52 protein-coding genes and 2 tRNA genes are annotated in these 55453 nt (G+C 62.7%); 19 read left to right on the top strand and 35 right to left on the bottom strand.

Annotated features, from left to right (window positions below; translation table 11 throughout):
* Window positions 1–900 precede the first annotated feature (900 nt).
* Complete coding sequence (locus tag AC6I6U_RS30635) at window positions 901–1527, top strand: response regulator transcription factor (RefSeq protein ID WP_010445030.1); 627 nt, start codon at window positions 901–903, stop codon at window positions 1525–1527.
* Window positions 1528–1653: 126 nt separating this feature from the next.
* On the opposite strand, the gene AC6I6U_RS30630 is transcribed toward AC6I6U_RS30635, so the two are convergent.
* From AC6I6U_RS30630 to metG, 8 genes are all read right to left on the bottom strand, one after another.
* Window positions 1654–1833, bottom strand: a complete 180-nt coding sequence (locus AC6I6U_RS30630; RefSeq protein ID WP_497879670.1) for a PA3496 family putative envelope integrity protein — start codon at window positions 1831–1833, stop codon at window positions 1654–1656.
* A 107-nt stretch (window positions 1834–1940) separates the two neighbouring features.
* Complete coding sequence (nth, locus tag AC6I6U_RS30625) at window positions 1941–2579, bottom strand: endonuclease III (protein WP_497879669.1); 639 nt, start codon at window positions 2577–2579, stop codon at window positions 1941–1943.
* Window positions 2580–2586: 7 nt separating this feature from the next.
* A complete protein-coding gene (locus AC6I6U_RS30620) occupies window positions 2587–3192 on the bottom strand; it encodes an Rnf-Nqr domain containing protein (RefSeq protein ID WP_497879668.1) in 606 nt (201 codons plus the stop codon).
* Entirely contained in the window at window positions 3185–3784 is a 600-nt protein-coding gene (locus tag AC6I6U_RS30615) for an RnfABCDGE type electron transport complex subunit G (RefSeq protein ID WP_497879667.1), read from the bottom strand. Before AC6I6U_RS30615 ends, AC6I6U_RS30620 begins: the two co-directional genes overlap by 8 nt.
* A complete protein-coding gene (locus AC6I6U_RS30610) occupies window positions 3781–4773 on the bottom strand; it encodes an RnfABCDGE type electron transport complex subunit D (RefSeq protein ID WP_497879666.1) in 993 nt (330 codons plus the stop codon). Before AC6I6U_RS30610 ends, AC6I6U_RS30615 begins: the two co-directional genes overlap by 4 nt.
* Window positions 4760–5965 carry an electron transport complex subunit RsxB gene (rsxB, locus tag AC6I6U_RS30605; protein WP_497879665.1) on the bottom strand — a complete coding sequence of 402 codons (1206 nt, stop codon included), beginning with the start codon at window positions 5963–5965 and terminating at the stop codon, window positions 4760–4762. Before rsxB ends, AC6I6U_RS30610 begins: the two co-directional genes overlap by 14 nt.
* On the bottom strand, window positions 5962–6537 hold the full coding sequence (locus tag AC6I6U_RS30600; RefSeq protein ID WP_497879664.1) for an Rnf-Nqr domain containing protein: 576 nt from the start codon (window positions 6535–6537) through the stop codon (window positions 5962–5964). The genes rsxB and AC6I6U_RS30600 overlap by 4 nt, the downstream gene beginning before the upstream one ends.
* 114 nt (window positions 6538–6651) lie before the next feature.
* A complete protein-coding gene (gene metG, locus AC6I6U_RS30595) occupies window positions 6652–8703 on the bottom strand; it encodes a methionine--tRNA ligase (RefSeq protein WP_497879663.1) in 2052 nt (683 codons plus the stop codon).
* 322 nt (window positions 8704–9025) lie between these two features.
* On the opposite strand from metG, the gene apbC reads away from it, so the two are divergent.
* Window positions 9026–10120, top strand: coding sequence for an iron-sulfur cluster carrier protein ApbC (apbC, locus tag AC6I6U_RS30590; RefSeq protein ID WP_497879662.1), 1095 nt, complete (start codon window positions 9026–9028; stop codon window positions 10118–10120).
* A 295-nt stretch (window positions 10121–10415) separates the two neighbouring features.
* Here apbC and AC6I6U_RS30585 read toward each other — a convergent pair whose 3' ends face one another.
* Window positions 10416–10625, bottom strand: a complete 210-nt coding sequence (locus AC6I6U_RS30585) for a cold-shock protein (RefSeq protein WP_010445013.1) — start codon at window positions 10623–10625, stop codon at window positions 10416–10418.
* Between the two features lie 386 nt (window positions 10626–11011).
* Between AC6I6U_RS30585 and dcd the strand changes: the two genes are divergently transcribed.
* The 3 genes from dcd to AC6I6U_RS30570 all read left to right on the top strand — a co-directional run bounded on the left by dcd (window position 11012) and on the right by AC6I6U_RS30570 (window position 12851).
* Entirely contained in the window at window positions 11012–11578 is a 567-nt protein-coding gene (gene dcd / locus AC6I6U_RS30580) for a dCTP deaminase (RefSeq protein WP_427558209.1), read from the top strand.
* Between the two features lie 107 nt (window positions 11579–11685).
* Window positions 11686–11892, top strand: a complete 207-nt coding sequence (locus tag AC6I6U_RS30575; protein WP_497879661.1) for a hypothetical protein — start codon at window positions 11686–11688, stop codon at window positions 11890–11892.
* Window positions 11893–12014: 122 nt separating this feature from the next.
* Complete coding sequence (locus AC6I6U_RS30570) at window positions 12015–12851, top strand: transporter substrate-binding domain-containing protein (RefSeq protein ID WP_497879660.1); 837 nt, start codon at window positions 12015–12017, stop codon at window positions 12849–12851.
* Window positions 12852–12969: 118 nt separating this feature from the next.
* Here the strand turns inward: AC6I6U_RS30570 and AC6I6U_RS30565 are convergent, their stop codons facing one another.
* The 6 genes from AC6I6U_RS30565 to AC6I6U_RS30540 form a co-directional block, all read right to left on the bottom strand.
* Window positions 12970–13734, bottom strand: coding sequence for an ABC transporter ATP-binding protein (locus AC6I6U_RS30565; protein WP_497879659.1), 765 nt, complete (start codon window positions 13732–13734; stop codon window positions 12970–12972).
* A 7-nt stretch (window positions 13735–13741) separates the two neighbouring features.
* Window positions 13742–14860, bottom strand: a complete 1119-nt coding sequence (locus tag AC6I6U_RS30560; RefSeq protein WP_497879658.1) for a succinylglutamate desuccinylase — start codon at window positions 14858–14860, stop codon at window positions 13742–13744.
* 9 nt (window positions 14861–14869) lie between these two features.
* A complete protein-coding gene (locus tag AC6I6U_RS30555) occupies window positions 14870–15580 on the bottom strand; it encodes an ABC transporter permease (RefSeq protein WP_497879657.1) in 711 nt (236 codons plus the stop codon).
* Entirely contained in the window at window positions 15577–16305 is a 729-nt protein-coding gene (locus tag AC6I6U_RS30550) for an ABC transporter permease (protein ID WP_497879656.1), read from the bottom strand. Before AC6I6U_RS30550 ends, AC6I6U_RS30555 begins: the two co-directional genes overlap by 4 nt.
* 58 nt (window positions 16306–16363) lie before the next feature.
* A complete protein-coding gene (locus AC6I6U_RS30545) occupies window positions 16364–17143 on the bottom strand; it encodes a transporter substrate-binding domain-containing protein (RefSeq protein WP_497879655.1) in 780 nt (259 codons plus the stop codon).
* Window positions 17144–17811: 668 nt separating this feature from the next.
* The gene (locus tag AC6I6U_RS30540; RefSeq protein WP_497879654.1) at window positions 17812–20265 is read right to left on the bottom strand and encodes a penicillin acylase family protein; all 2454 of its coding nucleotides are present in this window, start codon (window positions 20263–20265) and stop codon (window positions 17812–17814) included.
* Between the two features lie 140 nt (window positions 20266–20405).
* On the opposite strand from AC6I6U_RS30540, the gene AC6I6U_RS30535 reads away from it, so the two are divergent.
* Entirely contained in the window at window positions 20406–20960 is a 555-nt protein-coding gene (locus AC6I6U_RS30535) for a cysteine hydrolase family protein (protein ID WP_497879653.1), read from the top strand.
* A 24-nt stretch (window positions 20961–20984) separates the two neighbouring features.
* On the opposite strand, the gene AC6I6U_RS30530 is transcribed toward AC6I6U_RS30535, so the two are convergent.
* From AC6I6U_RS30530 to AC6I6U_RS30510, 5 genes are all read right to left on the bottom strand, one after another.
* On the bottom strand, window positions 20985–21767 hold the full coding sequence (locus tag AC6I6U_RS30530; protein WP_497879652.1) for an ABC transporter ATP-binding protein: 783 nt from the start codon (window positions 21765–21767) through the stop codon (window positions 20985–20987).
* Complete coding sequence (locus tag AC6I6U_RS30525; RefSeq protein ID WP_497879651.1) at window positions 21764–22834, bottom strand: FecCD family ABC transporter permease; 1071 nt, start codon at window positions 22832–22834, stop codon at window positions 21764–21766. The genes AC6I6U_RS30530 and AC6I6U_RS30525 overlap by 4 nt, the downstream gene beginning before the upstream one ends.
* A 245-nt stretch (window positions 22835–23079) precedes the next feature.
* Window positions 23080–24195 (bottom strand): ABC transporter substrate-binding protein, encoded by a 1116-nt coding sequence (locus AC6I6U_RS30520; RefSeq protein ID WP_497879650.1) that lies wholly within the window; start codon window positions 24193–24195, stop codon window positions 23080–23082.
* 28 nt (window positions 24196–24223) lie between these two features.
* Window positions 24224–24904 (bottom strand): Fe2+-dependent dioxygenase, encoded by a 681-nt coding sequence (locus tag AC6I6U_RS30515; RefSeq protein WP_497879649.1) that lies wholly within the window; start codon window positions 24902–24904, stop codon window positions 24224–24226.
* A gap of 3 nt (window positions 24905–24907) precedes the next feature.
* Entirely contained in the window at window positions 24908–27292 is a 2385-nt protein-coding gene (locus tag AC6I6U_RS30510) for a TonB-dependent receptor (RefSeq protein WP_497879648.1), read from the bottom strand.
* Window positions 27293–27486: 194 nt separating this feature from the next.
* On the opposite strand from AC6I6U_RS30510, the gene AC6I6U_RS30505 reads away from it, so the two are divergent.
* Both AC6I6U_RS30505 and AC6I6U_RS30500 read left to right on the top strand, forming a co-directional pair.
* Window positions 27487–28197, top strand: coding sequence for a response regulator (locus AC6I6U_RS30505; RefSeq protein ID WP_497879647.1), 711 nt, complete (start codon window positions 27487–27489; stop codon window positions 28195–28197).
* Window positions 28194–29582, top strand: coding sequence for an ATP-binding protein (locus AC6I6U_RS30500; RefSeq protein ID WP_497879646.1), 1389 nt, complete (start codon window positions 28194–28196; stop codon window positions 29580–29582). The genes AC6I6U_RS30505 and AC6I6U_RS30500 overlap by 4 nt, the downstream gene beginning before the upstream one ends.
* Before the next feature lie 149 nt (window positions 29583–29731).
* On the opposite strand, the gene AC6I6U_RS30495 is transcribed toward AC6I6U_RS30500, so the two are convergent.
* Both AC6I6U_RS30495 and AC6I6U_RS30490 read right to left on the bottom strand, forming a co-directional pair.
* Window positions 29732–29932, bottom strand: coding sequence for an SEC-C metal-binding domain-containing protein (locus AC6I6U_RS30495; RefSeq protein ID WP_010450536.1), 201 nt, complete (start codon window positions 29930–29932; stop codon window positions 29732–29734).
* A 7-nt stretch (window positions 29933–29939) separates the two neighbouring features.
* Window positions 29940–30419: an LEA/WHy family protein gene (locus AC6I6U_RS30490; protein WP_497879645.1), complete on the bottom strand. Its 480-nt coding sequence runs from the start codon at window positions 30417–30419 to the stop codon at window positions 29940–29942.
* A 115-nt stretch (window positions 30420–30534) separates the two neighbouring features.
* On the opposite strand from AC6I6U_RS30490, the gene AC6I6U_RS30485 reads away from it, so the two are divergent.
* Complete coding sequence (locus AC6I6U_RS30485; RefSeq protein ID WP_497879644.1) at window positions 30535–31038, top strand: hypothetical protein; 504 nt, start codon at window positions 30535–30537, stop codon at window positions 31036–31038.
* Window positions 31039–31044: 6 nt separating this feature from the next.
* Here the strand turns inward: AC6I6U_RS30485 and AC6I6U_RS30480 are convergent, their stop codons facing one another.
* On the bottom strand, window positions 31045–31521 hold the full coding sequence (locus tag AC6I6U_RS30480; RefSeq protein ID WP_497879643.1) for a YchJ family protein: 477 nt from the start codon (window positions 31519–31521) through the stop codon (window positions 31045–31047).
* 5 nt (window positions 31522–31526) lie between these two features.
* Entirely contained in the window at window positions 31527–32024 is a 498-nt protein-coding gene (locus tag AC6I6U_RS30475; RefSeq protein ID WP_497879642.1) for a DUF6231 family protein, read from the bottom strand.
* A 233-nt stretch (window positions 32025–32257) separates the two neighbouring features.
* Here AC6I6U_RS30475 and AC6I6U_RS30470 point away from each other — a divergent pair, with 233 nt between their 5' ends.
* Both AC6I6U_RS30470 and AC6I6U_RS30465 read left to right on the top strand, forming a co-directional pair.
* A complete protein-coding gene (locus AC6I6U_RS30470) occupies window positions 32258–32536 on the top strand; it encodes a DUF1145 domain-containing protein (RefSeq protein ID WP_497879641.1) in 279 nt (92 codons plus the stop codon).
* Complete coding sequence (locus tag AC6I6U_RS30465) at window positions 32529–33287, top strand: collagen-like protein (protein ID WP_497879640.1); 759 nt, start codon at window positions 32529–32531, stop codon at window positions 33285–33287. The genes AC6I6U_RS30470 and AC6I6U_RS30465 overlap by 8 nt, the downstream gene beginning before the upstream one ends.
* Window positions 33288–33346: 59 nt before the next feature.
* On the opposite strand, the gene AC6I6U_RS30460 is transcribed toward AC6I6U_RS30465, so the two are convergent.
* The gene (locus AC6I6U_RS30460; RefSeq protein ID WP_497879639.1) at window positions 33347–33811 is read right to left on the bottom strand and encodes a CopD family protein; all 465 of its coding nucleotides are present in this window, start codon (window positions 33809–33811) and stop codon (window positions 33347–33349) included.
* A gap of 98 nt (window positions 33812–33909) precedes the next feature.
* On the opposite strand from AC6I6U_RS30460, the gene dinG reads away from it, so the two are divergent.
* The 5 genes from dinG to pdxH all read left to right on the top strand — a co-directional run bounded on the left by dinG (window position 33910) and on the right by pdxH (window position 41701).
* Window positions 33910–36054 (top strand): ATP-dependent DNA helicase DinG, encoded by a 2145-nt coding sequence (gene dinG, locus AC6I6U_RS30455; protein ID WP_497879638.1) that lies wholly within the window; start codon window positions 33910–33912, stop codon window positions 36052–36054.
* Between the two features lie 138 nt (window positions 36055–36192).
* Window positions 36193–38556, top strand: a complete 2364-nt coding sequence (locus AC6I6U_RS30450) for a beta-agarase (RefSeq protein WP_497879637.1) — start codon at window positions 36193–36195, stop codon at window positions 38554–38556.
* A gap of 147 nt (window positions 38557–38703) precedes the next feature.
* Entirely contained in the window at window positions 38704–39849 is a 1146-nt protein-coding gene (locus AC6I6U_RS30445) for a serine hydrolase domain-containing protein (protein WP_497879636.1), read from the top strand.
* Window positions 39850–39959: 110 nt separating this feature from the next.
* On the top strand, window positions 39960–41018 hold the full coding sequence (locus AC6I6U_RS30440; RefSeq protein ID WP_497879635.1) for an OmpA family protein: 1059 nt from the start codon (window positions 39960–39962) through the stop codon (window positions 41016–41018).
* 35 nt (window positions 41019–41053) lie between these two features.
* Window positions 41054–41701: a pyridoxamine 5'-phosphate oxidase gene (pdxH, locus tag AC6I6U_RS30435; RefSeq protein WP_497879634.1), complete on the top strand. Its 648-nt coding sequence runs from the start codon at window positions 41054–41056 to the stop codon at window positions 41699–41701.
* On the opposite strand, the gene AC6I6U_RS30430 is transcribed toward pdxH, so the two are convergent.
* Window positions 41698–41931, bottom strand: a complete 234-nt coding sequence (locus AC6I6U_RS30430; protein WP_497879633.1) for a hypothetical protein — start codon at window positions 41929–41931, stop codon at window positions 41698–41700. The two genes, pdxH and AC6I6U_RS30430, sit on opposite strands and share 4 nt — an antisense overlap.
* 175 nt (window positions 41932–42106) lie before the next feature.
* Between AC6I6U_RS30430 and AC6I6U_RS30425 the strand changes: the two genes are divergently transcribed.
* Window positions 42107–42571: an outer membrane lipoprotein gene (locus tag AC6I6U_RS30425; protein WP_497879632.1), complete on the top strand. Its 465-nt coding sequence runs from the start codon at window positions 42107–42109 to the stop codon at window positions 42569–42571.
* A gap of 71 nt (window positions 42572–42642) precedes the next feature.
* Here the strand turns inward: AC6I6U_RS30425 and nhaA are convergent, their stop codons facing one another.
* Window positions 42643–43824, bottom strand: a complete 1182-nt coding sequence (nhaA, locus tag AC6I6U_RS30420) for a Na+/H+ antiporter NhaA (RefSeq protein WP_497879631.1) — start codon at window positions 43822–43824, stop codon at window positions 42643–42645.
* A 294-nt stretch (window positions 43825–44118) separates the two neighbouring features.
* Here nhaA and AC6I6U_RS30415 point away from each other — a divergent pair, with 294 nt between their 5' ends.
* Complete coding sequence (locus tag AC6I6U_RS30415) at window positions 44119–45216, top strand: PLP-dependent cysteine synthase family protein (RefSeq protein WP_497883139.1); 1098 nt, start codon at window positions 44119–44121, stop codon at window positions 45214–45216.
* A 76-nt stretch (window positions 45217–45292) separates the two neighbouring features.
* Here AC6I6U_RS30415 and AC6I6U_RS30410 read toward each other — a convergent pair whose 3' ends face one another.
* The 4 genes from AC6I6U_RS30410 to rimO all read right to left on the bottom strand — a co-directional run bounded on the left by AC6I6U_RS30410 (window position 45293) and on the right by rimO (window position 48588).
* A complete protein-coding gene (locus tag AC6I6U_RS30410; RefSeq protein ID WP_497879630.1) occupies window positions 45293–45754 on the bottom strand; it encodes a YehS family protein in 462 nt (153 codons plus the stop codon).
* A gap of 49 nt (window positions 45755–45803) precedes the next feature.
* Complete coding sequence (locus AC6I6U_RS30405; protein WP_497879629.1) at window positions 45804–46514, bottom strand: rRNA pseudouridine synthase; 711 nt, start codon at window positions 46512–46514, stop codon at window positions 45804–45806.
* A 180-nt stretch (window positions 46515–46694) separates the two neighbouring features.
* Complete coding sequence (locus AC6I6U_RS30400) at window positions 46695–47144, bottom strand: GNAT family N-acetyltransferase (RefSeq protein WP_497879628.1); 450 nt, start codon at window positions 47142–47144, stop codon at window positions 46695–46697.
* A gap of 106 nt (window positions 47145–47250) precedes the next feature.
* Complete coding sequence (gene rimO / locus AC6I6U_RS30395; RefSeq protein WP_497879627.1) at window positions 47251–48588, bottom strand: 30S ribosomal protein S12 methylthiotransferase RimO; 1338 nt, start codon at window positions 48586–48588, stop codon at window positions 47251–47253.
* 324 nt (window positions 48589–48912) lie between these two features.
* Between rimO and AC6I6U_RS30390 the strand changes: the two genes are divergently transcribed.
* Entirely contained in the window at window positions 48913–50811 is a 1899-nt protein-coding gene (locus tag AC6I6U_RS30390; RefSeq protein ID WP_497879626.1) for a potassium transporter Kup, read from the top strand.
* A gap of 67 nt (window positions 50812–50878) precedes the next feature.
* Here AC6I6U_RS30390 and AC6I6U_RS30385 read toward each other — a convergent pair whose 3' ends face one another.
* The 4 genes from AC6I6U_RS30385 to AC6I6U_RS30370 all read right to left on the bottom strand — a co-directional run bounded on the left by AC6I6U_RS30385 (window position 50879) and on the right by AC6I6U_RS30370 (window position 55445).
* Window positions 50879–52165, bottom strand: coding sequence for a virulence factor family protein (locus tag AC6I6U_RS30385; RefSeq protein ID WP_497879625.1), 1287 nt, complete (start codon window positions 52163–52165; stop codon window positions 50879–50881).
* The gene (gene mprF / locus AC6I6U_RS30380; RefSeq protein WP_497879624.1) at window positions 52165–54807 is read right to left on the bottom strand and encodes a bifunctional lysylphosphatidylglycerol flippase/synthetase MprF; all 2643 of its coding nucleotides are present in this window, start codon (window positions 54805–54807) and stop codon (window positions 52165–52167) included. Before mprF ends, AC6I6U_RS30385 begins: the two co-directional genes overlap by 1 nt.
* Before the next feature lie 270 nt (window positions 54808–55077).
* Window positions 55078–55154: transfer RNA gene (locus AC6I6U_RS30375), tRNA-Met, on the bottom strand.
* A 214-nt stretch (window positions 55155–55368) separates the two neighbouring features.
* A tRNA-Met gene (locus AC6I6U_RS30370) sits at window positions 55369–55445 on the bottom strand.
* Window positions 55446–55453: the final 8 nt, after the last annotated feature.

The raw sequence follows: 55453 nt of genomic DNA, 5'->3' as shown, positions 1-55453 counted from the left end.
GGATAGGCTGTAATGGATGTTTTGCGTAGTGAGAGCCAATTTCGCTGCTCTACGATGCCAAAAAACTAGCGGGAGAAGTTTTGCTTTGCAAGAGAAAAGCCTGTTGTTCAGCTTTCTGGTTTTTATCTGAGTTGGAAAATTACAGTAATCGGGTAAGTATTCTTTGTAGTTTGTAGTCTGTTTCCTGAAGTTTCTGGTTGTGGTTTGGTTTCTCTGTGTTTTTTTGCTTTTTAATATTGTTGAAGTGCTTGGTGTTAATTAATTCAGGCCTCTAGTGGTTGTGATCATGAACGAATCTCTCCAGGTGTTTTTCCTTGATGGGCTATTGGCTAGGTAAACTGTTTCTGTCGGAGGCGTGTAATGAAATGATAAATATGCTTTCCTTGTCGTCGCTGTCTCGAAGCGAGTGTGCATGTTCTTGCGTTTCGTCGCTGTGACGGCGGGTTGGTGTGAGTTCCTGGTGCTGCCCTGCCTGTGACGTGTCGTTCGAGTGGGTGGGCGGGTAGAGGGCATCGGCTGATTGGGGTTATTTCTTGTTGCAGAAAACTATTAGACAGCCAGTGTCCCGCCTCTCTAAGGTTGGTGTGTAATGAACGAGATATATTGAGTTTAATTCTTGTTTATTTTCTTCTTCATGCCTTCTCCTGCTCCATGAGGTGATATTCATCTGACAATCCGATGTTTCAGCCACCCAAGCTCTCGGTGGTGATTCGAATTTGTCATCATCCCGTTCCTGAAACGGTGATTTTCTTGTGGTGCTTTTTTTGTAGGGTAATTCCTTGTTGTCTGTAGGGAAGGTCTTTGGCTGGTGATGCCTGGGGTGGCTGCTATGCCCATGCGGTTGTGACTAGGCTATTGTGCTGATTCTGAAAATTCGAACAGCGAAAATTGGACTTGCCCATGAATAAAGTGCTGATCGTGGATGATCATCCCGTCATTCGTCTTGCCGTACGTATGCTGATGGAACGGCATGGCTACGAGGTCATCGCGGAGACGGATAACGGCGTGGACGCGCTGCAACTGGCGCGAGAGCATACGCCAGACATTGTTATACTCGATATAGGAATTCCCAAGTTGGACGGGCTTGAAGTGATTGCCCGTCTAACTTCAATGGGACTTTCCTTCAAGGTGTTGGTACTCACTTCGCAGGCTCCCGGTCATTTCTCCATGCGTTGCATGCAAGCCGGTGCCGCCGGTTATGTGTGCAAGCAGCAGGATCTGACCGAGATGCTCAGTGCCATAAAGGCAGTTCTTTCCGGCTACAGTTACTTTCCCAACCAGGCACTGCATACCGTGCGTTCCAGCATGGGCAATGCCAGTGAAGCCGATATGGTCAACCGGCTTTCAGGCCGCGAAATGATGGTGCTTCAGCAATTGGCCAGGGGCAAAAGCAACAAGGAAATTGCTGATGGCATGTTCCTCAGCAACAAGACCGTCAGTACCTACAAGACTCGCCTGCTGTTGAAGCTGAATGCCCGTTCTCTGGTTGATCTGATTGAACTCGCCCAGCGTAATGGCCTGGTTTGAGCGTCGTTCTGGCGGTGTGCGGGGGGGATTGGCAAGACCAGGATGATGAAGGCAGGACGACAGGCTTGTCGTCATAGCCAAAAAGCCTCCGAGCAGGAGGCTTTTGAGGGAGGGAGCCCAGACTGTCTACAGGTCGAAATCGTAATCAGCCAACTGCTTTTGCAAGCGGCGTTCCTCCAGCAGGTTGTCGATAGTACGACGCTTGCTCAGATTGGTCTTCGCCACCTCTACCTGAGGTTCCGCTTCGTCCGAATCGACCTGGATCAGGTCGTCTTCCATATCCAGCGCTTCTTTATCGGTACTCATAAAGTTGACTCCGGGCTAAGACTGCCGTTGGCGCTCCTTATATCGATAATTAACGGTTGGGTAAAAAAGATTTTTTCAATCGACTCATCAATAATAGTAATGGTGGCTCAATCGTCGGACGTCTTGTGCTTGTATTCGCACAGATCTTCGATCCGGCAACTGCCGCAGCGCGGCTTGCGGGCCTGGCAGACGTAGCGGCCGAGCAGGATCAGCCAATGATGAGAGTCGAGCAGGTATTGTTTTGGCACGAATTTCATCAGTTGCTTTTCCACTTCCACCACATTCTTTCCGGGTGCCAGGCCCGTCCGGTTACTGACCCGGAAGATATGCGTGTCGACGGCCATGGTCAGTTGCCGAAAGGCGGTATTGAGCACCACGTTGGCGGTCTTGCGCCCAACCCCAGGCAGTGCTTCCAATGCTTCACGGGTTTGCGGTACCTCGCTGCCATGCAGCTCGATCAGCAGGCGGCAGGTTTCGATGACGTTTTTTGCCTTGCTGTTATAGAGGCCTATGGTCTTGATGTATTCCGATAGCCCTTCGACGCCCAGCGCGTAGATCGCCTCGGGGGTGTTGGCAATCGGGTACAGCCGGGCCGTGGCCTTGTTCACGCCGACGTCTGTGGCCTGGGCTGAAAGAATCACGGCAATCAGCAACTCGAACGGTGACGAGTACGCCAGTTCGGTCTTGGGTTCAGGATTGTCTTCGTGGAGCCGACGAAAAATTTCCAGGCGTTTGGCGGCATTCATGGGACAGTCATTTCCTTCGAGGCACTCGGTGTGAAGTTGAACGCAGGGTCCAGGCTTTTTTTCCGGCCAGCAACAGGCCGAGCAGGATAAACGCTCCCGGAATCAGGCTGGCCAGGCGCAACCCGCCTTCTACGGCGAATATCCTGACGGGATCGGGAGCGGTGGGGCCTCTCCACCATTGCAGGTGGTCGAGCAGCGTACCGTTCGCCAACAGCTCGCGCAGCAGGCCAAGGCTGGCCAGCAGCGCGCCGAAGCTTGCGAGCAGGCGGATATTCTCTCTCAGCCTACCCCTGCTGAAAAAGCCCAGATGCTCAAGCGCCAGGCATTGCACGCCGAGCAGGGCCAGGTAGATGCCCAGGGCCTGTTGCAGTTCCCAGGACCAGGCCTGCAACCCCAGGGAGACCAGGCTGGCGCTGCCTGCCGCGAGGATGATCTGGGCGGGCCAGGCCAGCCCGGGGCTGAGCCAAGGCATCAGGGCGCGAGCCGATCCGCCGTAGAGCCCGGTGACGAGCAGGCTGGCCAGCCATAGGGAGACGGCCTTGACCAGGGAGTCACTGGCACCCAGCAACGGCGTGAGCATCAGGGAGCCCTGCAACATAGTGTGTTTATTCATGGGCAGACTCTCCCAGCAGTTGCCCGCGGTGTTCATCGAAGTAGCGCAGTGCGTCATGGATCGCGTCGACCGCCGCCCGCGAGGTAATGGTCGCCCCGGCTATCTGGTCGAATTGGCCGCCGTCCTTTTTCAGCTTCCACGCGGTATCGGTTGTGTCCGCGCGCGATTTGCCGAGAAAGGCGCTCAGCCAGGCACCGCCACCCTCAACGATTCGGGCTCCCAGGCCGGGCGTTTCCTGATGGGACAGGGTTTTCACCCCCAGCAGCCTGCCGTTCGAGCCGATACCGATCAGCAGTTCGAGTGGGCCGCCGTAACCCTGGCTCCGGCTTTGGAGGATCACCGCCGCCGGCTGCCCCTGGCGGAGCATTCGATAGCCTCGGGTCAGGCTGCTATGGGGCAGTTCGCCGGCCTCCAATGCAAGCAACTCGAGAGTGTATTCAGCAGGTGGCAGCACCTGGGCCAGCATTCGTGTCTGGATGGCCAGTTGTTGTGCCTCGATGCGCGGTGTTGCCTGCCTTTGCGCTTCCCAGGTCAGGCCGGCAACCAGCGCTGCCAGGCCCATCAGAATCACCAGCGAGCCGACTCTGTTCATGGTGCAATGCGCTCGGTGCGAGATTGCGACCAGCGCTCCAGGGCGGGCACTGCCAGATTCATCAGCAGCACCGCAAAGGCCACGCCATCGGGGTAGCCGCCCCAGGTGCGGATGAAGTAGGTGAGCAGTCCGACGCCGGCGCCGAACAGCAGCCGCGCCCTGGCAGCCGAAGGGCCGGACACCGGTTCGGTAACGATAAAGAACGCCCCGAGCATGGTCGCGCCACTCAGCAGGTGAAACAGTGGGGAGCCGTGGGAGTCCGAGCCGCTGCCGTTCCAGCAGACCAGGCTGGCCAGAAACAGGCCGACCAGCATTCCGAGTGGGGCATGCCAACTGAAGATTTTCTGTTTCAACAGAAACAGGCCGCCAGCGAGAAAGGCCAGGTTGACCCACTCGGCGCCCTGGCCGCCCCAGTGTCCGAACGCACCGTTGCTGGTGAACAGTTCGTCCATGGTCAGGCTTTTGTTGATCCGCAGGCTGTCCAGGGCCGTTGCCTGGGACCAGGCGTCTGGCTGTCCTGGCAGACGCCAGCCGAATACCTGTTGCAGGCCGCCGAGCAGGTCCAGGCCATGGGATGCCGGCCAGTGGGTCATCGGCTGCGGGAAACTCACCAGCGCCAGCGCATAACCCAGCATCGCCGGGTTGAAAGGGTTCCGGCCGACACCGCCATACAGATGCTTGCCCGCCAGCAGGGCGCCGGCGCTGGCGAACACCGCCAGCCACCAAGGCGCATAGGGCGGAAGCGCCAGGCCCAGCAGGCTGGCGCTGACCAGCGCGCTGTAGTCCAGCAGTGCAGGCCGCACCGGGCGCGCGCGCAGCCGCAGGACACTGGCTTCGGTCAGCAGCGCGGTGCTTGCGCACAGCAGCAGGTTGATCAGGACTCCCCAGCCATATAGCCCGAACAGCACCAGGGCGCCAGGCAGCATGGCCAGCAGCACTCGTTGCGTGGTCTGCTGGAGGCGTCTGTCCGGCTGTTCAGGGGGCGACATGAGTGTCGACCTGGCGTTGGGCCTCCAAGAGCCTGCGCTGGGCATTGTCCAGTTCTTGCGCCGGGGTTTCGGGGTGGCGTTGCAGTTTGCCCAGTTCGGCACGGGCGTAGGCCAGTTCGGTCTTCAGGGTCCGGAGTCGCTGGTCGATCGGTCTCTTTTCGGTACGGACCAGTTCGGGGGCGGGTTTCCCGGAGGCGTCTTCGGCTGCGTGCAGATTTTGCTCGGCCTGCTTGAGCGCGGCGCCCAGCAGGGCAATCTGTTCGGCTGGAGCGGCGTTCGCCTCGGCCTTTTTCAGTTCGGCACGACGCATGGCCAGCTGGATCTTGGCGCGCTTGAGTTCGCTATCCCCAGGCGTGGCGGGTGCCGGGCTGCTGGTGGCAGCGCTTTCCAGGCGGGCGAGCGCCTGCTCCGCGGCTTCGAATTGTTGCTGGAGCACTACCAGTTGCGCGGCCTTCTCGGCGGTAGGTGGATGGCCGAAGGCTTTCAGGGATTTGTTCAACTGCGCGCGGCTCATGGCCACGTCGATCTTGGCCTTTTTCAGCACCGCATCGGAGTCGAGCGCCTTCTGTGCCTTGACCCGTTCCAGGGCGGCCTTGACCGGGTCGTTCGTCGTAGCGTCGGTTGGCGTCGCTCGCGCGGCCCTGGCTTGGCGCTCGGTTTGCCGACGTTGTTCTTCGGCCTGCTGCCGGGCGTTATGCCGGTCGAAACGGCGGCGTGCCCGTGCGCGTTTTTCGCTACGGGCCTGCTGTTGACCCGCGTTGTGGGCGAGCCCGCTGACAATCGGCACGACCTCCGCCGGCAATGGGCGCATCTCGATGCAATCCACTGGGCAGGGGGCCACACACAGGTCACAACCGGTGCATTCGTCGAGGATGACCGTGTGCATCAGCTTGGCGGCACCGACAATGGCATCCACCGGGCAGGCCTGGATGCACTTGGTGCAGCCGATGCACTCGGCCTCGCGAATGAAGGCCACCTGAGCGGGCGCCGTGCCGCGTTCCGGGTCCAGCTCCAGCACCGGCACCCGCAACAGGTCGGCGAGTGCGGCAATGGTTTCCGTGCCACCCGGCGGACACTTGTTGATGGCTTCGCCGCTGGCGATACCTTCTGCGTAGGGCTTGCAGCCCTGGTGACCGCACTTGCCGCATTGGGTCTGCGGCAACAGGGCGTCGATACGTTGAATCAGACTCATGGCTTGAGCAGTCCGTTGAAACCGAGAAAGGCCAGGGCCAGCAGGCCGGCGCTGATCAGCTCGATTGGCAGCCCGCGAAACGGCAGGGGCACTTCTTCATGATAGGTACGCTGGCGCAGGTCGTTGAACAGCACCAGGACCAGCCAGAAACCCAGTCCGCCACCCAGGCTCGACAGGGCCGCGTGTGTCGGGCCCCGGTCGTCCTGGATGGCAATCAGGGCCAGGCCGAGAATGCCGGCGTTGGTCAGCAACAGCGGCCAGAGCCGGTCGAACGGCAGGCCGGGTAGCCAACGGGCCAGCAGCTTCAGGCTCGGGCCGATCAATGCGACGCTGACGGGCAGGAACAGCAGCAGTTGCAGCGCGCCCAACTGCAGAGGCAGCAGCAGATGATAGAGGCTGTAGTTCAGCAGGGTGGCGACCAGCATCACCCATGTGGTGGCTATGCCCAGTGCATGCAACCGACGCCGTTCGAACTGGCTACCTTGCAGCAACGGATCGACGCCCAGCGGCCAGTGCAACACGACGTTGTTAAGCAGGGCGGCGCTGACGAGGGCAAGGAGGAGGTCGGTCATGAGGGGGCCGGGTAAACGTGTAGGCTGAATTATCCGGCAAGCGAACGAGCTGTACTAGTTATGAAATGTCGCGGGCCACGAAGGTCGTGGCCCGCGAGACAGGGCGGGATGCTGCTACTTGATCCGCTGGCCTGGCTTGGCGCCGCTGTCCGGGCTCAGCAGGTAGATTTCTTCTCCGCCGGGGCCTGCGGCCATGACCATGCCCTCGGAGATGCCGAAGCGCATTTTGCGCGGCTTGAGGTTGGCGATCATCATGGTCAGGCGACCTTCCAGCTCGGCCGGGTTCGGGTAGGCGCTCTTGATCCCGGAGAATACGTTGCGTTGCTCGTCACCGATGTCCAGGGTCAGGCGCAGCAGCTTGTCTGCCCCCTCGACGGCCTCGGCCTTGACGATCAGCGCGACACGCAGGTCAACCGCAGCGAAGGCGTCGAATTCGATCTCAGGCGACAGCGGGTCCTTGACCAGTTCACCGTTGCCTTTTGGCGCGGTGCTGCCAGTGTCGGTCTGGCTGGCGGCGAGGTCTTCCTTCGAGGCATCGGTCATGGCCTGTACTTTCACCGGGTCGATACGGGTCATCAGCGGCTTGAACGCGTTCAACTGATGGTTGCTCAGCAGGCTGGCGTGGTCGTTCCAGGTCAGCGGCGCGACGTTGAGAAATGCCTCGGCATCGGCGGCCAGCAGCGGCAGCACCGGCTTGAGGAAGATGATCAGCTGGCGGAACAGATTGATGCCCGCGGCGCAGACGGCCTGGACTTCATCCTGCTTGCCTTCCTGCTTGGCCAGGGACCATGGCGCCTTGTCGGCGATCCAGGCGTTGGCGCGGTCGGCCAGGGCCATGATTTCACGCATGGCACGGGCAAAGTCGCGGCCTTCGTAGGCTTCGGCAATGCTGGGGGCGGCAGCGCGGAATGCTTCGGTCAGTTCGGGGGCGGCATCGCCCGCGACCAGCACACCGGCGTTGCCCTTGTGAATGAAGCCGGCGCAACGGCTGGCGATGTTCACTACCTTGCCAACCAGGTCCGAGTTGACCTTCTGCACGAAGTCGTCGAGGTTCAGGTCGAGGTCATCGACACCCTTGCCCAGCTTGGACGCGTAGTAGTAGCGCAGGTACTCGGGCGACAGGTGGTCGAGGTAGGTGCGAGCCTTGATGAAGGTGCCGCGAGACTTGGACATCTTCTGGCCATTGACGGTCAGGTAGCCGTGCACGTTGATCGCGGTCGGCTTGCGGTAGCCCGCGCCTTCGAGCATCGCCGGCCAGAACAGGGCGTGGAAGTTGACGATGTCCTTGCCGATGAAGTGATACAGCTCGGCGCTGGAGTCCTTGTTCCAGAACGCATCGAAGTCCAGCTCCGGACGACGGGCGCAGAGGTTCTTGAAGCTGGCCATGTAGCCGATTGGCGCGTCCAGCCACACGTAGAAGTATTTGCCTGGTTCATCCGGGATTTCGAAGCCGAAGTAGGGCGCGTCGCGGGAGATGTCCCACTCCTGCAGGCCACTGTCGAGCCATTCGGCGATCTTGTTCGCCACGGCGTCCTGCAGCGTGCCGCTGCGGGTCCAGCCTTGCAGCATGGCCTGGAAGTCCGGCAGCTTGAAGAAGAAGTGCTGGGATTCCTTGAGTACTGGCGTGGCCCCGGAAATTGCCGACTTCGGGTCCTTCAGATCGGTCGGCGCGTAGGTGGCGCCGCATTTTTCGCAGTTGTCGCCGTACTGGTCCTCGGTGCCACACTTCGGGCAGGTGCCCTTGATGAAGCGGTCGGCCAGGAACATCTGCTTTTCCGGATCGAAATACTGGGTGATCGCCCGGTTGGCGATATGCCCGGCATCACGCAGGCGCAGATAGATCTGCGTCGACAGCTCGCGGTTTTCCTCGGCGTGGGTCGAGTGGAAATTGTCGAAGTCGACCAGGAAGTCGGCGAAATCGCTGCTGTGTTCGAGCTGGACGTTGGCGATCAGCTGTTCCGGGGTGATGCCTTCCTTCTCTGCGCGCAGCATGATGGCCGAGCCATGGGCGTCGTCAGCGCAGACATAGATGCATTGGTTGCCGCGATGCTTCTGGAAACGCACCCACATGTCGGTCTGGACATACTCGACCATGTGGCCGAGGTGGATGGAACCATTGGCATAGGGCAGGGCGCTGGTGACGAGAATCTGGCGTGGCTCGGACATGGGGCTCGGCTACTTGAAGTGAAACGGAGACCGGACACTATAAAGCCCCCGCGTACATAATTCACCCCTTAGTGGCAGGCACGCCGTGGCGAGCGGGCTTGTGGGTCGCCGCACCGCCGCGCTCGACAGCGCAGCCGTCGCAAAACCTGTGAATTGGCTCCAACGGGTACGCCGCGCATGCAGCTTTCAGGGTCGCTTCGCGCCCCATCGCGGGCGAGCCCGCTCGCCACAAGTGATTCTCCTGGGCTGTCCTGCATGCCTGCGTGCGTCAGAACGGTTACGATAGCCGCCTGTTTCACTCAGTCTTTTTCGGGAGTTGCCCATGAGCGCAGTCAATCGCGCAGCGGTGGAGGCCGTCCTTCGCCAGTACACCGATCCTTATCTGAACAAGGACCCGCTCAGCGCCGGATGCGTGAAAGCCATCGATATCCAGGCCGACCGGGTCAGTGTCCACCTCGAATTGGGCTATGCCGCCGGTCTGTTCAAGAACGGCTGGGCGCAGATGCTGCAACTGGCCATCGAAGGCCTGGACGGCGTGGCCTCGGCCAAGGTCGACATCGACTGCGTGATCGCTCCGCACAAGGCCCAGGCGCAGATCCCGGGCCTGGCCAACGTGAAGAACGTAGTGGCGGTGGCTTCCGGCAAGGGTGGGGTGGGCAAGTCGACCACGGCGGCCAACCTGGCGCTGGCATTGGCTCGCGAAGGGGCGAAGGTAGGGATTCTCGACGCGGACATCTACGGTCCTAGCCAGGGCGTGATGTTCGGCATCGCCGAGGGCACCCGGCCGAAGATCAAGGACCAGAAGTGGTTCGTGCCGATCGAGTCCCTGGGCGTGGAGGTCATGTCCATGGCGTTCCTGACCGACGACAACACGCCGATGGTCTGGCGCGGTCCGATGGTCTCCGGCGCGTTGCTGCAACTGGTGACCCAGACCGACTGGGGCAACCTCGACTACCTGGTGATCGACATGCCGCCGGGCACCGGCGATATCCAGCTGACCCTGGCGCAGAAGATCCCGGTGGCGGGCTCGGTGATCGTCACCACCCCGCAGGACCTGGCCCTGCTCGATGCGAAGAAGGGCGTGGAGATGTTCCGCAAGGTGAACATTCCGGTGCTGGGCGTGGTGGAAAACATGGCGGTGCATATCTGCTCGAACTGCGGCCATGCCGAACACCTGTTCGGCGAGGGCGGTGGCGAGAAGCTGGCTTCGCAGTACGGCGTCGAACTGCTGGCCTCGTTGCCGCTGTCGCTGGTGATCCGCGAGCAGGCCGACGGTGGCAAGCCGACCGTGGCCGCCGATCCTGATGGCCAGATCGCCATGGTCTACCAGGAACTGGCCCGCCATGTGGGTGCGCGGATCGTGCTGCAGGAAGCCGCGAGCCAGGCCATGCCGAACATTACCATCAGCGACGACTGATCGGCCGGGCTTTCTCCGCCCGCTGGTGAACGGGCTTGCGTGGCGAGCGGGCTTGCCCGCGCTCGACTGCAAGGCAGTCGCAGAACCAGGCGTAAGGCATGATACATGCGGGATGCAGGTTTCAGGGCCGCCCTGCGGCCCAGCGCGGGCAAGCCCGCTCGCCACAAAAGCCTGTTGATCATGGAGGCTTGTGTGCCACGAAAATGTTTCATCGCCTTGGAATGGGAAAACACCCGGACACAAAAAAGCCCCGCATCTCGTGAGAGAGCGGGGCTTTTTACTGGATCAGTGCAAGTTAGATAACTTGAACTTCTTCAGCTTGCATGCCTTTCTGGCCGCGGGTAGCAACGAAAGAGACCTGCTGGCCTTCTTTCAGAGTTTTGAAACCGTCAGCCTGGATGGCTTTGAAGTGTACGAACAGGTCGTCACCGGATTGTGGAGTGATGAAGCCGAAGCCTTTTTCATCGTTGAACCACTTGACGGTACCGGTTTGGCGGTTAGACATTTGATGTCTCCTTGGACAAAGTTAACTGCGGCTCAGGAAAAGCCCTGGCCGAGACTGAGTGCAAAGAGCAGGAAAAATTCTTGGAGATGGTTGGATCGAAATTCAACATCGTGTAGAGATTCTCAGTGACACAAGCAACACAGTGCCGCCACCTTAACCCTTTTTCCAGAACGTGCCAATGGTCTTTGCCAAGGTTTCGCCTATTTCGTGACTGACGGCCATCCATCTAGCCTGCAGACGCCCGCCACAAAGGCTTTCGCCGGATTTGGCGGGGGGATCCGGGGCAGCTATTTTGAGGCAAATCGACCCTCGGACTTTGAACCCTGCGATGGGCCCCGGTAAGATGCCGGGCAGAATTCTCCACCTCGCTATTCAGGACACCCGCCATGAGCATCAAATCGGACAAGTGGATTCGCCGCATGGCGCAAGAACACGGCATGATCGAACCCTTCGTCGAGCGCCAGATGCGTGGCGAAGGCGCCGACCGGCTGATTTCCTTCGGGGTGTCGAGCTATGGCTACGACGTGCGTTGCGCCGACGAGTTCAAGGTGTTCACCAACATCAACTCGGCGACCGTCGATCCGAAAAACTTCGATGCCGGCAGCTTCGTCGACGTCAAAAGCGATGTCTGCATCATTCCGCCGAACTCCTTCGCCCTGGCCCGCACCGTCGAGTATTTCCGCATTCCGCGCAATGTACTGACCATCTGCCTGGGCAAGAGCACCTATGCGCGCTGCGGCATCATCGTCAACGTGACCCCGCTGGAACCGGAGTGGGAAGGTCACGTGACCCTCGAATTCTCCAACACCACCACCCTGCCGGCGAAAATCTACGCCAACGAAGGCGTGGCGCAGATGCTGTTCCTGGAGTCCGACGAAGAATGCGAAGTCTCCTATAAGGATCGTGGCGGCAAGTACCAGGGCCAGCGTGGCGTGACCCTGCCGCGCACCTGACGAAGGGCGACTGATCCGAGGGAATTCCTGGGCACAAGGGCACTCTATTGGGGTGTACCGTTCCGGTTGGCGCAATGCGACCGGGCCACAATGCTCAGGAGTCACCCATGAAGATCGATCCAAGTATCAGCGCCCAACTGGCGAAACTGGAACCCAATCAAGTGGGCTTGCTGGCCTGGTCGTTGCTCGCCCAGCCGCAGAGCCTGGCAGGCGGCATTCCTGGCCAGCCCGATCCCGATACTCCCGGCCAGCAACCTACCGAGCCCGGTGAACCGGTGCTGCCCGACGAGCCGCCTCCGGCTCCGGTTGCCTGACCCACCTTCCGTCTGGACGGCGTCCGGCCGTCCGGGGGTCGCTTGTCCTGCTCCTTGTAGGTAGTCTGCCGGAGTGCCATCCATGCGCACTCACGGATATCAGAGAATAAAAAGGGCTGCCTATGACGTTTTCCATTCCCATGGGGTTCCCCCGTATCCTGCTTTCGGCGGTATTGCTCGCCACGACCGCGGCCCAGGCTGCCGAACCGGTAAGCAACGTTGCGCAGGTGCAAACGGTCAGCCGTCTCGACCGGATCATCCAGCAGGGGGTGTTGCGGGTCGGCACCACCGGAGACTACAAGCCATTCAGTTACAAGACTGGTGGGCACTTCATCGGCCTGGATATCGAACTGGCCCAGGGCCTGGCGCAGTCGATGGGGGTGAAGCTGGAGTTGGTCCCGACCAGCTGGCCGACGTTGATGGGCGATTTGCAGGCGGATCGCTTCGATCTTGGCATCAGCGGTATCTCGGTGAACATGGAGCGCCAGAAACAGGCGTTCTTCTCGCAGCCCTACCAGCGTGACGGCAAGACCCCGATCACCCTGTGTTCCCGGCAGCAGGCCTTCCAGACCCTGGAGCAGATCGACCAGCCCAAGGTGACAGCCATCGTCAACCCTGGTGGTACCAACGAGAAATTCGCCCGGGCCAACCTGAAGCAGGCGCGGATCATCGTTCACGAGGACAACGTCACCATCTTCCAGCAGATCGTCGACGGCAAGGCCGACCTGATGATGACCGACGCCGTCGAGACGCGCCTGCAGGAGAAGTTGCATCCGCAGCTGTGTGCGGTGCATCCGGACCAGCCGTTCGATTTTTCCGAGAAGGCGGTGCTGCTGCCGCGGGACATCGTGCTCAAACAGTACGTTGACCAGTGGCTGCACCAGGACATGGAAAGCGGACGGTTTGCCAAGCGCATGCAGCAGTGGCTGGCCTATCCGTGGCAGGCTGCCCACAATTGATGCAAGGTTGAGGGCCGCTTTGCGGGCAAGTCCTGTTCCTGCAAGGACAAGAGCCATGGCCGACTCAAAACTGTAGGAGCAGGGCTTGCCCGCGAAGCGGCCCGCAAGCCCTGCCCAATTACTTGAGGTTACCGCTGAGGAACTGTCGCAGCCGCTCGCTCTGGGGATTGCCCAGTACGTCCTCTGGTGCGCCCTGTTCTTCCACCAGTCCCTGGTGCAGGAACAGCACCTGGTTCGAGACCTTGCGGGCAAAGCTCATTTCATGGGTCACCATGATCATCGTCCGGCCTTCCTCGGCCAGGCCCTGGATGACCTTGAGCACCTCACCCACCAGTTCCGGGTCGAGCGCCGAGGTCGGTTCGTCGAACAGCATCACTTCCGGCTCCATCGCCAGCGCTCGGGCGATCGCCACCCGCTGCTGCTGGCCACCGGAGAGGAACGCGGGGTACTGTTCGGCGACCCGCGCCGGCAGGCCGACCTTGTCCAGGTAGCGGCGCGCACGGTCCTCGGCTTCCTTGCGATCGACCCCCAGCACCCGGCGCGGGGCCATGGTGATGTTTTCCAGCACGCTCATGTGGCTCCACAGGTTGAAGTGCTGGAACACCATGGCCAGGCGGGTGCGAATGCGCTGCAGCTCGGTTTCGTCGGCCACGCGCATGCCATTCTTGTCGCTTATCATGCGGATCGCCTGGCCATCGAGGCTCATGGCGCCGTCATTGGGCGTTTCCAGGAAGTTGATGCAGCGCAGGAAGGTGCTCTTGCCCGAACCGCTGGCGCCGATCAGGCTGATCACATCGCCGGTCTTGGCCTTGAGCGAGACGCCCTTGAGGACCTCGTGGTCGCCATAGCTCTTGTGCAGGCCTTCAATGGTCAGTTTGTACATGGGTACCTCAAGGAGAAAGTAGATAGCCGCTGCGATAGGCTTCGCGGCCGGCAACATGGGCGATGACCATGCCGGCGGTCGCCATGCGGCGCAGCGAACGGGCGTAGAGCAGGCCCGCAGTGCTGCTGTGGACAGGGGTGACCCGGTCGCTGATCGGGTCGATCACTTCAGCGATCAGTTGTCCGGCCTCCAGGTATTCGCCTGGCAGGACGTGGAACACCAGCAGGCCGCCCAATGGCGTGGCGACCGGCTCGACGCCGGCCAGCGGTGTCGCCGGATAGCGCAGTGCCGGTGGCAGGGATATCTCGCCATCGATGACCCCGAACTGGGTCAGGTAGTCGAGAATCGCCTGGCAATCCTGGCTCGCCAGCGGGTGCGTGACATCGCCCTGGCCTCGCAGCTCGACGGTCACCGAGAAACTGCCCATGGGCATCGCGAAGCGCTCGCCGAAGCGTTGTTTCAGGTCCCACCAGAGCAGGGTGAAGCATTCGTCGAACGACTGGCCACCGGAATCGGTCGCCAGCAGGCTGGCCTCGGAGCCGATGTAGCGGGCCAGCGGCTCCACCTGCGGCCAGGCCTCGGGCGTGGTGTAGAGGTGGGTGACGGCTTCGAAGTCGCAATGCAGGTCGAGCACCATGTCGGCGTCGCAGGCGATCCGTTGCAGCGCCAGGCGCTGGGATTGCAACTGCGTCGCCGGGACTTCCGCCGCCAGCGCCGCCTTCAGCTCGCGACGGACCAGCAGCAGGTTGTGCCGCGAATCATCGCTGAGCTGGTGTTCGATACGGTTGCCGATTTCCTCGCTGAGGTCGACGAACCAGCGATTGAAGTTCTGCCCGCTTTCCAGCTCGTAGCGGCCCAGGGGCACGTCCATCAGCACCTGTTCCAGCCCGACCGGGTTGGCCACCGGCACCAGTACGACCTCGCCGCGCAGGCGGCCCGCCTGTTCCAGTTCGGCCAGGCGCTGCTTGAGGTGCCAGGCGACCAGCATGCCGGGCAGTTCGTCGGCATGCAGCGACGACTGGATATAGACCTTGCGTTCGGCCTGTTCCGGGCCGAAGTGGAAGCTGTGGATCTGACGCGTGGTGCCCGGTACGGGCGCCAGCAGGTCGTGAGTGACATGACGCATGGAAAAGTCCTAGTGAGTCGGGCCGAGGAAGGCCAGCCAGCGGCGCTCGGCCAGTCGGAACAGACCGACCAGGGTGAAGGTGATCGCCAGGTAGATCAGCGCCGCGATGCCGAACGACTGGAAGGTCATGTAGGTCGCCGAGTTGGCGTCCCGGGCGATCTTCAGGATATCCGGAATGGTTGCGGTGAAGGCCACGGTGGTGGAGTGCAGCATCAGAATCACTTCGTTGCTGTAGTACGGCAGCGAGCGGCGCAGGGCAGACGGCATGATCACGTAGGCGTAGAGCTTCCAGCCAGTCAGGCCATAGGCCTTGGCCGCCTCGACCTCGCCGTGGTTCATGCTGCGGATCGCCCCGGCGAAGATCTCCGTGGTGTAGGCGCAGGTGTTCAAGGCGAAGGCGAGGATGGTGCAGTTCATCGCATCGCGGAAGAACGAGTTGAGCAACGGTTGGCCGCGCACGGCCTCCAGACTGTAGATCCCGGTGTAGCAGATCAGCAACTGGATGTACAACGGCGTGCCGCGGAACAGGTAGGTGTAGAACTCCACCGGCCAGCGAATGCGACGCTTGGGCGAGACACGGGCGATCGACAGCGGCACCGAGACCAGGAAACCGATGAAGATCGAGGCGCTGAGCAGCCACAGGGTCATGGCCAGGCCGGTGATGTGCTGGCCGTCGCTGTAGAGGAACGGACGCCAGTATTGTTCGAGCAGTTCGATCATCGCACGGCCTCCCGGCTACCGGCTGCGTAACGCCGTTCCAGCCAGCGCAGGACGTAGTTCGAGGCACTGGTGATAAGCAGGTAGATCAAGGCGGCGAGTACCAGGAAGTAGAACAGTTGATAGGTGCTCTTGCCCGCATCCTGGGCAGCCTTGACCAGGTCGGCCAGACCGATGATGGAGACCAGAGCGGTGGCCTTGAGGATCACCATCCAGTTGTTGCCGATCCCCGGCAGGGCGAAGCGCATCATCTGCGGGAAGGTCACGAAGCGGAAGCGCTGGGCCCGGGTCAGCCCATAGGCGGTGGCGGCTTCGAGTTGCCCGCGTGGCACGGCGAGGATCGCGCCACGAAAGGTTTCGGTGAAATAGGCGCCGTAGATGAAGCCCAGGGTGATAACCCCGGCGGCGAAAGGGTCGATCTCGATGTAGTCCCAGTCCATGGCATCGGTCAGGCTGGAGAGCCAGGTTTGCAGGCTGTAGAAAATCAGCAGCATCAGCACCAGGTCGGGTACGCCACGGATCAGCGTGGTGTAGATCTGTGCCGGCAGGCGCAGCAGCCTGACGCTGGACAGCTTGGCGCTGGCGCCGAGCAGGCCGAGCAGTACGCTCACCAGCAGCGACAGTACCGATAATTGGATGGTCATCCAGGTGCCTTCCAGCAGGATCGGGCCGAAGCCCCTCAAGCTGAAGGCAGAGAGCCCCAGGGTTTGCAGGAAGTTGTCGAACATGAACGTGTGCCTTTGGCCTTCAGGAAAGCGCCCCCTTTTGCAGGAGGCGCCCAGGGGATCACTTCCCGCTATACAGGTTCAGGTCGCCAAAGTGCTTCTTCTGGATTTCGGCATATTTGCCGTCCTTGTGTAACGCTTCGATACCTTTGTCCAGCAGAGCCTTGAGGTCCTTGTTACCTTTTTTGATACCGATCGCGGTTTTCGACGGCAGCAGCGGATCGTCGATCGCCTTGCTGACTTCGTAGTCGGCGCCGGCTGGCGATTTCAGGAAGCCCAGTTCGGCCTGGAGCATGTCCTGTACCGAGGCGTCGAGACGGCCGGAGGTGAGGTCGGCGTAGACCTGGTCCTGGTTGGCGTAGGCCTTGGTGATCACGCCGGCCTTGTCCAGTACGGACTTGGCGTAGGCTTCCTGGATGGTGCCCTGCTCGTAGCCCACGCTCTTGCCCTTGAGGGACTCTGGGGTGGAGTAGTTTGCACCTTTCTTGAACACGAGGGAGGTCGGGCCGGAGAACAGTTCGTTGGAGAAGTCGATGGCCTTCTGGCGGGTTTCGGTCACGGTCATCGACGAGATCACACCGTCGAACTTGTTGGCATTGAGGCCCGGAATCATGCCGTCGAAGTCGCTCTGGACCCATTTGCACTCGACCTTCAGTTCGGCACAGATGGCATTGCCCAGGTCGATATCGAAGCCGACCAGGCTGCCGTCAGCGGCCTTGGACTCGAAGGGCGCGTAGGAAGGGTCCACGCCAAAGCGCAGCACCTTGTATTCCTTGGCCAGGGCGGAGCCGGCGGCCATGCAGAGAGCCAGTGCGGAAAGGGTCAGCAATGCTTTTTTCATTATTTAATCCCTGAAGACCAAAATGAGCGCTTGTGGCGCACGAAGTACTGTTACTGGAACGCGTATGACCGGATAAAAGTAGCAATTTCCGAACCATACTCCCGAACAGGCGTTTTAAAAGGTAGGAATATGGCTACAAGCCAGCTCATGATGCCCGAAATCGGGCAGCAAAAAACCGGTGCACATTAATGGTGCGAAAACTCCTGGGAAGGATGGCGCATATTGGGGTTGGATTGCGTGGTTTGAGACGATGACTGGTGACTGGTGACTGGTGACTGGTGACTGGTGACTGGTGACTGGTGACTGGTGACTGGTGACTGGTGATCAGTGATGGGGGGACCGTGATGGGTGGTCAGGGATGTGTGATCAGTGAGGGGTGATGATAGTTGTGGCGAGCGGGCTTGCCCGCGCTCGGCTGCGAAGCAGTCGTAAACCAGGCGACCGCTTTTCTCAGGTACGGCGGTGGTGGATGGTTTTAGGGCTGCGTTGCAGCCCAGCGCGGGCAAGCCCGCTCGCCACCATCCACCATCACAGATCACAGATCACAGATCACAGATCACAGATCACAGATCACAGATCACAGATCACAGATCACAGATCACAGATCACAGATCACAGATCACAGATCACAGATCACAGATCACACCCCAGCCACGCTCGCGTGATATCTACTTGCCCGGTGTCAGGGTCAAGCGACTGGTGCCGTAGGCCTTGTCGAGGTTTTGCGGCTGCATCGGGAAGCTGACGTACTGGGCCTTCAGCCAGCCGTCGATACCATTGGCGTAGTACGGGCTCGCCGGGTTGCCGGACTGGCCGGGGCTCTGCTGGCCCATCAGGGGTTCTATCTGGCCGAAGTCGACGATCATCCGCACGGCGGGTGCCAGGGTGGTCTCGAAGCTGTGACCGCCCCACAGGTAGGCCGTGGTGTTCAGGGTGGTGTGATCGCCACCGACCTGGATCGGGCCACGCAGGCCCTGGCCGTTGGCGTTCTTCCATTCCAGTTGGTGCAGCTTGCCCCATTGCCAGGCCTTGTGGTCGCCACCCAGTTGGCTGTCGCCGGCACTGATGGCCGCCGCCAGGCTGCGGGCGAGGATCGCCGGCTTGTCTTCCTTCTGCGGGGTGCGGCTGTCGTCCCAGAACGGGCTTTCCTCTCGCCCCAGCAGATGATCGGCCTGGGCCGAGTAGGACAACCGGCCACTGCCGATGAACGCCTGCCACACCGGACCGTTTTCCGGGCCGAGCTTGTCGAGGAAGATCTGCTTCATGCTTTCCTGCAGGAACAGCTCGTACAGCGCCGCGTCTGCCGAAACCGGGCTGAGCTTGCCGTCGAACGCCATCAGCCGGCTGAGGGCTTCCCGCGCCTTGGCGCGTTCGGCCTCGGGCAGGGCGTCGATGGCTTGCTTGAGTGGCTGGGCCATGCCCGGCGCCTCGAACATCTTCTTCAGCTTGTCGGCGAAGGTGGTGCTCTGGTCGTACTGCATGGCAATGGTGCTGCGGCTGTCCTGCTTGCCGAGGCTGGCCAACTGCGCCAGGCGCTCGCCGCGCTCCGGGTAATACCAGGAATTGGACAACTGCATGCCGTAGCCCTTGGCCGCGGTGCGCTGGTTGGCGGTGCCGAGCCAGCCTTGCGGTGGGGTCTGGTCGTAGGGGTGGAGCATCGCGTCGGCATAACCGTCCCAGTCGAAACGGCTATCCCAGCCCGGCGACGGGAACAGGCCTTCACCCTCGCGACGGTTCGGGTAGCGGCCGGTGACCTGCCAGCCGATGTTGCTGGCGTCGGCGAAGATCATGTTCAGGGCGATGGCACGGATTTCCCGGCTGGCATCCGAGGCCTTCTCGGCGTTCTGGGCCCGGGACAGGTCGAAGAAGGCATCGAGGCTCTTGTCGTCCTTGAGCGATGGCGTCTGCAGGGCCAGGCCATAACCACCGGCCAGCGGTGCGTCACCCAGGGCGCTGTTTAGCAGCGGACCATGGCGGGTTTCATAGACGGCCTCGCGGATCGAGCGCTGGCCCCTGATGAAGTAGGTCTCGTTGCGCACGACCGCCGGCAGCCATTTGCCGTCGGCCTCGTAGTACAGGGCGTTGCCCTGGCGCTTGAGCTTTTCGAGGAACAGGTCCTGGCTGTCACCCGGCACCGCCGCCAGGCTCCAGGCGACCTTGCCATTGAAGCCCGAAAGGATGGCCGGCAGGCCGGCGACCGAGAGACCGGCGGCCTGGTACTTCGGTGCGCGGATCTGTACGTAGTTCCAGGCAGCGGGGGAGTTGGTCGGTTGCTGCAGGTCGGCAGCGAGCAGGCTCTTGCCGCTGCGGCTGCGTTGTGGGGCGATGGCCCAGTTGGTCGAGGTGCCGGCGCCGAAGCCGTTCAGGGCGACGACTTGCGCGGAGGCCTTGTCGACCGAAGCCAGCCCGGCGATCTGGCTCAGCGCCACACCCTTGAGCTTGTCCACATCGGCCTGGGGCAGCGGTTCGTCGGGAGCGGTCGGAGTCAGCCAGGCAAGCTTGTCCAGCCCGACCTTCTGGGCGATGACCAGTGAGGAAATCTCTTCCGGCAGGTTGGCCGACAGTTGGAAGTTCAACAGGCAGAACACCAGCGCGGAGTCTTCCGGTTTCCAGTACTCGGGCAGGTAGCCGGTACGGGCCAGGTCTGGCGGCAGCTTGTCGCGGTAGCGGAACAGATAGGCGTTGACGCCCCGGGCATAGACCTCGAAGAAACGCTTGATGCGCGGCGACGAGGCGTTGTACAGCTCGCCGGCGCTCTTTTTCAGGTTGACCGCGCGCATGAAACGGTCGGTGTCCAGCGCTTCGGCGCCGTTCATTTCCGCCAGGCGGCCCTGGGCCAGCAGGCGCAGGGTGACCATCTGGGTGATGCGGTCGCTGGCATGGACGTAACCGAGGGTGAACAGCGCATCATGGAAGCTGTTGCTTTCGATCAGCGGCATGCCCAGGGTGTTGCGGCGTACCGACACGTTTTGCGCCAGGCCCTTGATCGGCTGCACGCCGGAGGTCGGTGGCAGGCTGTCCTGGGTGTTCCAGGATTGGCAACCGGCCAGGCCGAGCAGGCCCGCCACGGCGGCGGCGACGCCACATTTTTTGAAAAAGAGGGGATAGGCTGGCGAGGCCATGGCAAGGCTCCTGCGGGGGTAGCGTCAGTAAAGGCGCTACGTTAGTGAGCGGGACAAGGCCGCGCAAGACAGGGGCTGCGGTTATTTTGCGGTTTTGTGCGATCCTGGCGGTTCTTGTCGAAAAGGGAGCGAAAAAGACCATGGCAACCGGGGAGCGGACGGCACTGGTCGTGATCGACCAGCAGCAGGGCATTCTTCAGCCCAGGCTTGGGCCGCGCAACAATCCTGCGGCCGAGGAGCGTATCGCCGAACTGCTGCAGCATTGGCGCGAGCAGGGCTGGCCGGTGGTGCATGTGCAGCACCTGTCCCGTTCGTCGGATTCGGTGTTCTGGCCCGGCCAACCGGGCGTCGAGTTCCAGGAACGGTTTCGGCCGGTGCCGGGGGAGTGGTTGATCCAGAAGGATGTGCCGGATGCCTTTTGTGCCACCGGCCTGCAGGGCCGCCTGCAGGCGGCGGGAATCACCGGGCTGGTGATCGTCGGCGTGGCGACCAACAACTCGGTGGAAGCGACGGCGCGTACCGCTGGCAACTTCGGTTTCGCCACCCAGGTGGTCGAGGACGCCTGCTACACCTTCGACAAGGCGGATTATTTCGGCCAACTGCGTACCGCCCAGGAGGTACACGCCATGTCCCTGGGGAATCTGCACGGCGAGTATGCGACGGTGGTGTCCGCAGCCGAGGTGATGGGCCGTTAGAGGCCCGTCACCCGGCTTCATGGGTCAGCCCATCGCTTCATCCACCAGGATCTGCAAGGTCTGCCGCGAGCAGCGCTCGATCCGGGCCTCGACGCCATAGACCTCGGCGAACAGGCGTGTGTCGAGGATCTCCTGCGGCGCACCGCTGGCGAACAACTGCCCCTGGCGCAGCACCGCGAGGTTGTCGGCATACCGTGCCGCGAGGTTGATGTCGTGCAGCACCACCACGGCGATCAACTGGTGTTCACGCACCAGTGACTGGACGCAGGCCATCACCTTCAACTGGTAGTTGAGGTCGAGGGCGCTGGTGGGCTCGTCCAGCAGCATCACCTGTGGCCGGCGGGCGATCAGTTGCGCCAGGCTGACCAGTTGCCGCTGGCCACCGGACAGGCTGCTCAACCACTGGTCCGCCAGATGGGTGATACCAATGCGCTGCAAGGCACTGAACGCTTCGTCCAGGCATTCCTGGTGCGACAGGCGGCTCACCCGCAGGGCCGCGACCACACTCTCCATCACGCTCAGGCTCAGGCCCGGCGGCAGGTTCTGCGGCATGTAGGTCACCCGCCGGGCCCGTTCCGCCACTGACAGCCGGGCCAGGTCCTCACCGTGCAGGTGCACCGTGCCGCTCATCTTTTCCAGGCCGGCGATACCGCGCAGCAACGTCGACTTGCCGGCACCATTGGGGCCGATCAGCGCGGTCAGGGTGCCCGGTTGCAATACCGGCAGGCTCAGGTCGCGAACCACCTGGCGCCGGCCGTAGCCGATCACCGCGTGTTCGACCGCCAGGCCCTGTGCTTGCTCGCTCATGATTGCCTCCCACGCTTGAACACCAGCAGGACGAAGATCGGTACGCCGACCAGCGCCGTAACGATCCCCACCGGCACTACCACGCCGGGCATGATCAGCTTGCTGGCGATCGATGACAGCGACAGCAGCAGGGCACCGACCAGGGCACTGGCCGGCAGCAGGAAGCGCTGGTCTTCGCCCACCAGGATGCGGGCGATGTGCGGACCGACCAGGCCGATGAAACCGATGGTGCCAACGAAGGCCACCGCCGTTGCCGACAGCAGGCTGATGCGCAGCAGCGAGGCGAAGCGCAGGCGTTTCACATCGACGCCGAAGCTCATGGCGCGGTCTTCGCCCATGCGCAGCAGGGTCAGGCGCGGCGCGGCGGCGAAGGAGAACGGCATGACCAGGGCGATCACCAGCGCGAGGATGCCCAGCTTGTCCCAGTTGGCCCGGGTCACGCTGCCCAGGGTCCAGAACACCAGTTGTTGCAGCACGTCCTCGGTAGCGACCAGTTGCAGCAGCGCCACCACGGCGTTGCAACTGAAGACCAGGGCGATGCCGAACAGCACCAGGCTTTCCACCCCGGCACCACGCAGCCGCGACATGGCCTGCAGCAGGAACACCGAGGCGGCGGCGAAGACGAAGGCCGAGACGGAAATAGCGGTGTTGTTCGACAGCCAGGCGGTGGTCACCGGAAACACGATCACCAGCGAGGCACCCAGGGCCGCCGCCGACGACACGCCCAGGGTGAAGGGACTGGCCAGCGGGTTGTTGAGGATCGCCTGCATTTCCGCGCCGGCCAGCGACAGCGCGCAGCCGACCAGTACGGCCATCAGGGTATAGGGCAGGCGCACGTTCCAGATGATTACCTGGTCGGTCAGGCTCAGGTGGTCGGGGTGCAGCAGGCCATCGAGCAGGGCGGGCAGGCCCATGCCGGAGGGGCCGCTGGCCAGGTCGACGAGCATCGCGCACAGCAGGGCGCCGCCCAGCAGCACCAGCAACCACAGGCGGCGTAGCAGGAGGCGGCGATAACCCTGGCTGGCGGTGGCCAGGTCCAGGGGCACAGCGTTTGGGGATGTGGTCATCACGGTCAAACGGGCGGTATGCGGATGTTGGCTGTTCACTGACGGTGGCAAGGGGGCTTGCCCCCGCTGGGGGAACGCAGTCCCCCTGAAACCGGAAAACCCGATCCATCAGATAGATCGAGTTCTCCGGTTCACGGCTGCCTCGCAGCCGAGAGCGGCGGTGCGGCGTCCCGACAAGCCCGCTCACCACATGGAATCAGTGTCACAGCCGTTCCGTCAGCCCTTTTCCTCAAGGTTGAAGGAAGTTACCTGGCTTGCGCATCGATCCAGTACGCGCCCTTGAGCGGCGTATCGAGGAACTGCCGGTTCATCGCGTCCATGGTCGCCTGCGGGTTCAACTGGCCGAACAGCTCCGGGTGAATCCACTTGGCCAGGGCCTCGATCGCCAGCAGGTTGTACGGCGAGTTGTAGAAGTCATGCCACAGGCCGTGGGCGTTGCCGCTACGGATCGCCCGCAGGTTCTTGAACTCGGGACGTGCCAGTACACTATCGAAAGCCTCGCGGGCTTCGTTCTGGCTGACCTCGGCACCGAGGACCAGGCCCGGCTTGTGGTTGCCCGTGGCGACATACAGGTCCGGGTCGGCCTTCAGCGCGTATTCGACGCTGATGTCACCGAGTGCTCCCGGCACCACGCCTTCAGCGATATTCTGTCCGCCGACGGTGCGGATCACTTCACCCATGCCGCTCTTGCCGGTGGTGTGCCCCGGCGCCTGCCAGGCACCGGCCAGCAGTTCGAGGAAGACCTTGGGCCGCTGGTTGTCCGGCAGGTTGCCGACCTTGTCGGTGATGGCTTTCACGTGCTGGTCGTAGAAGTCGAGATAGGCCTTGGCCTGCGCCTCACGATCGAGCGCCTGGCCGAGGGCGTCAAGGCTGGTGTGGGTGCCCTTGATCGGGTTGATCCGGAAGTCGACGAACAGCACCGCGATACCAGCCTTGGCCAGCACATCGGCGACCGGGCTGTGTTCGGTCGGGCCGTGGCCGGAGATGCTGAACACCGCCAGGTCCGGCTTGAGGCTGAGGATTTCCTCGGCGCTGACGCTCTGCTCCGAGGCCTGGCCGATCAACGGGATGTCCTTGACCTTGGGGAACTTGGCGGCATAGGCCGCATAGGTGTGCGGGTCGAGCAGGCGCAGGTCGTTCTGCCAGCCGACGATCCGCTGGAACGGCGCCTCGCGGTCGAGCAGGGCGAAGGCGGAGATCAACCGACCTTCACCAAGCACCACGCGCTGGACGTGGTCCGGTACATCGACCTTGCGGCCCAGCACGTCGGTGACTTCATGGGCCGAGGCCGTTGCAACGGGGCCTAGCAGCAGAACGGTGAACAGGGCACTCAGGCGCAGCAGCGCACGGGGTTTGATCATCACGATTTCTCCAGGGGCAGGCGGCGCATCAGACGTCACTCCAGCGCCGCAGAAGGTTGTGGTAGGCACCGCTCAGTTGCAGCAGCGACAGTTCGTCGGCGTGTTGCGCACTTAGGCGCTGGATCGCCACATCCATGTCCAGCAGCAGGCAGCGCTGGCTGTCTTCGCGGACCAGGCTTTCGACCCAGAAGAACGCGGCGACCCGTTCGCCGCGGTTGACCGGGTTGATCTTGTGCAGGCTGCTGCCGGGGTAGAGCACCAGGTGCCCGGCCGGCAGCTTCACGGCGTGTTCGCCGAAGGTGTCGCGGATCACCAGTTCGCCGCCGTCGTAGCTGGCCGGGTCGGCCAGGAACAGGGTGGCGGAGAGATCGGTGCGCACGCGCTCGCGCACACCCTTGAGGCCGCGGATGGCGTTGTCGATATGCAGGCCGAACGACTCGCCGTCGCTGTAGCGGTTGAACAGCGGCGGATAGATCTTCTTCGGCAGCGCGGCGGACATGAACAACGCGTTGTCCGAGAGCCGCTTGAGAATGCTCTCGCCAAGGCGGATGCCCAGCGCCGAGTCCTCGGGCAACTGCCGGTTGTGCTTGACCCGCGCCGAGCCGAGCCCGGCGGTGGCCTTGCCATCGATCCAGGGTTCGGCCAAGAGGCCCGCGAGCATGTCGCGGGTCTCCTCGGCGCTGAACAGTTCAGGAACCTCGATCAGCATGGCTCAGAACTCGTAGTCGATGCTGGCGGTCAACGTGCGACCGGCACCGGGGATGCCGAACAGCTGGAAACCGTCCAGCGAGGCGCCTACCTGGCTGTAGTAGAACTTGTTGAACACGTTGTTGAGGTTCAGGTTGACCCGGGTCTGCGAGTTGATCTGGTACTGCGCGGCCAGGTTATGCAGCCAGTAGCTCGGTGCCTTCTCGTCGTCCTTCACATAGACCGCGTAGACTCCGGCTGGCCCGTTGGCGTAGCTGCTGTTGTTGTTCAGGCCACCGACATACTTGTTGTCGCTGTAGCGCCGACGGCCGACGTAGTTGGCGCCGTAGCTCAGGCTCAGGTCTTCGGTGACCTGGTAGGTGGTCCACAGGTTGGCGGTCAGGTCCGGGACGTTCTTGGCCTCGGCGCCCTTGTTGGCGCCCTTGGTCTGCACGCTCTTGAGGGCGGAGAAACCGCTGTACACGGTCCACTGCGGGGTGATGTTGCCCTGCAGGCCGAGTTCGACACCGTCGACGCGCTTGGCTGGTAGTGCCCGTACGGGGGCGGTTTCGCCGCTCTGGTACTCCCAGGAGTTTTCCAGTTCGGTGCGGAAGATGGCCGCCGTCACGTTCAACTGGTCCTGGAGCAGGTCCCACTTGGTGCCGATTTCGTAGGTCTTGGACTTGGCCGGCGAGTAGCTGGTGGTGGTCGAGGCACCGTATATCTGGTTGTTGGTCGAGGCGCCGATCGCCGACGGCTCTGCCGCTTCGCTGTAGGAGGCATAGATGCTGCCGTTGGGCAGTGGCTTGTAGACCACGCCGGCGCGGCCGCTCAGGGCGCCGTCGCTGCTGCTGATATCGGCCTGGCCACGCTGGGTGGTCTGGGCGCGCCAGTGGTCGTAGCGCAGCGAGCCGAGTACCTGCCACTGGTCGTTCAGGGTCACGGTGTCGCCCACATAGAGGCCGGCGTTGTCGATCACCGAGCGTGGCTCGCCTTCGCCCTTGGTCACCCAGGTGCTGGCAAAGTCGTGTTGCGGATCGGCCATGTCGAAGAACATGTTGCCAGCAGGCACTTCGGCGTTGCGTTTCAGGCCGCCGTAGGTCTCGTGGTACAGCTCGAGGCCGCTGACCACCGCGTGGGAGACGCTGCCGGTGTTGAAGCCGAAGCTGAAGTCGGTCTGGTTGTCGAGAATGGTGTAGCGCTTGGACTGGCCGTAGTCGGAGCCGCGCAGGATGCCGTAGGCGGTGTCGCCGCTGGCGACGTAGCCGGGGTAGGCATTGACGGTCGAGCCCGGAACCTGGCCGACCGTGCCGACCCCGGTATAGCCCAGGGTCGCACAGCGGGTGCCGGTGCAGGTTTTCTGGCCGTTTGCGCTGGCAGCGAAGAAGCGCGCCGGCGAGAGAACGGCGAAGTTGTCGGTGCGCTCCCAGCGGATCTGGTTCTTCAGCTTGGTATCGTTGTCGAAGTCGTGCTCCAGGCGCGCCGTCAGCGACATGGTTTCGGTCTGCTGGGTGTACAGGCTCGAATCACCGTACCAGTTGGAGCGCTTCACGCCCGGCATGGTGTCGCCGTTGGTGCCGCGCTGGATCGGCAGGCCGCCGTCCGGGGTGTTGTTGTCCTTCTGGTAGAACAGGTCGACGAACACTCGGGTCGGGGTGCCCAGGCCCATGCCCAGGGAGGTGGCCAGGCCCCAGCGGTCGTAGTCGACATCGTCGCGATCGGCCACCTGGTTGTAATGGCGCATCAGGTTGATGCGCACGGCGGTGGTGTCGTTCAACTCGTGGTTGAGGTCGGCGGTCAGGCGCCGGTAGTTGTCGCTGCCGACCCCGGCCGAAAGCTTGTTCCTGTCGCCCAGGTGGGCTTCCTTGCTGACCAGGTTGACGCTGCCGCCGACCGCCGCGATACCCGACTCGATGGCGCCGGTGCCCTTGAACACCTCGGCCTGCTGCAGGTTGAAGGTGTCGGTGCGGGTCGACATGCCGGCATCGCGCACGCCGTCCACGGTCAGGCTCTGTTCCGAGGAGAAGCCGCGGATCGAGAACAGGTCGCCCCAGCCGAGGTTGCCTTCGCCGGACATGAAGGTGATGCCCGGCACGTTGCGCAGCACTTCTTGCAAGGTCTGGGCGTTCTGCTCCTTGAGTACCTGCTGCGGTACCACGGTGACGCTCTGCGGGGTGTCGAGCAGCGGCTGGCTGAGCTTGGCCGAGCTGGCGCGGTCGACCTTGAACGGCGAGCTGTATTCACCCTCGACCTTCAGGTCCGGCAGGGTCAGGGCGCCAGGGGGGGCGGTCTCCTGGGCCATGGCGGGGTGCAGCGCGCCCATGGCCACCAGGCCGAAGACCGGCGCAAGGGTGCCGGGCAGGGACAGGGGTTGCAGGCGTGAGGTGGAGGGCTGGGACGACGATGGCATGCGGGACAACCTGTGCTAAATTAAAATCAATCTTATTTAGATTCGGTAGTCTAAAGAGCCAGCCTCGGCGGGCGGGTCGCGCTTTGTATTGGAATCGCATACAAACGCTTCTCAACACATTCCATTACATTTCATTCCTACAGGCCGAGAACTTTCGGCTATCTCGTAGTTTTTTCGGATACCGACCTTTTCCCATGACCAAGCCAGATCACCTGCTGATCGTCGATGACGATCCGGAAATCCGTCAGTTGCTGTCCGAGTACCTGACCAACGCCGGCTACCAGACCTCCACCGCCTGTGATGGCAAGGAAATGCGCCGGCGCCTGGAGTTGAACGTCATCGACCTGATCGTCCTCGACCTGATGCTGCCGGGCGAGGACGGGCTGAGCCTGTGTCGCGAACTGCGGGTGACCTCCAATACCCCGGTGATCATGCTGACCGCCCGAGGCACTTTGGTGGATCGCATCCTCGGCCTGGAGCTGGGCGCCGACGACTACCTGCCCAAGCCGTTCGACCCCCGTGAGCTGCTGGTGCGTATAAAGGTGGTGTTGCGCCGGGCCCAGAGTTTCCCCGAGCGGGCGCGGATCGACGATGTACCGACCATTCGTTTCGCCGGCTGGCAACTGGATACCCGCGCCCGGCAGTTGCTGTCCCCGCAGGGGCTGGTGATCAGCCTGGGCAATACCGACTTCCGAGTGCTACGCCTGTTGTTGCAGCACCCCAACCGGCCGTTGAGCCGGGACTTCCTGCTCAACCACGTGTTTGAAAAGGACAGTACGCCGTTCGACCGCTCGATCGACGTGTGCATCAGCCGCCTGCGCCAGCAGTTGGATCCGAGCCTGATCAAGACCGTGCGTAACGAAGGCTACATGTTGACCGCCACCGACGTGGATCCCCAGTCGTGAGGCTGTGGCCGGGTTCGCTGTTCGGTCGGCTGGTGCTGATCCTGGTGACCGGCATGCTCGCGGCACAGATCCTCACCAGCAGCATCTGGTACGACGTGCGCCACAGCCAGGTGCTGGAAATCCCCACGCGGTTGATTGCCACCCGGCTGGCCAACATCGTCCGCCTTTCGCATCTTGATCCGCATCGGGTGGACAACCTGATCGAGCTGATCGATTCGCCGAACTTTCACCTGACCCTGAGTGAGCAGGCCAGCACTGTGCCCGGCAACCTGGGTGAAAAGGACCTGGGTACCGAGCGCTTGCTGAACAAGGTTCTGTCGGAGAAAACCGGCTACTCGCAGACCCTGCGGTTATTGCAAGTGTCCGTCGTGGACCAGCAGGGGCAAGTCGCCGGCCTGTCCACGCTGTTCGGCACCCGCCCGGCGATTGGCCGCTTCTTGATCGACCTGCGTTTGCCGGACGGTCGCTGGATGTTGGTGGAGGCCAGTGAAGAGCAGGGCTGGACCAGCACTTCGCCCCTGGACCTGCTGTTCGACTATGTGATGCGTATCTATCTGTTGCGGATCATCGTGGTGGTGATCATTGCCCTGCTCGCGGTGCGCCTGGCGATTCGCCCGCTGAACGCCCTGGCCAAGGCCGCCGAGGCCTTGGGGCGGGATATCCGCCGACCGCCATTGCCACTGGATGGTCCGACCGAGGTGCGGCGGGCGGCCCAGGCCTTCAATGTCATGCAGCAGCAACTGATCGCCAGCATCGCCGAGCGTACCCGGTTCCTGGCGGCGATTTCCCATGACCTGCGCTCACCGATCACCCGCCTGCGCCTGCGCACCGAAATGCTCGAGGACAACCAGGTCAAGGAGCGCTTTCGTACGGACCTGGAGGACATGGAACACATGGTCTCCAGCACCCTGGACTTCGTCAGCAGCGGGGAGGTCAATGAGGAGCGCCAGAACATCGACATCAATGCGCTGCTGCGCAGCCTGCAGGCAGACCTGCAGGATATCGGCGAGCCGATTGACGTCGAGGGCTGGGCTCAGCGGCCCTTGCCCGGTTATGCCCGCAGCCTCAAGCGCTGCGTACAGAACCTGCTGGAGAACGCGGTGCGTTACGGCCGTGAAGTCGTGGTGCGGGTCGAGGACCAGCCGCAGCAACTGCGGATCGTCATCAGCGATCGCGGCCCTGGGGTTCCCGACGCGTTGCTGGAGCAGGTGGTGGAACCGTTCTATCGGATCGAGGGCTCGCGCAACGCCAGGACTGGGGGCTACGGCCTGGGGCTGAGCATCGCCCATACCATCGCGGCGGCCCATGGTGGGCGGATGACCTTGCGTAATCGCGAGGGCGGGGGGCTGGAGGTGACGTTGGCTTTCGAGCGGCGCGAGGACTAGGGCCTCAAGATTGGCCTGCCTGCTTCTATGGAGTCATATGGTCACTTGTGGGAGCCGGCTTGCTGGCGATCCGCCAACGGCGGTCATCGAGCATATAGCGTCTGAATGAACGCTTTCGCTGGCAGGCCGGTTCCCACAACGAAACGGTCTCAGGCGCCGTGGCACTTCTTGAATTTCTTGCCATTGCCACATGGGCACGGATCGTTGCGGCCCACATCCTTCAGGGCGTTGCGTACCGGCTCCTGGTGCGCGTGGCCGCAGTTCGGGCCGTGGACGTGGCCATGATCGTGGTGCGCGTGGTCGTGATCGTGGTTGCAATCAGGGCCGTGGACGTGAGGTTGCTGGGTCATGCTGGAACTACTCCGAAATAAGATCGCCGGGAATTATCTCGCCTTTGTGCTCCAGGTGCACGTCATAGCCGATGAATAATCCGGTTTCCAGGGTGCCTTCCAGTCGATAGGGAATCGGTCGGCGAGGTTTTTCCAGGCGCTTGGCCAGTGGCTTCATGTGTTGCCAGAGGTTGGTCCGCACCGGCACCACGAAAAATCCCCGGCTGTTGGGTTCCACGGTCAGCCACCTGGCGTAGTCGCCTTCGGCCAGCAGCCATTGGTCCAGATAGATCCGGTAGTGCAGGGCGCGCACGGTCAGGGTGTTGTCGTTGGGGTTATCGACGCGAAAGTGCAGCTTGAACTTCTGTTGCAGCAGCTTGGCCTTGACCAACTCCACCCGCACCAGGCTCACCTCGGGATCACGCGGCCCGGCATCGAACCAGGAGGCGCAGCCGGACAGCGCCAGGGCGGCCAGCAGGGCGAGCGTAGCGCGTGTCCGTCGGTACATGGGATTCTCCTCTCGAAGCCCAGTCTAGTTCGCCAGCCGCGGGTTGTGGCGGTAAAACCAGCTGGGCGATACTGGAGGTCGGTAATGGATCGAGCCGGCACAAAGGAGCGTGGTCATGAGCCTTTACGAAATTGTCTTCAGCGGCGAGTTGGTTCCCGGAACCCCGGTGGAGCAGGTCCGTAGCAACCTGGCGCGGTTGTTCCAGGCCGATGCCCAGCGTATCGAGCTGCTGTTTTCCGGCCGTCGGCTGGTATTGAAGAGCAACCTCGACGCAACGGCAGCGGAGAAGTACCGCTCGACCATCGAGCGGGCCGGTGCGCGGGTCGAGGTGTTGGCCATGCCGATGGAAGAGATCGACATGGGTGCCGCTCCCGAGCCTGTCGGCCGGGCCCAGGTGGTGCCGCGTGATGCCTACATGGCCGCGTTCAGCGAGGTCGACGCGCCGGACTATGGCATTGCCGATGCCGGCAGTGACGTACAGGACCCCAGGCCGGTGACCGTCGCGCCAAGCCTCGATCTTTCGGCCTTCAGTGTCGCGCCGGTGGGCAGCGACATGGGGCAGATCCCGGCCCCGGCAGCGCCCGCGGTGCCGGATACCTCACATCTGAAACTTTGCTGAGCAGCCTCAGCCGGCCAGGTAGCTCGAACAGCACTTCTTGTATTTCTGCCCGCTGCCACAGGGGCAGGCGTCGTTGCGCCCGGCCTTGAGCGCCACGGTCGGGTCGATGAAGTACCAGCGTCCGCTGTTCTGCACGAAAGCGGAGCGTTCGCGATGGCTGTGCTCGCCACCGTTGTCGTGCCAACGTGCGGTAAAGGTGACGAAGGCGTGCTCGGGTTGGCCACCAAGCACCTCCGAGCCCTCCACCTCCAGGCCCAGCCAGGTGCTTTGCGCACTCCAGTCGGCGATGGACTGGCGGTCCAGGCCGCCTTGCTGGATGGGCAGCGTGGTCGTCACCAGGTAGTCGACCAGGCCCAGCACATAAGCGCTGTAGCGCGAACGCATCAGCGCTTCGGCGCAGGGCGCGGGATGGCCGGCGTGGTAATGGCCGCAGCAACTGTCCAGCAGGTTGCCGCTGCCGCAGGGGCAAATCGATACGCTCACGGGAATCACCACCAGTATTTGCCGAAGTTTTCTGGGTTGGCCCAGAACTTGGCATTGAGCCAGTCCGGGACCTGTTTGTATTCGCGCAGGTCGTAGGTGAACAGCGTCAGCACCTGTTGGTCACGCTGGAAGCGTTCGCTGCTCTGCAGGGCCAGGGCGAAGAAGTCGCTGTCCTGCCAGTCGGCCGCCGGCATGTCCACCAGCACCGCGATGCGGCTGGCATTGAGGTTGCGGATGCCTCCGAGCAATTCCCGGCCAATGCGCTTGGGCAGATGCTCCAGGCAGTCGAGCACCAGCGCCAGGTCGAAGCGGCGCGCTGCCAGTTCGGCCGGCAGGGCTCCCGGTTCGGCAATGGCGACCTGGGTCTGCGGGTGCGCCGCCTGGAAGGCCTCGAGCGCCGGGAAGCTGCCTGCACCCACCAGCAGCAGGGTCTGCGGGGCGTAGCGGTCCAGAAGGGCGGCCAGGGCTTGCTGGGGCGTGCGGGAAGAAATGCTCTCGGTCATCGAAAATCCTCAATCAGAACTGCAAAGACTAGCCTGCCCGACGGCTTCGGCCTAGTGGCCCGCCCGCGAATCGAACGTATTGGTCAGGCGTGGACAAGTCGCTCTGGATCAATGAATTTCGTCGAATCGGCAGGTAAACCGACCGTTGGAGAATAATTTCTCCAGCCCACTGGCAAATTGCCCGTGCAAGCCGTTACTGTGCGCCCAAAGAAAAAATCACAAGGGGGGGGCGTATGAAGGTGCTTTGGGGGTTGGGGAAAGTCCTGACGCTGCTGTTCTGGCTGGTGGTGCTGGTCAACCTGGTGAGTCCGCTGATGAGCCCGTTCCGCCTGTTGGTGAACCTGGCCGGAATCCTGCTGTTGCTGACGCATGTGCTGGAAGTACTGTTGTTCAACGGCAGTTTGCGGGGCCGTGCGCACCCTTGGCGTGATAGGGCGCAGATCCTGCTGTTCGGCATGTTCCATGTGCAGGTTCTGCCCCTGCCGGCCCGCGAGGAAGCCAGCCATGCGTAGCCTTTGCCTGCTTGCTGCACTGTGCAGCCCCCTGGCGTTTGCCCAGGTCGTGAATGTCGAGTCCCATTCGGTGCTGCGCCTGCCGGGCAACTCCAGCACCTTGCAACTGGAGCGCCTGGACGTGGCCGACAACGGCACCCTGCTGGTCCCTGCGGGCATCACTCGGCTAGAGGTCGGGCAACTGCACCTCGGGCGCGAGGCGCGTATCGCCATCGTGCCGAGCGAACAGGCTTTCGAACTCAAGGCTGAGCGTGCCGAATTCGACAGCGGCAGCCAGATTACCGCGCGCGGTGCCCCAGGTACCTATCAGAAGGCACCCCTGCCGGGACGCAACCTGAATGTGCGGATCAATGCGTTGAGCGGGCCGTTGTTGTCGGTGGACGCCCGTGGCGGCACCGGGGTGCCGGGCTATGTCGGACTCGATGGCGCCAACGGCGAGGAGCCGGGTTGCACCTGGGGCAGTGCCGGACGCGGCTCGGACGGTGACAATGGCGGCGATGGTCGGCAGGGCGCGCCGGGAGCGCAGGTACGGCTGGAACTCCCACGGGACTACCCGGCCGAACAGATCAAGGTTCTGGTGGATGGTGGTGCCGGTGGCGCGGCGGGCGCGGCCGGACGGCCTGGCGCCGGCGGCAAGTCCAAGGGCTGCTTCATCTATGACACTGCTGGCGGCAAGCCTGGCCGGCCTGGTTCGGCAGGCCAGCCGGGGTCCCAGGGCGAGGCGGGTAGCGTGACCATCCAGCGGCTTTAAGCGCTCCAGCCTCTTCGCGACCAGTGGGTTCGCGAAGAGGCTTGCACTACAAGACCTGTTCAGAAGATCGGGCGCGCTGCGACAATCGCCACCAACGCCAGCCCGATCAACAGATTGACTCCCACCAGCCGGCGAATCCTGCCCTGCACCGCAGCCCCTTCGGCCCATTGCCCGGCCTCGACCGCCTTGCGCAGTTCCGGTAGCTGCAACGACTGGATACGAAGAAACAGTGCCAACATCACGATGTACAGGCCCATCATGACCTGCACATAGCGTGGCGCTGTCTCGAACCCGCTGAACCGCAGTTGCAGCAGGCCCACGCCGCTGATGGGCAGCACCACTACCGCGACCCAGACCCAGACGAAGAACCGCTGAAACACCTCGACCCACAGTTTCAGTCGGGCCGGGCCTTCCAGTGCGGCCATGGCGGCCGGGCGCAGGACCATCCAGGCGAAGAACATGCCGCCCACCCAGATCAGGGCAGCGAGCAGGTGCAGGGTGTAGACGAGGGCAAAAACGTCCATTCGGGTACTCCGTTCGGCGCGGGATGAATTAGCGGGGTATGATAGCGGCCATTCGAACCACTGAAAATTTATCCAGCGTTTTTCGCGCCCGAAGAATCATGATCAGCACCGAACTCAAAACCACGATCCAGGGCGCCTATTCGCGTTTCCTCGAAGCCAAGAGCCTCAAGCCGCGTTATGGACAGCGCCTGATGATCGCCGAAGTGGCGAAGGTGCTTGGCGCTATCGACACCGATGATGAAGGTCGCCGCGATGGCGATCCCGCAGTGGTCGCCGTCGAGGCCGGCACCGGTACCGGCAAGACCGTCGCCTACAGCCTGGCGGCCATTCCTACCGCCAAGGCTGCCGGCAAGCGCCTGGTGATCGCCACCGCGACCGTCGCCCTGCAGGAGCAGATCGTCTACAAGGACCTGCCGGACCTGATGCGCAACAGCGGACTGAATTTCAGCTTCGCCCTGGCCAAGGGGCGCGGGCGCTACATGTGCCTGTCCAAGCTCGACATGCTGCTGCAGGAAGGCCATGCCCAGACCGCCACGGCACAGCTTTTCGAGGAAGAAGGCTTCAAGATCGAGGTCGATGAGGCGAGCCAGAAGCTGTTTACCAGTATGATCGAGAAACTCGCCGGCAACAAATGGGACGGCGACCGCGACAGCTGGCCGACGGCCCTGGAGGATGCCGACTGGGCGCGACTGACCACCGATCATAGCCAGTGCACCAACCGCCATTGCCCGAACTTCGGCCAGTGCGCCTTCTACAAGGCGCGTGAGGGCATGGGCAAGGTCGACGTGATCGTCACCAACCACGACATGGTGCTGGCCGACCTCGCCCTTGGCGGCGGTGCGGTGCTGCCGGACCCGCGCGATACCCTGTACGTGTTCGACGAAGGCCATCACCTGCCGGACAAGGCCATCGGCCACTTCGCCCATTACACCCGCCTGCGCTCGACCGCCGACTGGCTGGAGCAGACCGCCAAGAACCTGACCAAACTGCTTGCCCAGCATCCGCTGCCAGGCGACCTGGGCAAGTGGATCGAACAGGTGCCGGAGCTGGCGCGGGAGATCAAGACCCAGCAGCAGTTCATGTTCAGCGCCTGCGAGCAGTTGGCCGACTTCCGCAGCGGCGAAGACATGGAAGGCCGCGAGCGGCCGCGCCATCGCTTCGTCGGTGGGGTGATCCCCGAACACATCCGGGAAATCGGCATCGAACTGAAGAAGGGTTTCGCCCGCCTCAACGACTTGTTCACCCGCCTGACCGACCTGCTCAAGGAAGGCATGGATGGCGAGGTGAGCATCGGTATCACCAGCAGCCAGGCCGAGGAGTGGTATCCGCTGTTCGGCAGCCTGCTGTCCAGGGCCCAGGGCAACTGGGAGCTGTGGACGGCGTTCACCACCGAAGATCCCGAGGACAACCCGCCGATGGCGCGTTGGCTGACCCTGGCCGAAAGTGGTGCGCTGTTCGATATCGAGGTCAATGCCAGCCCGATCCTCGCGGCGGATATGCTCCGACGCAACCTGTGGAACGTCGCCTATGGCGCCCTGGTGACTTCGGCAACACTGACTGCCCTGGGTACTTTCGATCGTTTCCGCATGCGGGCCGGCCTACCGAAAACGGCAGTGACGGCGGTGGTGCCGAGCCCGTTCCACCATGCCGATGCCGGTGTACTGCGGGTTCCCGACCTCAAGGCCGACCCGCGCGATGCCAGTGCCCACACGGCGGCGATCATCCGTGACCTGCCGGAACTGGTCGAGGGCTCCCGGGGGTCGCTGGTGCTGTTTTCCTCGCGCAAGCAGATGCAGGACGTGTTCGATGGCCTGGACCGCGACTGGCGCCGCCAGGTGTTCATCCAGGGCAACCTGTCCAAGCAGGAAACCCTCAACAAGCACAAGGCGCGGGTCGATGGTGGTGATCCCAGCGTGCTGTTCGGCCTGGCCAGCTTCGCCGAGGGAGTCGACCTGCCCGGCGCCTATTGCGAACACGTGGTGATCGCCAAGATCCCCTTTGCCGTGCCGGATGACCCGGTCGAAGCGGCGCTCGCCGAGTGGATCGAAGCGCGCGGCGGCAACCCGTTCATGGAAATCGCCGTGCCGGACGCCTCGCTCAAGCTGGTGCAGGCCTGTGGCCGCTTGCTGCGTACCGAGGCAGACAGGGGGATCATCACCTTGCTCGACCGACGCCTGGTTACCCAGCGCTATGGGAAGGCTATCCTCAATGCCTTGCCACCTTTCCGGCGGGAAATTTCTTGATGTGAGGTAGGTTAAATCGCCTATTTCGTTGTCTATGGAGGGCGCTTTCGAGGGCCGCACGAATTTGCCCAGCTGTTTTCGTGCAGAGCCCGGCGCCACGCAGGCCTTTGATTGGCCGATAGGGAGAACTGGATTCACATGATTCGCCGTACACTGCCCACCGTTTTTGCTCTGCTGTTCGCCGCGCCATTGCTGGCTGCGCCCGCCGGTCAGCAAACCCTGTTCAACTTCGTTCGCCCCGCCGATGTGGTGCAGGTGGTCACCAATGGTACGGATCTTCCGCAGTCCAATGCCGAGCAAACCGCCGAGGGCGAGGTCCTGCGCCGTGTCACCTTCACCCCTACGGCACAGCCGAGCCTGCGCCTGACACCGCAAACGGGCGCCTGGGACTGGTCGCAGTCCGGGGTGATGAGCCTGCGGATCCAGAGTGCGATGGATTGGGCACTGACGCTGAACGTGACGATCCAGAGCAATGACGGCAAGACCCTCACCAGTCGCGTCGATTTGCCGGCGGGTCCGGCGCAGACCTTGCTGGTGCCGTTGCAGGCCTTTTCGCCGCTGAGCCAAGGCATGCGTGCCGGGCCGCCGATGCCGCTGACCGTGGACGGTCAACGGGTGCTGTTGGCCAGTAGCGCGGGTGAGCTGGACCGCAAGCAGGTGGTGTCGGTGACCTTGTCGATGGACAAGCCGAAAGTCGCCCAGAACATCCTGCTGGAGCGCTTTGGCGTACAGAATGGCGACGATGTGATCAAGGCCGCCTACAGCTCGCTGGTCGATGGCTATGGCCAATCGAGCCGGGCCAAATGGCCGGAGAAGGTCAGCTCCGACGAGCAGCTCAAGAGCGCCGCCGGTCGCGAGGGCCAACAGCTCAAGGGCTGGCTGGCCGAGCGCGAGCGCAACGGCCTGGACAAGTTCGGTGGCTGGACCAAGGGCCCGAGCTTCGAGGCCACGGGTTTCTTCCGCACCGAGAAACACGACGGTCGCTGGTATCTGGTGACGCCGGAAGGCCACCCGTTCTATTCCCTTGGCGTCAACACCATCAGCGCCAGTGACCAACAGACCTATGTCGAGGGCCGCGAGTGGATGTTCGGCGAGTTGCCCAAGGATGGCGAGCCCCTGGCTACCTACTATGGCAAGGGCGATAACAGCGTTGCCCTGGCTTCCAACGCCGGGCGTGCCTTCAGCAGCGGGCGCTGGTTCGACTTCTATGGCGCCAACCTGCAGCGCACCTATGGCAAGCCTTGTGCCCAATCCAAGGAAGGCGAGGCCCAGCAGCCGTGCGCCGCAGGTTTCGATGCCAAGCGGTGGCAGGCGCATACCCTGGACCGCTTGCAGGCCTGGGGTTTCAATACCATTGGCAACTGGAGCGATCCGGAACTGGGCCTGAACGACCGTGTGCCCTATACCTTGCCGCTGTCGATCGTTGGTGACTACGCCAGCATCAGCACCGGCAGCGACTGGTGGGGCGGCATGCCCGACCCATTCGACCCGCGCTTTGCCATGGCCACCGAGCGTGCGGTGGCCATCGCTGCCCGCGATCACCGCGACGATCCGTGGCTGGTGGGTTATTTCGCCGACAATGAGCTGGCCTGGGCCGGCCCTGGCGATGATCCGAAGTCCCGCTATGCGCTGGCCTACGGCACCTTGCGCATGACGACCGATGTCGCGGCCAAGCGCGCGTTCCTCAAGCAGTTGCGCGACAAATACCGTAACCAGCAGGGGTTGTCGAAAGCCTGGGGCGTGGATATCCCGACCTGGGAACAGATGGAAGATCCGGGGTTCGAAGCGCCGTTGCCGAATCCGCAGCATCCGGAAATCGAGGCCGACCTCAAGTATTTCCAGAAGGTCTTTGCCGACACTTACTTCAAGACCATCTCCGATTCGCTGAAATGGCATGCACCCAATCATCTGCTGCTGGGTGGTCGCTTTGCCATTAGCACGCCGGAGGCGGTGGCTTCCTGTGCCCAGTACTGCGACGTGTTGAGTTTCAACTTCTATACCCTGCAGCCCCAGGATGGCTACGACTTCGACCAATTGCGCCGGCTGGACAAGCCGGTGCTGATCACCGAGTTCAACTTCGGCTCACGGGATCGTGGCCCGTTCTGGGGCGGTGTCACCGAGGTGGTGAAGGAGGAGGATCGTGGTCCGGCCTACGCCAACTTCATCAAGCAAGCGGTAAGCGAGCCATCGATCGTCGGCGTGCACTGGTTCCAGTATCTCGACCAACCGGCCACCGGTCGCCTGCTCGATGGTGAGAACGGTCACTTCGGCCTGGTCGGCATCACCGATGTGCCATTCCAGGGCTTCGTCGAGAGCGTGCGCAAGAGCAACCTGCAGGCCATCGAACTGCTGGGCAAGGCCGCCGAGAAAGCCAAGGTGGATGCGCAGCAGAAGGCGGCCAAGGGCATCGACCACGATGACCTGGGCGGCAAGGGCCGTTCCGGTAGCGCCGGTGGGGCCGCATCCGGGCATGCCGGTGGGCACTCCGGCAACGGTCACTGATCGATCGGATGTCCTGTACTCGCGCAGCAGGGGCATTTCCTACAGTGCGAGTATAGGAATCGTCCGACCTGTGTCTGTTCCCAAATCGGATAATCGCTGAAACAATGCACTCCACTTTGTCAGGCGTTTGCCCGGGGGAATTCAAGGGTGCAGATTCAGGGTCATTTCGAGCTTCAATTCGAGGCGGTTCGCGAGGCTTTCGCGGCCCTCTTCGACGATCCCCAGGAGCGCGGCGCTGCGCTCTGCATCCAGGTCGGCGGCGAAACCGTGGTCGATCTCTGGGCTGGCACCGCCGACAAGGACGGTGCCGAGGCCTGGCACACCGATACCATCGCCAACCTGTTTTCCTGCACCAAGACCTTCACTGCCGTGACCGCGCTGCAACTGGTGGCCGAGGGCAAGTTGCAACTGGACGTTCCGGCCGTGCGTTACTGGCCCGAGTTCGCGGCGGCGGGTAAAGAGCGCATCACCTTGCGCCAACTGCTTTGCCACCAGGCCGGCTTGCCGGCCCTGCGCGAGTTGCTGGCCCCGGAAGCGCTCTACGACTGGCAGGTAATGGTCGATGCCCTGGCTGCCGAGTCACCCTGGTGGACGCCGGGCGAAGGGCATGGGTACGCGGCGATTACCTATGGCTGGCTGATCGGTGAATTGATCCGGCGCGTCGATGGTCGCGGGCCGGGTGAGTCCATTGCCGCGCGGATCTCACGTCCGCTGGGGCTGGATTTCCACGTCGGCCTGCCGGACGAGGAGTTTCACCGGGTCGCGCATATCGCCCGTGGCAAAGGCAATGTCGGCGACGCAGCGGCCCAGCGCCTGTTGCAGGTGACCATGCGCGAGCCGACGGCGATGACCACCCGTGCATTCACCAACCCACCATCTATCATGACCAGCACCAATAAACCGGAGTGGCGGCGCATGCAGCAGCCGGCGGCCAATGGCCATGGCAATGCACGCAGCCTGGCTGGCTTCTACAGCGGTCTGCTCGATGGCAGCCTGCTGGAAGGTGAAATGCTCGATGAATTGACCCGTGAACACAGCCTGGGAATGGACAAGACCCTGCTGACCCAGACCCGTTTCGGCCTGGGCTGCATGCTTGATCAGCCGGATGTCGCCAATGCCACGTTCGGCCTCGGTGCCAGGGCCTTCGGGCATCCGGGGGCAGGCGGTTCGGTCGGTTTCGCTGATCCAGAGCATGACGTTGCCTTCGGCTTCGTGACAAATACCCTGGGGCCGTACGTGCTGATGGACCCACGGGCCCAGAAGCTTGTACGGATTCTGGCCGGCTGTCTGTAGAATGCGCACCACGGGCCGCAGGCCGGAACCCTGTGGCTTTTATGTTTTCAAAGCGTCTGTTTATGCGGCCTCAGGGCCTTTGTACTTTCTATCTCATTTGTGGATCTCCAATGTCTTTGAATAAGTCCCTCGCCCTGGCCGTTTGCCTGACCGTTACCGGTTGCGCACAAACTCCACAAAATGCAGACGCAGGCCACTGGTGGTCGTTCGGTTCGTCGGACAAGCCTGCTGACACCGCCCAGGCGTCGAACGCCGCGGCCGGTACTCCTGCACCTTCCGCCAAGGACGCCGCACCTGCCGCCGCCAAGGCTGAGGAAAAGCCCGTGCCCCTGGCGGTGGCGGTTGCCGCGGCGACCAACCCGACTCCGCCAAAGGAAACCCACTGGTGGTGGCCGTTTGGCGGTTCGGACAAGGCCAAGGACTCCGCCCAGCCAGCGGTCAAGCCGGTGCCGATGCCCGATCCGAAAGTCACCCAGGCCTGGCTCGATGATCACGAACCGCGCCTGCGTGCGGCGATCCAGGACACCTCGCTGAAGTTGGAGCGCCGCGAGAACGTGCTGGTGGTCATTGCGCCGATCGACGGTTTCTACAACCCCAAGCGTCCGGAGATGCTGCTGCCGGTGACCCTTGGTCCTTTCTCCAAGGTTGCCAAGACCCTCGAGTCCGACCCGAAAACCGCGGTACTGGTACTCGGTCATGGCGATAACAGCCTGAGTGCCGATGCCGCCCAGGCCCTGAGCCAGCAGCGTGCCCAGTCGGTGGCGGCGATTTTCCGCCTCAGCGGCCTGCAGCGTGATCGCCTGATCCTGCGCGGCATGGGCTCGGTGATGCCGCGCGCAGCCAATGACAGCACAGAAGGACGGGCGTTGAACCGCCGCGTGGAAATCATCCTGACTCCGCAGAACACCATGGTGGCCCTGCTGAGCAAATACAGCATCCCGACTCCTGCTCCAGTTCCGGCGACCATGGTCGCGGCCCAGGACGTCAAGCCGGCGGCACCGGCTCCAGCTGCGAAAAAACCGGCGGTAGCTGCCAAAGGCAAGGCCAGCGCAGCCAAGAAAGCCCCGGCCAAGCCTGCGGCGAAAAAGGCTCCGGCCAAGAAGGCGGCTCCGGCCAAGGCAACAGTGGCGAAGAAGGATGCGGCAGCGGACAACTCGGCCAAGAACTGATTCGCCACTGACCCGGGACTGAAAAGGAAAGCCCCATGACCCAAGCCCTTGCCGATATGCGTCGCGACTACACCCGTGACGGCCTTACCGAGGCCCAGGCCCCGGCCGAGCCGTTCGCGCTGTTCCACCAATGGTTCGCCGATGCGGTGAAAACCGAGCAGGCGCCGGTGGAGGCCAACGCCATGACCCTGGCGACCGTCGACGAGGAGGGGCGGCCGCACTGCCGTATCCTGTTGCTCAAGGGCCTGGATGAACAGGGTTTCACCTTCTTCACCAACTACGAAAGTGACAAGGGCCGGCAACTGGCGGCACGACCTTTCGCGGCGATGACGTTCTTCTGGCCGACCCTGGAGCGCCAGGTGCGGATCGAGGGACGGGTGGTCAAGGTTTCACCGCAGGAGTCGGATGCCTACTTCCAGGTACGCCCCCTGGGCAGCCGCCTGGGTGCCTGGGCTTCGCCGCAAAGCCGGGTGATTGCCGACCGTGCCGAACTGGAGGCGCTGCTCCAGGCCACCCAGGCCAGGTTCAGTGACAGCCAGCCGGACTGTCCGGAGCATTGGGGTGGCTATCGCCTGCTGCCGGAGCGCATCGAGTTCTGGCAGGGGCGTGCCAGCCGTCTGCATGATCGCCTCGATTATCGTCTGGCCGACAACGGCTGGCAGCGTTCGCGCCTGGCTCCCTAGCCGGGAAACTCTGCAGCGGCGGCCTCCAGCCATCGCTGCAGGTCCCGCCGCTTGATCTTCTGTCTCCTGGCGTCTTCGAGGCGTTCCAGCATGAACTTTTTCCGCGCTTCGTTGTCTCCCGCTAGAGATAATGCGAGGTCGCGGTCCATCCAGCGTCTGGTTTTCACATACAGCCACCCGTGGAAATACAAGCCGGCGGCGGTGGCGATGGCAATGATGAAGTAATCCATGACGGTCCTTGTGGTGGGCGGGGCGGCTGCTTGCAAAGCGCGCTACCCTGTCCTCAGTTCTGATGTGCGCCGAGTCTGTACTGGCGCTGAATGAAAGCCATTTTATCCGCAGGCTGTCGTGACAGAGGTCAAGCCGCGGAGTTTAATTGAACAATGTCCCTTTGGAGCTGCCCCCATGCGTAAGTCTGTTTTGTTGATTGCTTCCTTCTCCACCATGGCCATGCTGCTCGGTGGCTGCACCAACAGCCTGACCGGTGATACCTATTCCCGTGACGAAGCCCGTCGTGTGCAGACCATTCGCCTGGGCACCATCGAGTCCCTGCGCCCGGTACAGATCGAGGGTACCAACACGCCAATCGGCGCCGGTGCCGGCGCGATCGTCGGTGGTGTCGGCGGCAGCGCCATCGGTGGTGGCCGTGGCAGTATCGTCACTGCGGTGATCGGTGCGGTGGCCGGTGGTGTGCTGGGCAACATGGCTGAAAAAGGCCTGACCAAGACCCAGGGCGTGGAAATCACCGTGCGTGAAGATGACGGCAGCCTGCGTGCCTACGTGCAGGAAGTGGCGCCGAACGAGATCTTCCGTGTGGGCGAGCGTGTACGTATCTCCACCGTGGGTGGTACCAGCCGCGTTTCCCACTGATCCGACGATCAGGCTGTTACAGAAAACCCCGGCCAGTTTCCTGGCCGGGGTTTTCTTTTTCCGCAGGGACTTTATTGTGGGGCGCTGCGTCGACTGGCCATGGCCGTGACTGCGTAGCCGATCAGCGCCGCGAGAATGGAGCCGGTGAGAATGCCCATGCGATCCATCCCCACGTATTCGCTGCTGCCTGTTACGAAGGCAAGGGAGCCGACGAACAGGCTCATGGTGAAGCCGATCCCGCAGAGAATCGCTACACCAAACACCTGGCCCCAAGTGGCACCATGGGGCAGGGCCGCCATGCCGGCCTTGATTGCCAGCCAGGTCAGGCCGAACACCCCGAGGGTCTTGCCGATCAGCAGGCCGGCGGCAATCCCCATCGGCACGTGATGGGTGAAGCTGTCCAGGCTCACGCCCGCCAGCGAAACCCCGGCGTTGGCGAAGGCAAACAGTGGCAGGATGCCGAAGGCCACCCAGGGATGCAGCGCATGTTCCAGGCTCAAGAGCGGCGACGGCTCGGAGTTCTTCGTACGCAGCGGAATGCAGAATGCCAGGGTCACGCCGGCCAGGGTTGCATGCACTCCGCTCTTGAGTACGCAGACCCAGAGGACCAGGCCGACGATCAGGTAGGGGGCGAGCTTGATCACCCCCAGCCTGTTCATGGCGATCAGGGCGAGCAGGCAGGCCCCGGCCAGCAGCAGCGAAAGCCCCGACAACTCGCCGGAATAGAACATCGCAATGACGATGATCGCTCCGAGGTCGTCGATGATCGCCAGGGTCATCAGGAACAGCTTCAACGACACGGGTACCCGCTTGCCCAGCAGGGCCAGTACACCGAGGGCGAAGGCGATGTCGGTGGCCATGGGAATCGCCCAGCCGCCGAGGGCCGCTGGATTGTCCCGGTTCAGCAGCCAGTAGATCAGCGCTGGCACCACCATGCCGCCGATGGCCGCCGCGCCTGGCAGCACCACCTGGGAGGGCTTGGACAGGTGGCCTTCGAGGACTTCGCGCTTGACCTCAAGGCCGATCAGCAGGAAGAACAGCGCCATCAGGCCATCGTTGATCCACAGCAGCAATGGCTTGGCGATCTTGAGGGCGCCGACCTGGGCAACCACTGGAACCTCCAGGAAGCTGTTGTACAGGTGCGACAGCGGGGAGTTGTTGATAATCAGGGCCAGGGCTGCAGCGGCGATCAACAATAGACCGCTGGCAGCTTCCAACTGAAAGAACCGGGTGAAAGTGCTACGCAGAGGCAAGGTTCGCCCTCCATCGAAGAAGTCAAAAGGTGGGACACCCTAACCCGTACCGTTAGTTGTTAAAACAAAAGTTATATTCTTTTTTATTATAAGCAAGAAGTTGAGGGATCGACGGATGTGAGCCTAGCAGTTACCTGTCCAAATGCGGCCTCACTGTATCTGTGCGGGCTGTAGGAAAATTCCTATAGTTGCTGCTGGACGGGGTTTTCGTCTTGTTCTTTTCCGGTTTGGCCCTCAGCTATGGGGCATCAGCCCGTCAGCGCCTCTGAGCGCGCCCGATACAATGAGTAATCCATCATGAGCGATAACCGACAGTGGTCCCGGGAAGCGATCCGGATCATCGAAGCCGATTTCCAGCGCAGCGCCGATACCCATCTGATTCCCTTGCCGTTACCTGGACTGCCGGGCATCGAGCTGTATTTCAAGGACGAGTCCAGCCACCCCACTGGCAGCCTGAAGCATCGACTGGCCCGTTCGCTGTTTCTCTATGCGCTGTGTAACGGCTGGTTGAAGCCGGGAGCGCCGGTGATCGAGGCGTCCAGCGGCTCGACGGCGATCTCCGAGGCCTACTTCGCCCGCCTGCTGGGACTGCCGTTCATCGCGGTGATGCCGGCGACCACGTCCCAGGAGAAGATCGCCCAGATCGCCTTCTACGGTGGCAGGAGCCACCTGGTGCAGGACCCGACGCAGATCTATGCCGAATCCGAGCGCCTGGCCCGTGAAAGCGGCGGTCACTTCATGGATCAGTTCACCTATGCCGAGCGGGCCACCGACTGGCGGGCGAACAACAACATCGCCGAGTCGATTTTCCAGCAACTACGTTTCGAACGACATCCGGAGCCGAGCTGGCTGATCTCGAGCCCCGGTACCGGTGGCACCACGGCGACCCTGGGTCGCTACGTACGCTATCGCCAACATGACACCCGGGTGCTCTGTGCCGATGCGGAGCGCTCGGTGTTCTTCGACTATTACCAGAGCGGTGATGCCAGCCTGCGCCTGGAATGCGGTTCGCGGATCGAGGGGATTGGCCGGCCGCGGGTCGAGGCGTCGTTCCTGCCCAAGGTCATCGATGCGATGGTCAAGGTGCCGGATGCGTTGTCCCTGGCGGCCATGCATTATCTGGCGCGGCGTCTGGGGCGGCGGGTTGGCGGGTCCAGCGGCACCAACCTGGTCGGTGCGCTGATGGCGGCACGGCAGATGGTCGAGGCCGGGGAAAGCGGTTCGATCGTGGCGATTCTCTGTGACGGTGGTGAGCGTTATGCCACCACCTATTACGATGAGGCCTGGCTCAAGGCCCAGGGGTATGAGCTGGATAAGCTGATCGAGCAGGTGGCGGCCAGCGTCGAGCGGGGCGAGGCGCTGCCAGGGAGCGTATTGCGGGCCGGCATCTAGCGGGAGTGGTGGGCGGTCTGGGGCACCGTGTGCCCCAGTGCGGGCAAGCCCGCTCGCCACAGTCAGTCGGTGGGACTCAGGTTCGAACGCGCAGGGTCAGGCCCTTGAGGAAGTTGCGCAGCAGCTGGTCGCCACAGGGCCGATAGTTGTTGTGGCCGACCTTGCGGAACAGGGCACTCAGTTCCGGTTTGGAAACCGGGAAGTCGACCGACTTGAGAATCGCGTGCATGTCGTCTTCCTTGAGTTCGAAGGCGACCCGCAGTTTCTTCAGGATGACGTTGTTGCTCACCGGCAGTTCGATCGGCAGCGGCGGGCGGCTATCGTCCTTGCCACGCTTGAATATCACCAGACCGTCGAGGAAGTAGGCCATGACCTCGTCGGGGCAATGGACGAAGCCTTCTTCCTCGTCTTTTTTCAGGTAGCTGACGATATCGGCCCGGGTGGCTTCGAAACCGGTCAGCTTGATGATGTCGGCGACCTTGGCGTCGCTGATATCGAGCATGTAGCGCACGCTGCGCAGTACATCGTTGTGAATCATGTGGGCAGTCCTGGGGGGTAGACGCCGCGTAGCGGTCGCGGCGTTGAAATTAAAACTTTTCCTTGGGCGAGAGGTAGCGCCACTGGCCGACCGGCACCTTGCCGATGGAAACGCCGCCGATCCGAATCCGGCGGATGGCCACGACCTTGAGGCCAACCGCTTCGCAGAGTTGGGCGAGCAGCCCCGGCTGCGGGTTCTTCAAGGCGAAGCGCAGGCGGCTTTCGCTTTGCCAGCTGGCTTTGGCTGCCGGCAATTCACGGCCCTTGACGGTGATGCCGCGGCCGATTTTTTCAAGGCCGCGCTCGACCATCTGGCCGCTGACTTCAACCACGTATTCCTGCTCGATCTTGGCGACATCCTCGGTCAGCTTGCGCAGCACCTTCCAATCCTGGGTGAACACCAGCAGGCCGCTGGCGTTGGCCTGCAACTCGGCCGCGCTGCTCAGGCGCAGGAAATGCCCGCGCAGGGGACGCCTGCCGTAGCGGTGTTCCTCGCAGAGGGTGTCTGCGCCGAGCAACTGCCGCGCGCTGTCCACATCGAGGCCGGCGGGCTGGTTCAGCAGCAGGGTCACTGGCTCCGGGGCGGTGGCCTTGGCATCCGGGTCCAGCTCGACCTTCTGGCTGTCGACCTTGAACTGCGGCTCGTCGATGACCTCGCCGTCGACCGTGACCCAGCCGCCCTCGATGAACAACTCGGCCTCCCGGCGGGAACAGCCGACCAGCTCGATGAGGCGTTTGGAAAGGCGAATGGGTTCAGACATGACAGCGGCCGTAACGAAAAAGGGTTGTCATTGTACCTGCCTGGTGTCGATTGCGTCCGGCAACATTTGTCGCAGTTGGTCTGCTCGGGTTGTAGGAGCCGGCTTGCCGACGATAGCGGCCGGGCAGGCGAGGCAAGACTGGCTGGTCAAATCGCCAGCAAGCCGGCTCACACAAGGGGATCAACGTTTCAGTCGCAAGTGCAGCAGCGGATACGGCTGGCCCATGCCATCGTGTTCCGAGCGGCCTATCACCTCGAAACCCTGCTTGAAATAGAAACCGATGGCCTGCGGGTTCTGTTCGTTGACGTCGAGCTTGTCGGCATTCAGGTGATCGATCGCGTACCACAGCAACTGCTTGCCCAGGCCTTCTCCACGATGTTGCGGAGCGATGAACAGCATTTCCACCTTGCCCGCCGCGACGCCGGCAAAGCCACTGATCCGCTGGTGCGGATCGCGGGTGCAGACCAGCATCACCGCGTCCAGGTAGCGGGTCAGCACCAGGTTCTTCAGCAGTTCTATGTAGCTGTCGGGGAGGAAGTCGTGAGTGGCGCGTACGGAGGCCTCCCAGACCTCGGTCAGTTCCGGGTAGTCGTTGAGCCTGGGGGTGTAGATGGCTGAGTGCTGGCGCATGTCGCCGTTCCTTGTCTGGCGCGAGGTTGATCGTCCAGCCAAACGATAGCCGTAAAAAAGCCCCGCATCTCCTGGAAAGAGCGGGGCTTTTCGACTTTTTTACGGCTTACAGGCGTTCGGCCCACAGGTCGTACTCGTCGGCGTCGGTCACCCGGCACCAGATCTTGTCGCCTGGCTTGAGGTCGCCAGCGCCGTCGATGAACACGTTGCCGTCGATTTCCGGAGCGTCGAAGAAGCAGCGGCCAACGGCGCCGTTCTCGTCGACTTCATCGATCAGTACTTCGATTTCCTTGCCGACACGCTGTTGCAGGCGGGCCGAGCTGATGGCCTGCTGGTGGGCCATGAAGCGCTCCCAGCGGTCCTGCTTGACGTCGTCCGGGACCACGTCCAGGTCCAGGTCGTTGGCTGGCGCGCCTTCGACCGGCGAATACTGGAAGCAGCCGACACGGTCGAGCTGGGCTTCGGTCAGCCAGTCGAGCAGGTATTGGAAGTCTTCCTCGGTTTCGCCAGGGAAGCCGACGATGAAGGTCGAACGGATGATCAGTTCCGGGCAGATTTCGCGCCAGTTCTTGATCCGCGCCAGGGTCTTGTCCTCGAACGCCGGGCGTTTCATGGACTTGAGCACTTTGGGGCTGGCGTGCTGGAAGGGAATGTCCAGGTACGGCAGGATCTTGCCGGCGGCCATCAGCGGGATCAGCTCGTCGACGTGCGGGTACGGGTAGACGTAGTGCAGGCGCACCCAGACGCCAAGCGTGCTCAGGGCCTCGCACAGTTCGGTCATGCGGGTCTTGACCGGGGCACCGTTCCAGAAACCGGTGCGGTATTTCACATCGACACCGTAGGCACTGGTGTCCTGGGAGATCACCAGCAGTTCCTTGACGCCGGCCTTGACCAGGCGCTGGGCCTCGTCAAGCACGTCGCCGACCGGGCGGCTGACCAGCTTGCCGCGCATCGACGGAATGATGCAGAAGCTGCAGCTGTGGTTGCAGCCTTCGGAAATCTTCAGGTACGCGTAGTGGCGTGGGGTCAGCTTGATGCCTTGTGGCGGCACCAGGTCGATCAGCGGGTTGTGGTCCTTGCGTGGCGGTACCACCTCGTGGACCGCGCCGACTACCTGCTCGTACTGCTGCGGGCCGGTCACTGCCAGCACGCTTGGGTGCACGTCGCGAATGTTGCCTTCTTCCACGCCCATGCAGCCGGTGACGATGACCTTGCCGTTTTCCTTGATCGCTTCACCGATCACTTCCAGGGATTCGGCCTTGGCGCTGTCGATGAAACCGCAAGTGTTGACCACCACGACATCGGCGTCCTGGTAGGTGGAGACGACGTCATAGCCTTCCATGCGCAGTTGCGTGAGGATGCGCTCGGAGTCCACGAGGGCCTTCGGGCAGCCAAGACTTACGAATCCGACCTTGGGGTTGGCCGGCGCGGTGGGGGTGGACATGTCTAACCTCGGTTGGGGTGTCAGGTCGTTCGGCGACATTTTCAATCGGCGACGACGGGCGCTTGGTGCGCCTCTGATCAAAAAGTGCGCAATTCTAGCGGCGGGCGAAGCACTTGAACAGCTTTATGGAGGGAAATGCGACGAGTGCTGCGCTATGCTTCGCCGCGTTGCGGGTATCTGTCATTTTTTGTTTCAAATTACCGACAAAAGATTGAGCATCGGCAACGGTAGGAAAAGCAGCGCATGCTGCACTGACATGCTGAACTGAAAAAAGAATAGTGCTTCTTTGAAGAAGCCCCGGTCCGGGTTGTGGGGGAGTAGTTGATGGGTCAGGCAGTGAGTCAGGCGCAAGCCGGGCACTCGGTGGCGAAGCCGCTGGGTATGCTGGTTGCCGCGGTGGGGGTTGTGTACGGTGATATCGGTACCAGCCCGTTGTACACCCTCAAGGAGGTGTTCTCCGGTGGTTATGGGGTCCAGGTCAATCATGATGGGGTCCTGGGGATTCTGGCGCTGATTTTCTGGTCGCTGGTCTGGGTGGTCTCGATCAAGTACGTCTTGTTCATCCTGCGGGCGGACAACCAGGGCGAAGGCGGGATCATGGCCCTGACCGCGCTGGCACGGCGCGCATCGGCGTCCTATCCGCGGTTGCGGTCGGTGCTGGTCATCCTCGGGTTGATCGGCGCAGCCCTGTTTTATGGCGACAGCATGATCACTCCGGCGGTCTCGGTGTTGTCGGCGGTAGAGGGCATGGAGCTGGCCTTCGACGGCCTGGAGCATTGGGTAGTGCCGCTGACGTTGATCGTGCTGGTGGGATTGTTCCTGATCCAGAAACACGGCACGGCGAGCATCGGCAAGCTGTTCGGGCCGGTGATGGTGACCTGGTTCCTGGTGCTGGCGGTTCTGGGCGTGCATGGCATCGTCCAGCATCCGGAAGTGCTCAGCGCGATGAACCCGATGTGGGGTGTGCGTTTCTTCATCGTGCATCCCGGCATGGGCGTGGCGATCCTGGGGGCGGTGGTATTGGCGCTGACCGGTGCCGAGGCGCTGTATGCCGACATGGGGCACTTCGGCCGCAAACCGATCGCTCGTGCCTGGTTCGCGCTGGTACTGCCGGCGCTGGTGCTCAATTATTTCGGCCAGGGCGCACTGCTGCTGGAGAACCCGGAGGCGGCCCGCAACCCGTTCTACCTGCTGGCGCCGTCGTGGGCGCTGATCCCGCTGGTCGGGTTGTCGACCCTGGCCACGGTGATCGCCTCCCAGGCGGTGATTTCCGGGGCCTTTTCGCTGACCCGCCAGGCGATCCAGCTCGGCTACATACCGCGCATGTACATCCAGCACACGTCCAGCGCCGAGCAGGGGCAGATCTACATTGGTGCGGTCAACTGGACCCTGATGGTGGGTGTGATCCTGCTGGTACTCGGCTTCGAGTCGTCCAGTGCACTGGCTTCGGCCTACGGCGTGGCGGTGACCGGCACCATGCTGATCACCAGTATCCTGGTGTCGGCGGTAATGCTGCTGCTGTGGAAATGGCCACCGATTCTCACCGTGCCGATCCTGGTCGGTTTCCTGCTGGTGGACGGGCTGTTCTTTGCGGCCAACGTGCCGAAGATCGTCCAGGGTGGCGCGTTCCCGGTGTTGGCGGGGATCGTGCTGTTCGTGCTCATGACCACCTGGAAGCGCGGCAAGGAGCTGCTGGTCGATCGTCTTGACGAGGGCGGCCTGCCGCTGCCGATTTTCATCGGCAGTATTCGCGTACAGCCGCCACATCGCGTGCAGGGTACGGCGGTGTTCCTCACTGCGCGCCCGGATGCGGTGCCTCACGCGCTGTTGCACAACCTGCTGCACAACCAGGTGCTGCACGAGCAGGTGGTGTTGCTCACGGTGGTCTACGAGGATATCCCGCGAGTGCCGGCCCAGCGCCGTTTCGAGGTCGACTCCTATGGCGAGGGCTTCTTCCGGGTGATCCTGCACTTCGGTTTCACCGATGAGCCGGACGTTCCAGAGGCGCTGAAGCTGTGCCATCTCGACGACCTGGATTTCAGCCCGATGCGCACCACCTACTTCCTCAGTCGCGAAACCGTGATTGCCTCGAAGATCGTCGGTATGGCGCGTTGGCGAGAGATGTTGTTCGCCTTCATGCTGAAGAATGCCAACGGCAACCTGCGTTTCTTCAAGCTGCCGGTCAACCGGGTGATCGAGCTGGGTACCCAGATCGAGATGTAGCCCTGGCGCATGAAAAAGCCCCCGTTGCCTTGCGGCAGCGGGGGCTTTTTATTGGCTGGGCTCCGGATTACTCGGCCTTGGCCTTGTTCTGGCGCTTGTCGATCGCAGCGATCAGGCGCTTGGCCAGTGCCGGGTAGTTCTCGTCGAAGTGGTGCCCGCCTGGCAGTTCCATCGGCTCGCCGACAGCTGTCTTGGTGGTACAGCCACTCTCATCGAACTCTTCCTTGCCGTAGATGCACAGCACCTTGGCCGCAGGCAGCTTGGCCATGTCGGGGCCGGTGTCCAGCTCCATGCCGGCCTTGCCCAGCCAGCCATCGACATGGATCTCGAAGCTGCCGCTGCGGGCGAAGGCCAGCAGGATAATCGCATCGACCCGTTGCTGTTCGGCTTCCGGCAAGTGGTTGTAGATTGCTGGCAGGACGTCCGCGCCAAAGGAGTAGCCGGTCAGCACGAAGCGCTTGGTGCCCCATTTCTGCCGGTAGTGCTGCATCAGCTCGGTCAGGTCGACGGCGCTCTGTTCCGGGCTCTTGTGCTGCCAGTAGTAACGCAGGGTGTCGATGCCGACCACTGGATAGCCCATCTTCGCCATTTCACCAGCGACATCGCGGTCCAGGTCACGCCAGCCGCCGTCGCCGGAGAGGAAGAGGGTCACGGTATCGGTGGTCTGGCCGGCCGGAACCTCGACCACGGGGATGGCCAGGCCGCCGTTTTCATTGCCCACCAGCATCTTGCGCAGTTCGTTGTTCAGTACCTGCGGCAGGTGCACATCGTAGTCGCTGATGCTGGTTTCGGCGTTGGGTTGATCGCGCACGAAGGCCGCGCTCGGATCATCCGGGCCGTCGTTCCAGGCCACCAGCCAGTGGCCGTGGGCCGCCGTTTTTGGTACGGGTGTGCTGCAGCCGGGTTGTTCGAGGGTGAAGCCGACCGAGATGGCCTGGGCCTGGTCGTTATTCTGCGTCGCCAGCCAGTTCCAGGCCAGGGAGGCACCCGGGCCGATACCGGTGACTACGGTCGCCGGCCCCTTGAGCTGCTTCATGGCCGTATCGAGCGCGGCCTGCTGCAACTTGCAATCGTCCTTGGGCAGGATCACCTGGACGATCTGCGCTGCGCCACCGCGGCTCAGGGCCGACAGTTGCTTGTCGTTCAGGGCGTCCTCGGCGAGGGTAGCGACGATCACCTGGGCCTTGGGCGAGGTACCCGGGATCAGTCGGGTCAGGGTCGAGCCATCGACCTGGCCCAGGTGTTCGAGAGTGGGTTCCGGGGCAGGGCGGTTCCAGAACCAGTAGCCGGCGCCCGCGAGCGCGGCCAGGACCACCACCAATGCCAGTAAAAACCGCCAGGAGCGTCGAATCATCAGCGTTTCACCAATCCAGTCAAGCCGCCTGCGATCAGGGCGGCAGTATCGGCCAAGGCGACCAGCGGATCGAGTCCGGCTGGCACGGCCATGTAGCGGGGTTCCCAGTCAGGCTGGAATTTGTCCTTGAAGCGGCGCAGCCCCTGGAAGTTGTAGAGCTGTTCGCCGCGCTGGAACACCATCGAGCCCAGGCGCTGGGTCAGTGGTGCACCACGCCGCGGTTGCAGGCCGGAGAGGGGCACCATGCCAAGGCTGAAGCGGGCATATCCATGATTCTTGTAGTGTTGGATCAGGCCAACCATCATGAACTCCATGGTCAGCTTCGGCGCATCGGGATGTGAGCGCATCAGGTCGAGGCTGGCCAATTCATGACTGTGGGTTTCGAGCAGGTTGGCGAATGCCACCGGGCGGCCTTCGAAATGGATGATCGCCACCCGGAAATGATTGATGTAGTCGTTGCTGAAGCGACCCAGTGAAAAACCTTTCTCGCGCACGTTCTTGCCGGTCAGCCAGGCGTCGGAGATCACCTTGAGTTCGTCCATCGGCGCTTGTCCCGGCTCGTAGATCTCCAGGGACAGGCCATCGCGGCTGCCGCGGTTCCAGGTGTAGCGCAGGTCCTTCATCTCCTTGCCCTTGGACTCGAGGTCAAAGCGCTTGAGGTCGACCCGGGCTTCCTCGCCGAGCTTGATCGCGGTCAGGCCGATGTCCATGTAGTAGGGCAGGTTCTCGGCACGTACCTGGTAGAACACCGGGCGGGCGTGGTGGGTGTCGCACAGGTCGCGGAACTGCCAGATCAGTTCGGCACGCTGGCGCGCCGGGCCGATCGGATCGTACAGCGCCACCAGGCTGCGACCACGGCGGGCGTACATCAGGAAAGCGGTTTCGGTGGGGTGGAACAGGAACGCCTTGTCGCCGGTCAGGGCCAGGCCGCCATCGGGCTGATCGGAGGCCAGCAGGATCTTGTGGGCGCGCTCCAGTTCTTCGGCATTGGGCTGGTGGATCACCGGGCGCTCGGTGCGCAGCAGCCAGGTCAGCGAGACCACCACCAGCAGTACCGCGGCACCGAGTAGCGAGCGCAGGCCGCGGGGGGCGTCACCGTCCAGCGCAAACTGCCACCAGAGTTCGTGGCTGTAGGGAACGTCCTGATAGGCGAACAGCAGCAGCCATACCGAAGCACCCAGTACGCACAGGCTGGCCACCAGGTACAGCGGGGAGAACGGCAGTTCGGTCAGGCGGCTCGGGCGGTAGAACGAGCGGCGGAACATGCCCAGCAGGCAGGCGGTGGCGGTCAGCATGCTGGCCTCTTCCCAGTCGAAGCCCTTGAGCAGCGAGAGCAGGGCGCCGACCAGCAGCAGGATCATGGTCAGCATCCAGGCCGCCGACAGGCGTCGGCGCAGGCCCTGGGCCAACAGCAGGCAGAGGACGCCAACCAGGCTGGCACCGAAGTGCGAGGCGTCGATCAGGCGGTCCGGCACGAGGAAGTCGATACCTTCCAGGCGGGTGTCGATTTCCGGCGTGGCGCCGGAGAACAGCAGCGCCACGCCAGAGAGGAACACCAGCACCGCGAGGATCGGCGCGGCCATGCCGGAGGCCACGCGCATGCTTTGGCGCGAGGCGATCAGGCGCTGGGCCTCGGTACTCAGCAGCGCCAGGCAGGCCAGCAGCAGCGGCAGCAGCACATAGATCAGGCGATACAACAGCAGTGCGGCGGCCAGTGGCGCAGCCCCCAGTTCATTGGTGAAAGCGGCCAGCAGAATCGCTTCGAACACCCCGACGCCGCCGGGCACATGGCTCAGTACCCCGGCCGCCAGGGCCAGCAGGTAGACCAGCAGGAAGGCGCCGAAGGGCGGGGCTTCCGGCAGCAGCAGATAAAGCACGGTAGCGGCGGCGGCCACGTCCAGGGCGGTGATGACCAGTTGCAGCAGGGTCAGGCGCGCGCTGGGCAGGCGCAGGGTACGACGCCCGACCTTGACCAGCAGGTTGTTCGGGATTGGCTGTTCCGGCAGGCGGCGGCGGTAGATGCCCAGCGCCAGCAGTGCCGACAGGCCGAGGATAACTGCGGCGATACCGCCCAGCAGATAGGCGGGCAGGTGCAGGGCTTCGGAGGCGGCCGGCAGGTTGCTCAGGGTCGCCAGGGCAGCCAGCGGTGGCAGCGCGCAACCCAGCGACAAACTGGCGAACAGCGTCATCCGCGCGACTTCGGCGGCACCGAGGCCATTACGTGCATAGAGACGGTAGCGGACCGAACCGCCGGAGAGCAGCGACAGGCCAATGGCATTGCCGATGGCGAAGGCGGTGAAACCGCCGAGCATCAGGGTCTTGCCGGGCAGCCGGACATCCGCGTAGCGGCTGGCGGACCATTCATAGCCGAGCAGGATGATGAAACCGATGACGGTGGCCGCTACGGCTCCGCCCAATGCTGGTTTCGGCACGCTCATGATCGAGTCGTGCAGGGCATCCAGGTCGAGTTCCATCAGCAGATGGCGACAGGCGATCAGGGCAATCGCGAACAGCAACAGGGTCACGGCCAGACCAACGGATTGGCGGTACTTGCTCAACAGATCCAGCCAGCGCAAACGGGTGGCTGCAATTGGATGTGTCGCTGTGACGGAGTCTTGTGGTTCAGACGAGTTGGCGCGCATCAATCACCTCTAGGATTGTGCGCGACAGGATGGGGGTATCCAGCCAAGTTACCAATCCCTATGGACAAAATAATTACAAATATTAACGCGTCTCGCCGCTTTGCGGCGACCCACGCCCCGGGGCTGTTGTAGAGGAAGTTTGTTGCGAATTCAGCATAGCCTGTGCAGCCATTGACTCCGGTTTCCATCGAGGGTTCGCGCTGATGGCGGAAAGGACTTTTTCGACAGATACAAAAAAGGCCACTCTTTCGAGTAGCCTTTTCTGGTGTTTGGTTGCGGGAGCCGGATTTGAACCGACGACCTTCGGGTTATGAGCCCGACGAGCTACCAGGCTGCTCCATCCCGCGTCTGTGAGGCGGCATTGTACAGCCGAATGGCGCAGTGTCAACCGTTTATGGTCCGGGTGGTCAAAAAAATGCAAAAAATGCCCATCACGCTCGACTGGCCTCGGTAAGCCCCAGGCAGGCAAGGCTTTTTTGATCGAAAGGGATGATGAAACAAGGCGGGAAATAGCCAGAAACAAAAAAGGCCATATCTTTCGATATGGCCTTTTTTGATGTTTGGTTGCGGGAGCCGGATTTGAACCGACGACCTTCGGGTTATGAGCCCGACGAGCTACCAGGCTGCTCCATCCCGCGTCTGATGG

This window comes from Pseudomonas sp. UTLPPB19802, from assembly GCF_059730225.1.
Note: the sequence above shows the minus strand (reverse complement) of the source record. Positions and strands in the feature narration are given on the sequence as shown.

Bases quoted from the DNA above. Each gene is read 5' to 3' on its own strand.
- AC6I6U_RS30615 (WP_497879667.1), bottom strand. From the start codon at position 3,784: ATGAACAGAGTCGGCTCGCTGGTGATTCTGATGGGCCTGGCAGCGCTG.
- AC6I6U_RS30505 (WP_497879647.1), top strand. From the start codon at position 27,487: ATGACCAAGCCAGATCACCTGCTGATCGTCGATGACGATCCGGAAATC.
- pdxH (WP_497879634.1), top strand. From the start codon at position 41,054: ATGACCCAAGCCCTTGCCGATATGCGTCGCGACTACACCCGTGACGGC.
- AC6I6U_RS30425 (WP_497879632.1), top strand. From the start codon at position 42,107: ATGCGTAAGTCTGTTTTGTTGATTGCTTCCTTCTCCACCATGGCCATG.
- AC6I6U_RS30560 (WP_497879658.1), bottom strand. From the start codon at position 14,860: ATGCGTCATGTCACTCACGACCTGCTGGCGCCCGTACCGGGCACCACG.
- AC6I6U_RS30510 (WP_497879648.1), bottom strand. From the start codon at position 27,292: ATGCCATCGTCGTCCCAGCCCTCCACCTCACGCCTGCAACCCCTGTCC.
- AC6I6U_RS30610 (WP_497879666.1), bottom strand. From the start codon at position 4,773: ATGTCGCCCCCTGAACAGCCGGACAGACGCCTCCAGCAGACCACGCAA.
- rsxB (WP_497879665.1), bottom strand. From the start codon at position 5,965: ATGAGTCTGATTCAACGTATCGACGCCCTGTTGCCGCAGACCCAATGC.
- AC6I6U_RS30495 (WP_010450536.1), bottom strand. From the start codon at position 29,932: ATGACCCAGCAACCTCACGTCCACGGCCCTGATTGCAACCACGATCAC.
- apbC (WP_497879662.1), top strand. From the start codon at position 9,026: ATGAGCGCAGTCAATCGCGCAGCGGTGGAGGCCGTCCTTCGCCAGTAC.
- metG (WP_497879663.1), bottom strand. From the start codon at position 8,703: ATGTCCGAGCCACGCCAGATTCTCGTCACCAGCGCCCTGCCCTATGCC.
- AC6I6U_RS30390 (WP_497879626.1), top strand. From the start codon at position 48,913: ATGGGTCAGGCAGTGAGTCAGGCGCAAGCCGGGCACTCGGTGGCGAAG.
- AC6I6U_RS30475 (WP_497879642.1), bottom strand. From the start codon at position 32,024: ATGACCGAGAGCATTTCTTCCCGCACGCCCCAGCAAGCCCTGGCCGCC.
- AC6I6U_RS30545 (WP_497879655.1), bottom strand. From the start codon at position 17,143: ATGAAAAAAGCATTGCTGACCCTTTCCGCACTGGCTCTCTGCATGGCC.
- AC6I6U_RS30490 (WP_497879645.1), bottom strand. From the start codon at position 30,419: ATGTACCGACGGACACGCGCTACGCTCGCCCTGCTGGCCGCCCTGGCG.
- dcd (WP_427558209.1), top strand. From the start codon at position 11,012: ATGAGCATCAAATCGGACAAGTGGATTCGCCGCATGGCGCAAGAACAC.
- AC6I6U_RS30550 (WP_497879656.1), bottom strand. From the start codon at position 16,305: ATGTTCGACAACTTCCTGCAAACCCTGGGGCTCTCTGCCTTCAGCTTG.
- AC6I6U_RS30430 (WP_497879633.1), bottom strand. From the start codon at position 41,931: ATGGATTACTTCATCATTGCCATCGCCACCGCCGCCGGCTTGTATTTC.
- AC6I6U_RS30620 (WP_497879668.1), bottom strand. From the start codon at position 3,192: ATGAATAAACACACTATGTTGCAGGGCTCCCTGATGCTCACGCCGTTG.
- AC6I6U_RS30570 (WP_497879660.1), top strand. From the start codon at position 12,015: ATGACGTTTTCCATTCCCATGGGGTTCCCCCGTATCCTGCTTTCGGCG.
- AC6I6U_RS30635 (WP_010445030.1), top strand. From the start codon at position 901: ATGAATAAAGTGCTGATCGTGGATGATCATCCCGTCATTCGTCTTGCC.
- AC6I6U_RS30565 (WP_497879659.1), bottom strand. From the start codon at position 13,734: ATGTACAAACTGACCATTGAAGGCCTGCACAAGAGCTATGGCGACCAC.
- AC6I6U_RS30385 (WP_497879625.1), bottom strand. From the start codon at position 52,165: ATGATTCGACGCTCCTGGCGGTTTTTACTGGCATTGGTGGTGGTCCTG.
- AC6I6U_RS30440 (WP_497879635.1), top strand. From the start codon at position 39,960: ATGTCTTTGAATAAGTCCCTCGCCCTGGCCGTTTGCCTGACCGTTACC.
- AC6I6U_RS30585 (WP_010445013.1), bottom strand. From the start codon at position 10,625: ATGTCTAACCGCCAAACCGGTACCGTCAAGTGGTTCAACGATGAAAAA.
- AC6I6U_RS30520 (WP_497879650.1), bottom strand. From the start codon at position 24,195: ATGATCAAACCCCGTGCGCTGCTGCGCCTGAGTGCCCTGTTCACCGTT.
- nth (WP_497879669.1), bottom strand. From the start codon at position 2,579: ATGAATGCCGCCAAACGCCTGGAAATTTTTCGTCGGCTCCACGAAGAC.
- AC6I6U_RS30530 (WP_497879652.1), bottom strand. From the start codon at position 21,767: ATGAGCGAGCAAGCACAGGGCCTGGCGGTCGAACACGCGGTGATCGGC.
- AC6I6U_RS30485 (WP_497879644.1), top strand. From the start codon at position 30,535: ATGAGCCTTTACGAAATTGTCTTCAGCGGCGAGTTGGTTCCCGGAACC.
- AC6I6U_RS30410 (WP_497879630.1), bottom strand. From the start codon at position 45,754: ATGATTCACAACGATGTACTGCGCAGCGTGCGCTACATGCTCGATATC.
- AC6I6U_RS30515 (WP_497879649.1), bottom strand. From the start codon at position 24,904: ATGCTGATCGAGGTTCCTGAACTGTTCAGCGCCGAGGAGACCCGCGAC.
- dinG (WP_497879638.1), top strand. From the start codon at position 33,910: ATGATCAGCACCGAACTCAAAACCACGATCCAGGGCGCCTATTCGCGT.
- AC6I6U_RS30575 (WP_497879661.1), top strand. From the start codon at position 11,686: ATGAAGATCGATCCAAGTATCAGCGCCCAACTGGCGAAACTGGAACCC.
- rimO (WP_497879627.1), bottom strand. From the start codon at position 48,588: ATGTCCACCCCCACCGCGCCGGCCAACCCCAAGGTCGGATTCGTAAGT.
- AC6I6U_RS30555 (WP_497879657.1), bottom strand. From the start codon at position 15,580: ATGATCGAACTGCTCGAACAATACTGGCGTCCGTTCCTCTACAGCGAC.
- AC6I6U_RS30405 (WP_497879629.1), bottom strand. From the start codon at position 46,514: ATGTCTGAACCCATTCGCCTTTCCAAACGCCTCATCGAGCTGGTCGGC.
- AC6I6U_RS30470 (WP_497879641.1), top strand. From the start codon at position 32,258: ATGAAGGTGCTTTGGGGGTTGGGGAAAGTCCTGACGCTGCTGTTCTGG.
- AC6I6U_RS30460 (WP_497879639.1), bottom strand. From the start codon at position 33,811: ATGGACGTTTTTGCCCTCGTCTACACCCTGCACCTGCTCGCTGCCCTG.
- AC6I6U_RS30535 (WP_497879653.1), top strand. From the start codon at position 20,406: ATGGCAACCGGGGAGCGGACGGCACTGGTCGTGATCGACCAGCAGCAG.
- AC6I6U_RS30450 (WP_497879637.1), top strand. From the start codon at position 36,193: ATGATTCGCCGTACACTGCCCACCGTTTTTGCTCTGCTGTTCGCCGCG.
- AC6I6U_RS30465 (WP_497879640.1), top strand. From the start codon at position 32,529: ATGCGTAGCCTTTGCCTGCTTGCTGCACTGTGCAGCCCCCTGGCGTTT.
- AC6I6U_RS30525 (WP_497879651.1), bottom strand. From the start codon at position 22,834: ATGACCACATCCCCAAACGCTGTGCCCCTGGACCTGGCCACCGCCAGC.
- AC6I6U_RS30630 (WP_497879670.1), bottom strand. From the start codon at position 1,833: ATGAGTACCGATAAAGAAGCGCTGGATATGGAAGACGACCTGATCCAG.
- AC6I6U_RS30540 (WP_497879654.1), bottom strand. From the start codon at position 20,265: ATGGCCTCGCCAGCCTATCCCCTCTTTTTCAAAAAATGTGGCGTCGCC.
- mprF (WP_497879624.1), bottom strand. From the start codon at position 54,807: ATGCGCGCCAACTCGTCTGAACCACAAGACTCCGTCACAGCGACACAT.
- AC6I6U_RS30400 (WP_497879628.1), bottom strand. From the start codon at position 47,144: ATGCGCCAGCACTCAGCCATCTACACCCCCAGGCTCAACGACTACCCG.
- AC6I6U_RS30600 (WP_497879664.1), bottom strand. From the start codon at position 6,537: ATGACCGACCTCCTCCTTGCCCTCGTCAGCGCCGCCCTGCTTAACAAC.